Here is a 54,404-nt window from a genome sequence, read left to right as displayed (position 1 = left end):
CGGGCGGTCGTGGCGCTGCTGCGGGCGGTCGCCGAAGCCGGTGGCCGGGCCGCGCGGGCGGCCTTCATAGCCGCTGGCGTCGTGCGGCGGCCGGTCGCGCGGGCCGGCTTCGCGCGGCGGGCGGCCTGTGGGGCCGGCATCGCGGCGGTCGCCACGCGGGCGGTCGTCGCGGGAACGGTCGAAGCGCGGGCGGTCGCCTTGTGGGCGGTCGCCGTGCGGCCGGTCGCCATGCGGCCGGTCGTCGCGAGGCCGGTCGAAACGGGGGCGGTCGCCGTACGGGCGGTCGCCTTGGGGCCGGTCCCCTTGCGGCCGGTTGCCGTAGGGCCGGTCACCTGGCGGCCGATCACCCTGGGGCCGGTTGCCGTACGGCCGGTCGCCCTGCGGACGGTCATCACGCGGCCGGTCGAAGCGCGGGCGGTCGCCTTGCGGACGATCAGTGCGTGGACGATCACCGTACGGCCGGTCACCCCGTGGCTGGTCGCCCCGGGGCCGGTCGTCGCGCGCGCGGTCGAAACGGGGCCGGTCACCCTGCGGGCGTGCATCCGGCGGGCCGTCGCGGCGCGGGCGGTCATCGCCCCGGCCGGGGCCGCGCTCCTGCCCGCGGAAGGCTTCCTCGCGGGCGGCGCGGTCGGCCTGGGCCTCGGCCAGCGTGCGCTGGCGGCGGGGAGCGGTGGCGGAACGCAAGGGGGCGCGCGAACGGTCGCCGGCGCCGGCAGCTGCCGGCTTGTTCTTCAATTTCAGGGTGGCCATGTGACAAGGCGCGGCCAGAAAGTGGCCGGCAAGGGGGCGATTGGACCACGCCCCGCTCGTCAATCCGCCTAAAGGGTGGGCCCGAACAGCTCGGCGATGGCGGTGCGGTATTGCGGCTGCGCCAGGTCGTTGGTGTTGTGGTGGGTGCCGCCGTCCACCAGCAGGAAGCGCTTGGGCGCGGTGGCGCGCTCATACAGCGCCCGGCCCAGCTCGGGCGGGATCAGCTGGTCTTCGCTGCCATGCACCACCAGCACCGGCGCCTTGACGCGGGCGATGCGCTCGCCGGCCTCGAAGCGCTGCGTCAGCAGCGGCCCCACCGGCAGCCAGCCCCAGCGCATGGTGCCCAGCACGTCGCGGATGGAGGTGAAGGTGTTCTCCACGATCAGGCCGGAGGCGTCGGGCACCTCCTGCGCCAGGTTCACCGCAATGGCGCCGCCCAGCGAGTGCCCGAAGATGAAGCGCCGCGAGCCGGCATGGTGCTTGGCCAGCCAGTCCCAGGCGGCCCGTGCGTCCTGGTAGGACATGGTTTCCGACGGCAGCACCGCGGTGCTGCGGCCGAAGCCCCGGTAGTCGATGCCCAGCACCGAGAAGCCGAGCGAATGCATGCGCTGCATGCGGTTGGCGCTGCCGCGCACGTCCCAGCGGGCGCCGTGCAGGTAGAGCATCACCGGTGCATCCGGCCGCGGCTGGGGGAGGAACAGCCCGTGCAGCTTGACCGGCTTGCCGGCATGCCAGCCGCCGGTGGGCACGTAGTCGATCCACACGTCCTGGAACTCGGCGGCTTCCAGGTCGCCGCCCCACCAGGTGCCGGGCGTGGGCTGGAAGATCCAGGTGCGTTGCTGCTCGTCGAGAGAAGCACAGCCGGCCGCCACCGCAGCCATGAACAGCACACCGAACAACTGGGCCCAACCCTGGCGGCACAGCCCTGAAACAACCTGGACGACCTGACGCATGGGCCGCGATGCTTGCACACACCGTGCCGCGCGCCGGCCGGCGCGGCGGATTTTCCTCAGGCCGCGGCGGACATCCCGCCGCGTTTGCACTGCAGCAACATGCTTCATGCAAGCGTGTGCGGACGGCGCCGATTCAGCCGCGGGCGCGGAACACCGACACCGCATCCACCAGGTGGTGGGCCTGGTTGCTCAGGCTCTGCGCGGCCGCGGCCGACTGCTCCACGAGCGCCGCGTTCTGCTGGGTGTTGCGGTCCAGCATGCTCACCGCCTCGCTCATCTGCCCGATGCCCACCGTCTGCTCGCGGGTGGCTTCGCTGATCGAGGAGATGAGCGACTGCACCTCCCGCACCTGGCCCATGATCTTGTCCATCGCCTCGGCGGCATGCACCACCTGGCGGCCGCCTTCCTCCACCCGCTCCACGCTGGTGCCGATCAGGCTGCGGATCTCCTTGGCCGCCTGTGCGCTGCGCTGCGCCAGGCTGCGCACCTCGCCCGCCACCACCGCAAAGCCGCGGCCCTGTTCGCCGGCGCGCGCGGCTTCCACCGCGGCATTCAGCGCCAGGATGTTGGTCTGGAAGGCGATGCCGTCGATCACCTCGATGATTTCGCCGATCTGCTTGCTGCTGGCGGTGATGCCCTGCATCGTGGTCGTCACCCGCTGCACCACCTCGCCGCCTTCCTGGGCGGCGGCGCTGGCGCTGCAGGACAGGGCGGTGGCGCGCTCGGCAGCCTCGGCGTTGTTGCGCACGATGGAGCTCATCTCCTCCATCGACGCGGCACTCTGCTGCAGGCTGGCGGCGGCCTGCTCGGTGCGGTCGCTCAGGTCGACGTTGCCCTGGGCAATCTCTCCGCTGGCCTGTTCCACCGTCACCACCTGCTCGGCCACGTCGTCGATGATCCAGCGCAGCATCAGGCCCAGCTGGTTCAGCGAACGCATCGTCAGCCCGATCTCGTCCACCCGGTCCATCGCCTGGCCGTTGACCTCGCCACTGGCCACGCGGCGGGCGTGGGCCATCACGCTTTCCAGCGGGCGGCTGACCTGCGCCTCCTGCATCCACAGCGCGGCCGCGGCCAGCACGCCGATGACGGGCGCGGCCACCGGCAGCGCGGCCGCACCGGCCACCGCGGCCACGGTGCCGACGGCGCCGGCGGCCATGCCGATCATCGGCAGGCGCAGGCGCCAGCGCACCGGCATCGTCTTGTGCAGCGTGGTGATCGCGGCCCAGCCGCGGCGCACGATCACGCCCTTGTGGAAGGCACGGTTGCCGGCGCGGCCTTCGCGGAAATCGGCATACAGCGCCTCGGCGCCGGCCACTTCCTCGCGGCTGGCATGGGTGCGCACCGAGAGGTAGCCCACCGTCTGGCCGTTGCGGTTGACCGGCGTGGCATTGGCGCGCACCCAGTAGTGGTCGCCGTCCTTGCGGCGGTTCTTCACCAGCGCGGTCCAGGAATCGCCTGCCTTCAACGTCGCCCACATGTCGGCGAAGGCTTCCTTGGGCATGTCGGGGTGCCGCACCAGGTTGTGCGGCTGGCCGACGATCTCCGATTCTGCAAAGCCGCTGACCGCCACGAAGGCCGCATTGGCGTAGGTGATGCGACCGGAGGTGTCCGTGGTGGACATCAGCGTCGCGTCAGCGGGGAAGGTGTACTCACGCTGACTGACCGGAAGATTGCTGCGCATATCGACTGCCTACTGCACTACGGGGTGGAATACCCCCGGCGAGTGCGTCTTCCGGCGGGCCTGACTCTTATCGGCAGGCCCGTGCAGACTTTTCGGCAAAACAGGCAGCCGTTACAAATTGACCGCCTCCTCCAGCAGGGCGCTGCGCCCTGCGGGCTGGCAAAAAGTGCCGGCGACCGCGCCCCATTCGGTGCCGAAGCGGCTGTCGATGAAGGCGGCGGCGGTGGCGGGGCGGCCGTGCTGCAGCAGCAGCGCGGCCTGCGCCAGCAGCACCAGCCGTTGCGTGAGCAGCCGGGCCATCGGCTCGAGGCCCTCGGCCGGCGGGCTGCCGAGCAGCTGCTGCAGCGCGCCGCAGGTGGCCGCCACGGCCGGCGCGCCGGCCACCGCCTGCGCCAGCTGCTGCAGCACCGCGGCCGATTCCGCCGGATGGCGCTGCAGCGCCCGCAGCACGTCAAGGCACATCACGTTGCCCGAACCTTCCCAGATCGAGTTGACCGGCGCCTCGCGGTACAGCCGGGCCAGCGGGCCGCCTTCCACGTAGCCGTTGCCGCCCAGCACCTCCATCGCCTCGGCGCTCAGGGCCACCGCACGCTTGCAGATCCAGAACTTGGCCGCCGGCACCAGCAGCCGGCACCAGGCGCGGTCCAGCGGATCGGTGCCGGGATGGCGCGCGGCCAGGTCCATGGCCAGCAGCGTGGCCGCTTCCGATTCCACCGCCAGGTCGGCCAGCACCGCGGCCATCAGCGGCTGCCCCACCAGCCGGCGGCCGAAGGCCCGTCGGTGGCGGGCATGGTGCAGCGCCTGCACCAGCGCCTGGCGGATGAAGCCCGCACTGGACAACGCGCAGTCCAGCCGCGTCAGGCTGGCCATGTCGATCAGGTGCGCGATGCCGCGGCCTGGCTCGCCCACCCGCACCGCCCAGGCGCCGTGGAACTCCACCTCCGCGCTGCTGTTGGAGCGGTTGCCCACCTTGTCCTTCAGCCGCTGGATGTGGATGGCGTTGCGGCGGCCGTCCGGCTGCCAGCGCGGCATGAAGTAGCAGCCCAGGCCGTCATCCCCGCAGCGCGCCAGCACCAGGTGCCCGTCGCTCATCGGTGCCGAGAAGAACCACTTGTGGCCGGTGATGCGGACTTCGTCGCCCCATTCGCCGCTGCCGGCCGGCACCGCCTCGGTGAGGTTGCTGCGCAGGTCGCTGCCGCCCTGGCGCTCGGTCATGCCCATGCCCACGGTGACGGAGCGCTTGCCGGCCGGCGGCCGGTCGGCCGGATCGTGGCCGGTGGACGCCAGCAGCGGTTCCAGCACCGCATACAGCGCCGGGTTGCGCCGCAGCACCGGGATGGCGGCATGGGTCATGGTGGTCGGGCAGCTGGAGCCGGACTCGGTCTGGCAGTGCAGCATGTGCGACGCCGCCCGGGCGGCCCAGGCCGACGGCCGGTCGTCGAAGAAGGGCAGGTTGGCGATGCCGTTGCGCCGCGCCATCGCCATCATCGTGTGCCAGGCGGGATGGAAGCGAACGAGGTTGATGCGCTCGCCGGTGCGGGAATGCGTGTGCAGCTCGGGCGGATGGCGGTTGGCATCCTCGGCCGCCTGCAGCGTGGCGGCCGCGCCGTATTCGGCGCCCTGGCGCATCAGCGCCGGCTCGTGCCAATCGGCGCCGGCTCGCCGCACCGCCTGCTGCAGCACCGGGTCGGCGGCATACAGGTTGTAGTCCTCCAGCGGAGGCACCTGGTTGTGCGGGAAGGGGTCTGAAGGGAGAGGGGCTTGGCCGGCCATCGCATCACTCCTGGCGCCAGGGCGGGCGTGCAGCATGCTGCGCCCGCGCCGACGGCGCCAGGGGGCCGGCCCGCAGACGGTCAGGCGGCCAGGGCGCGCAGCATGCGGCGCGGCGGGCGCTGCGGCTCGCGTGACAGGCGCTTGGCCAGCCGGCGGCCGAAGTTGGACAAGGTGCAGTGCTCGCCATGGCCGACGATGACGCCCGGCTCCGGCTCGTCCAGCGCGTCTCCGCCCTCCACCGGCAAGCCCAGCGCGCGCAGCACCTGCACGCCTTCGCCGGTCGCGGCCAGGGTCTTGCCCGCCTCGTAGGCCTGCTGCACGAAGCTCAAAGCCTCGTCGCTGAGCTGCAGCGTCTCGGCGCAGAACAGGCCCGAAGGCACGCACACCGCGTCGAAGTCCGCGGCGGACACCGCGGCCACGCTGTGCTCCGGCGACAGCATGCCGCCCAGCTGCGTGCTCACCGGCGCGATCTGCGGCGCCACCAGCTGCACCTGCGCGCCGGCGCGGTCCAGTTCGGCGATCAGGCGGGCCACGCAGAGTTCGTCCACGCCATCGTCGATCAGCATCGCCACCCGCCACTGGCGCGGCGTGCCCAGCAGCGCATGCGCCTGCAGGCCAGGCGAGGCGCTGCCGTGGCTGGTGGCAACGGGACGAGAGGTGGATTCGAAGCTCATGACGCTCACTCCTGGCTTTTCTTGGGGCACTGCACGCAGCACGATGGGCACAAGACTAAGGGTCACTCCCTAGGCGCCGCTGTCGGGACGCTGCGCCCGCGCGTGTAGGACAACGCCTCATGGTTGCCGCAGTGCAGCAAACCTCGCCGACTCAACGGCCGCGAAGGAAGAGGGCGTCCAGCTCCCGCATGCCCAGCTGACGCCAGGTGGGCCGGCCGTGGTTGCACTGGTCGGCGCGCTCGGTGCGCTCCATGTCGCGCAGCAGCGCATTCATCTCGTCCAGCGTGAGCTGGCGGTTCGCCCGCACCGCGCCATGGCAGGCCATGGTGGCCAGGATCTCGTCGCGGGCGCGCTGCAGCACCTGCGCGGCGCCCACGTCGCCCAGCTCGGCCAGTTCGGCCAGCACCGAGCGGGCCAGTGCCACCGCATCACCGCCGGCCAGCGCCGCCGGCCGGGCGCGCACCGCCAGCACGCCGGGGGACAGAGGGCCCAGGTCCAGGCCCAAGGCCAGCAGCGTCTCGCGCTGGCTCTCGGCCACGGCGATCTCGGTGGGTGAGGCGGCGAAGGTGGCCGGGATCAGCAGCGGCTGCGACTCGATGGCAGCCGCCCCGACGCTGGCCTTCAGCCGCTCGTAGACGATGCGCTCGTGGGCCGCATGCATGTCCACGATCACCAGGCCCTGGCGGTTCTCGGCCAGCACGTACACGCCGCCGATCTGGGCGATGGCGCGGCCCAGCGGCCAGTCGGCCGCGGGTTCGGCGGCGGCGGACACCGCCGAGCCGGGCCGCGGCTGCCACGGCGCGGGCGGCTCCTGCGCATAGAGCAGCGCGGCGGTCTGCAGCGCCAGCGCCGCCTGGGCCGGGCCATCGCTGCGCGGCATGCGCACGAAGCTGGCGCCGGCCTGGGCGGCGGGCAGCCAGGCGGGCAGGCGCGGGGCGATGCCGGACGACTCGGCCGCAGCCTGCGCAGGCGCGTCCGCGGCGGCCTCCGCGGTGGCGCCCGGTGGCTGCGGCCCGGCGGTCAGCAGGCCAGCGCCGGCCGTGGCCTCGCCGGCCCGGGACACCGCCAGCGCGCCGCCTACCGCGCGGTGCACCGCCTGGTGCACGGCCCGGCCGTCGCGGAAGCGCACCTCGATCTTGGTGGGATGCACGTTCACGTCCACGAGCTCGGGCGCGATGGTGGCGAACAGCACATAGGCCGGTTGCCGCTGGCCGTGCAGCACGTCCTCGTAGGCCGAACGCACGCCATGGGCGATCAGCCGGTCGCGCACGAAGCGGCCATTGACGAACACGTACTGCTGGTCGGCCCGCGCGCGCGACGTCTCGGGCAAGCCGGTGCGCCCCTGGATGGCCAGCGGGCCGGCCTCGTGCGCCACCGCGCGGCTGCCTTCCAGGAAGTCCTCGCCCAGCACGTCGCGGATGCGCTGGTCCAGCCGCGCCGCGCGCCACTGCGCCACCAGCCGCCCCTCGTGCCACACCGCGAAGCCCACGTCCGGCCGCGCCAGCGCGTGGCGGCGCACCGACTCCAGCGCATGCGCCATCTCGGTGGCATCGCTCTTGAGGAACTTGCGGCGCGCCGGCGTGTTGAAGAATAGCTCGCGCACCTCCACGCTGGTGCCCACCGCGCGGGCGGCCGGGCACAGCTCGCCGGAGCGGGCATCCAGCCGCACCGCATGCGGCGCACCGGCGGTGCGGCTGAGCAGCGACACGTCGGCCACCGAGGCGATGGCGGCCAGCGCCTCGCCGCGGAAACCCATGGTGGATACCGCTTCCAGGTCGTCCAGCGAGCCGATCTTGCTGGTGGCATGCCGGCGCAGCGCCAGCGGCAGCTCGGCCGGCTCGATGCCGGCGCCGTCGTCCTCCACCACGATGCTGCGCACGCCGCCGCCCACCAGCTTGACGTGGATCTGCGTGGCGCCGGCGTCCAGCGCGTTGTCCACCAGCTCGCGCACCACCGAGGCGGGCCGCTCCACCACTTCGCCGGCGGCGATCTGGCTCACCAGCTCGTCGGGCAGCTCGCGGATGGGACGGCGGGGCGCGGCGGCAGCGGCAACGGCTTCGGAGACGGAACTCATCCGGTCATTCTAGAAACTTGCTGCACCGCGATAATCCGCCGCCATGGAACTCCTCGCCGCCCTCATCGACTTCATCCTGCACGTGGACGTGCACCTCGCGCAGTTCGTGGCCGACCACGGCACCTGGGTCTATGCGCTGCTGTTCGCCATCATCTTCGTCGAGACCGGCGTGGTGGTGATGCCGCTGCTGCCCGGCGACTCGCTGCTGTTCGTGGTGGGTGCGCTGGCCGGCGCCGGCCTGCTGAACCTGCCGCTGGTGATGGCGCTGCTGGTGGCCGCCGCCATCCTGGGCGACCAGCTGAACTACACCATCGGCCGGGCCATCGGGCCCCGGGTATGGGGCTGGGAGAACAGCCGCTGGTTTAACAAGCGCGCCTTCGAGCAGGCCCACGGCTTCTACGAGAAGCACGGCGGCATCACCATCATCATCGCCCGCTTCATGCCCTTCATCCGCACCTTCGCCCCCTTCGTGGCCGGCGTGGCGGCGATGAGCCGGGGCAAGTTCACCGCCTACAACGTGGCCGGCGCGTTGCTGTGGGTGGTGGGCATCACGCTGGCAGGCTACCTGTTCGGCAACATCCCGTTTGTCAAGCAGCACCTGGACAAGATCATCTGGGCCATGATCATCATCCCCGGCGTCATCGCGCTTGTTGGCGGCTGGCGCGCGAGACAGGTCAGCCCCCAAGCTCGCTGACGCTCGCTGCCCCCCAGGGGGGCGCGTTCAGCCTTGGGGCGGCCCGGCGGCCGAACGGTCCGCGCCGCCCGCGCGGCTCACAGCTGGCGGTTGCGCGCCAGCGGCGGGTTCTTCGCGAAGTAGCGCTGGATGCCGGTGGCCAGCGCGCGCACCAGCTGGCGCTGGTACTCGGCACTGCGCAGCTTGTCTTCCTCTTCCGGGTTGGAGATGAAGGCCGTCTCGACCAGGATGCTGGGGATGTCCGGCGCCTTCAGCACCGCAAAGCCGGCCTGCTCCACCCGCGGCTTGTGCAGCTTGCCCACGCGGTCCAGCTCGCCCAGCACCTCGCCGCCCACGCGCAGGCTGTCCTTGATCTGCGCATGCGTGCTCATGTCCAGCATCGTGCGCAGCACCTGGGCATCGGCCGACTTGAGGTTCACCCCACCCACCACGTCGGCCGCGTTCTCGCGGTTGGCCATCCAGCGCGCGGCGGTGCTGGTGGCCGCGCCCTGCGACAGCGCGAACACCGAGGCCCCGCGTGCCCGCGGCGTGATGAAGGCATCGGCATGGATGGACACGAACAGGTCGGCCTGCACCCGCCGCGCCTTCTGCACCCGCTCGTGCAGCGGCACGAAGAAGTCGGCGTCGCGTGTCATGAAGGCGCGCATGCCGGGCATGGCATTGATGCGCTCGCGCAGCTGCAAGGCCACCGACAGCACCACGTCCTTCTCGCGCAGGCCGCTGGGGCCGATGGCGCCGGGGTCTTCGCCGCCATGGCCGGGGTCCAGCGCCACGATCACCAGGCGGTCGATCTTGTTCTGCAGCGCGGCCCGCGGGCCGGGCACGGCGGTCACCGGCGGCGGCACCGGTGCGGCAGCCACCACCGGCGGCGCGGCCGGCGGCGGCAGGCCGGGTGCGGAAGCGGCGGCCGGCGGCACCGGCGCGGCGGCCACCGGTGGCGGCGTGCCCACCTTGCCGATGAATTCGCCCAGCGCGTCCTGCACCGTCTGCGCCGCATCGCGCTCGGAGGCTTCCTTGTCGCGGATCAGCGCCAGCAGCGGATCCATCGGCTGGGTGGGGTAGAGGTCGAACACCAGCCGGTGCTGGTAGGCCGCCACCGGCGCCAGCGCGAACTGCTGCGGCGCGGTGGCCTGCTTCAGGTCGATCACCAGCCGCACCACCCGGGGCTGGTACTGCCCGACGCGGATGCCGCCAATGAAGGGATCGTCCGCCCGCACCTTGCCCACCAGCTCGCGCAGCTGCGGGCTCAGCTCCAGGCCTTCGATGTCCACCACCATGCGCTCGGGGTCGGACAGCAGCTGGTGGCGCGCGGCCAGCGGCTGGTCGCTCTCGAGCGTGACGCGGGTGTAGGCATCGGCCGGCCACACGCGCACCGCCACGATGCCGGCACCGAAGGCGAGGTCGGCCGCGCCCAGCAACAGCACCAGGCCGCCGGCCTGCTTCAGGAGGTGCCTGCGGCTCGTCAGGGCGCGGCTCACAGGGCGTGCAGCAGCGCTTGGCCGCGGGGAGTACAGGCTTGCATCGTCACGGTGCGTTGGTCGTCATCCTGGGGTTGCAGTTCCATGCGCAGGTCGGGCACCGGCAGGGCGGCGGCCACCTTCTCGGGCCATTCGGCCAGCTTCAGCCCCGGCTGCGCGAACACGTCGCGGAAGCCGGCGTCGTCCCACTCGGCGGGATCCTCGAAGCGGTAGAAGTCGAAGTGGGAGACGGCCAGTCCATCGGCCAGCTCATAGGGCTCCAGCACCGCATAGGTCGGGCTCTTGATGCGGCCCTGCACGCCCAGTGCACGCAGCAGGTGGCGCACCAGCGTGGTCTTGCCCGCGCCCAGCGGGCCGTGCAGCTCGATGAAGGCATCGCGCAGCAGCGGCTGGGCAGCCAGCGCCTGGGCGACGGCCGCGCAGGCGGCCTCGTCGGGCCAGTGCAGCAGGCGGGTTTCTAGAATGGGGCGATGCGGGAGCGTCTTCACGACATCGACGGGCAGGCACTGCTGGAGCAATTGCGCGCGTGGGCAAAGGAGCTGGGATTCTCCCAGATCGGTGTGGCCGACGTGGACCTGCAGGACGCCGAAGCCGGCCTGCTGCAGTGGCTGCACAACGGCTTCCATGGCGACATGGCCTACATGGCCGCCCATGGGCTGAAGCGCGCGCGGCCGAGCGAGCTGGTGCCGGGCACGGTGCGCGTGATCACCGCCCGCATGGATTACCTGCCGTCCAGCGCCGGCCCCGACTGGCGCGAGCAGGAATGGCGCCGCATCGGCATGCCTGGCCTGGCCACGGTCTCGGTGTATGCACGCGGTCGTGACTATCACAAGGTGTTGCGGGCGCGGCTGCAGAAGCTGGCCGACCGCCTGGCCGAAGCGGTGGGACCGTTCGGCCACCGCGTGTTCACCGATTCGGCGCCGGTGCTGGAAGTGGCCCTGGCCACACGCAGCGGCCTGGGCTGGCGCGGCAAGCACACGCTGTCGCTGCGGCGGGATGCGGGCTCGATGTACTTCCTGGGCGAGCTGTTCGTCGACCTGCCGCTGCCGCTGACCGAAGCCGAGACGCCGCATTGCGGCCGCTGCACCGCTTGTCTAGACATCTGTCCGACGCAGGCCATCCTCGCCGCGGGGGTGGTGGATGCGCGGCGCTGCATCTCCTACCTCACCATCGAGCATGCGGGCCCCATCCCCGAAGCACTGCGCGCGGCGATGGGCAACCGCATCTACGGCTGCGACGACTGCCAGCTGGTATGCCCGTGGAACAAGTATGCGCAGCGCGCGGTGCTGCCCGACTTCGACGTGCGGCCGGAGCTGGCCGCGCCCACGCTGCTGCAGCTGTGGTGCTGGGACGAGGCCACCTTCCTGCGCCGCACCGAAGGCAGCGCCATCCGTCGCATCGGCCACGAGCGCTGGCAGCGCAACCTGGCCGTGGCGTTGGGCAATGCCTGGCGGGCCACCGGCGACGAGGCCATCGCCGCTGCCCTGCGGTCAGCCCGCGATGCCGCCACGCCGCTGGTGCGCGAGCACATCGACTGGGCGCTGGCTCAACGCAACGGGGTCCCCACCAACGGCCCCAGCGCCGCATGGGCGCCCAGCGCCAGGGGCACGCTCACCATGCCCAGCAGCGTGGACAGCGTGACCAGCCCCGCCACGAAGCTGGCATGACCGCCCAGCCGGGCGGCCAGCACATAGCAGCTGGACGCGGTGGGCAGCGCCGAGAAGGCCACGATCACCAGCTGCTGCAGCGGTGCCAGGTCGGTGAAGCGCACGCAGACCACCGCCACCAGCGGCAACACCAGGTGGCGTATGCCCAGCAGCGCGGCAGCCAGCCGGGGCGCATCGCGCAGCGCGCCGAAGCGCAGGCCGGCGCCCACCGCCATCAGGCCGATGGGCAGCGCGGCCAGGCCGATGCGGTCCAGCGTGGTGGCCACGGCGGGCGGGAAGCTCAGGCCCAGCAGGCTGGCCACCAGGCCGCCAAGCGTGGCCACGATCAGCGGATTGCGCACCAGCTCCTTCAGGAAGCCGTGCCCGCCGTGGCGTGCCAGCGGCCATACCGCGGCGATGTTGCAGGCCGGCACCGCCACCGCCACGAGAAGGGCCACGGCGGCCACGCCGGGTGCGCCGCCCAGCCGCTCAGCCAGCGCCAGCGCCATGTACGAGTTGAAGCGGAAGGCCACCTGCGCGCCCGAGGCATGCATGCGGGCATCCACGCCCGGCCATCGGCCCAGGGCCATCGACAGCACGATGCCGGTGCCCACGATGGCCAGGCCCGCCACGCCCAGCGTGGCCAGGGCCGAGGGCTGCAGCGGATTGCGCACGATGGCGTTGAACAGCAGCACCGGAAACAGCAGGTAGTACACCAGCCGCTCGGCGCCGTCCCACACGCTGCGGTCCAGCAGGGTGTAGCGGCACACCAGGAAGCCCAGCACGATCAGGAGGAAGTCGGGCAGCAGGAGCAGGGCGGTGTGCATCGATGGCAGTCTGCCATGCGCCCTATGATCGCCGCTCCTCACAAGGAGCATGCACCGATGATCCCTCAGACGAAACGCAAGACCCTCAAGACTCTGGCTTCGCTCGGCGCGCTGTCGCTCTTGCCGCTGGCGATGCCCGCCATGGCGCAGTCGTATCCCACCAAGCCGGTGCGCATGGTGGTGCCCTTCGCGCCCGGCGGCACCACCGACATCATCGCCCGCGTGGTGGCCGAGAAGGCCAACCAGGCGCTGGGCCAGAACCTGGTGGTGGAAAACAAGGGCGGTGGCGGCGGCTCGATTGGCGCACTGGAACTCGTGCGCGCCAAGCCCGACGGTTACACCTTGGGCATGGCCACGGTGTCCACCACCGCGTCCAACCCGGCCATCAACCCGAAGATCGGCTACGACCCCGTCAGCGACTTCACGCCCATCATCAACATCGCGGCCACGCCCAACGTGATCGTGGTGCACCCGTCGTTCCCCGCGAAGGACTACAAGACCTTCCTCGAGGTCATCAAGAAGAACCCGGGCAAGTACAGCTATGCCACTTCGGGCACAGGCGGCATCGGCCACCTGCAGACCGAGCTGTTCAAGAGCCTGACCGGCACCTTCATCACCCACATCCCCTACCGCGGCGCAGGCCCGGCGCTCAACGACACCGTGGCCGGCCAGGTGCCGATCATGTTCGACAACCTGCCGTCGGCACTGCCCTTCATCAAGGACGGCCGGCTGGTGCCCATCGTGGTGGCGGCGCCCCAGCGCCTGGCCGTGCTGCCCAACGTGCCCACCTTCAAGGAAGTGGGCCTGCCGGCAGCCAACCGCATGGCGTACTACGGCTTCCTCGGCCCCAAGGGCATGCCCAAGGACGTGGTGGACGCCATCAGCGCCGCGGTGAAGAAGACGGTGGACCTGCCCGACGTGAAGAAGCGCATCGAGGACACCGGCTCGCTGCTGGTGCTCAACACGCCCGACGAATTCGCCGCGCAGATCCGCGCCGAGTACGACGTGTACAAGAAAGTGGTGCAGACGCAGAAGCTGACGCTGGAGTGACCGCGCGCGAGCAGAGCCAGGCGTTGATCGACCGTTTCGTCGACGCGCTCTGGATCGAGGATGGCCTGGCCGCCAACAGCCTGGCCGCCTACCGCCGCGACCTGCAGGGATGCGCCGACTGGCTGGCCGCCGGGCCGGCGAAGGCCATCGATGCCGCCACCGAGACCGATCTGCTGGGCTACGTGGCGGCCCGCCACGCCGGCTCCCGCGCCACCAGCGCCAACCGGCGGCTGACGGTCTTCAAGCGCTTCTACCGCTGGGCGCTGCGCGAGCACCTGGTGGCCGCCGATCCCACCTTGCGGCTGCGCACCGCCAAGCAGCCGATGCGGGTGCCCAAGACGCTGAGCGAATCGCAGGTGGAGGCGCTGCTGCAGGCGCCCGACACCGGCCGCCCGCTGGGCCTGCGCGACCGCGCGATGCTCGAGCTGATGTATGCCAGCGGCCTGCGCGTGAGCGAGCTGGTAGGCCTGCAGACCATCCAGGTCGGCCTGGCCGAAGGCGTGCTGCGGGTGATCGGCAAGGGCTCGAAGGAGCGGCTGGTGCCCTTTGGCGACGAAGCCCACGGCTGGATCACCCGGTACCTGGCCGAGGCCCGTGCGGCCATCCTGCAGGGCCAGAGCACCCAGGCCCTGTTCGTCACCGCCCGCGGCGAAGGCATGACGCGCCAGATGTTCTGGAACATCGTGAAGAAGCATGCGCTGGCGGCCGGCATTGGCACGCCGATCTCGCCGCACACCCTGCGGCATGCCTTCGCCACCCACCTGCTCAACCACGGCGCCGACCTGCGCGCGGTGCAGATGCTGCTGGGCCATGCGGACATCTCCACCACCACCATCTACACCCACGTGGCGCGGGAGCGGCTGCGGGTGCTGCACGCACGGCACCATCCGCGCGGCTGACGCGCTGCGGACGACGAAAAGACAAACGGCCCCAAAAGGGCCGGACATGAAAAACGGCCCCGAGGGGCCGTTTGGCATTCCGATCCGGCGAGCCGGAGATCAGAAGTTGTGGCGCACGCCGACGGCGAAGGAGCTGGGGTCCTTGCCGGCGCCGGCGGCCGTGCCGTAGGCGGCGTTCGACTTGTTGTCGACCATGGTGTAGAAGGCGTAGACCTTGGTGCGCTTGGACAGGTTGTAGTTGTAGGCCAGGGTCCACTGGATGGCCGAGGTGTCGTCGGCGTTGCTCCAGTCGTCGGCATAGCCCACGTTGGCGTGGAATTCCGAAGCGCCCAGGGTGTACATGCCGGCGATGCGGAACAGGTTGCGCTTGCCCAGGTCGTCGGTGTTCAGGTCGCTGCGCTGGTAGTAGCCGCCGACGGTGAAGGCGCCGAATTCATACAGGGCGCGCACGGCCAGCTGCTTGTCCTTCGAGCCGGCTTGGTGCTCGTAGCCCACGCCCAGGTGCAGGGGACCCGCGTCGTAGTTGCCAGCCAGGTTGTAGACCTTGTTGGTCTCGACCGGGCCTTCGGCAGCCGACACGGTGAACTCGCCCACGAAGCCCGACAGGTTCGGGGTCTGGTACGACACCGTATTCTTGTTCTGGCTCAGGTAGGTGTACAGCTTGTCTTCCGACGTGCCGGTGTCGTGGTTGTGCAGACCAATCCAGTCGGCGGTGGCGTAGTAGGCGGCGCTGGTCAGGCGACCGGCGCGGATGTTGCCGAAGCCGCCCGACAGGCCGACCCAGGCGTCGCCGGACCAGAAGTCGCCCGACTGGGTGCCGGTGTCGCTGTTGAAGCGGTGCTCGAGGTAGAAGTCAGCCTTCAGGCCGCCACCCAGGTCCTCGGTGCCCTTGAAGCCCAGGCGCGAAGCGTTGTTCTGCAGAACGGTCTGCTTGCCGTCGACGGCGACGTCTTTTTGGTACTCGACGCTGGTGTTCACACGGCCGAACACGGTCACGGAGCTTTGAGCCAGAGCGGCGCTCGTGCCCAGGGCAGCGACGGCGGCAACGATCAGGGTGCGCTTCATGGAGATCCTTTGATGTAGGTAATCGGTTTGTGCACCGTTCGAAACCGAATCAGTGCCCGTGGACAAAGTGTAAGAGCGGGCCTGCTGGAAAACGAGCATATGGGCGCTTCCGCGCAGCGCGGCGCGGCGAGAAAACAACAGTGGATGCCGCGCCGCACCGGGACGCCGGCCGGGCCGGAAGCCACCGGCCCGCAGGCACAATCCGCCGCCCATGGACCACACCTTCGTTTCCGCACTGCTGCTGCTGCTGCTGGTGCTCGACCCCTTCGGCAGCCTGCCGATCTTCATTTCGGTGATGCGCAACGTCGCGCCCGAGCGCCGGGCCCGCGTGGCCGTGCGCGAGGTGGTGATTGCCTTCTGCGTGCTGGCGCTGTTCATGGTGGGCGGCCAGGGCTTCCTGTCGCTGATGCACCTGTCGGAGCGCTCGCTGGAGGTGGCCGGCGGCGTGATCCTGCTGATCATCGCGATCCGGATGATCTTCGCCTCGGGCAGCGAAATCTATGCGGCGGCCGAGGGCCAGTCGCGCGAGCCGTTCATCTTCCCGCTGGCGGTGCCGCTGCTGGCCGGCCCGTCGGCGATGGCGACGGTGCTGCTGCTGGCGTCGCGCCAGCCGGAGCGGCTGCACGAGTGGGTGGGCGCGCTGACGGTGGCCATGGCCATCAGCGGCATCGTGCTGCTGGCGGCCGACCGCCTGCGCAAGCTGCTGGGCGCGTCGATGGTCAGCGCCATCGAGAAGCTGATGGGCCTGGTGCTTACCGCCGTGGCCGTCGAGATGATCCTCGCCGGCCTCAAGCGCTACTTCTTCGGCACCTGAGCGGCACCGCCTGAGCTCACCTGCCGCGCAGATGGGCCGGCGCCTCGAGCCGCTTGGCCAGGCCGGCCAGCAGCAGGGTGAGCACCAGATAGACCGCGGAGATCAGCAGGTAGGGCTCCCAGTAGCGGGAATAGGCGCCCGCCACGGTGCGGGCCGCCAGCGCCAGCTCGGCCAGGCCGATGGCCGAGACCAGGGACGAGTCCTTGATCAGCGTCACGCCCTCGTTGACCAGCGCCGGCATCATGCGACGGAAGGCCTGCGGCAGGATCACGTGGCGCATCGCCTGCGCATGGGTCAGGCCCACGCTGTAGGCGGCCTGGGTCTGGCCGCGATGGATGCTGAGAATGCCGGCGCGGAAGATCTCGGAGATGTAGGCGCCGGCGTTCAGCGTGAGCGCCAGCGCGCCGGAGAAGAACGCGCCGTATTCCTGGCGGAAGCCGCGGGCCGCCTCGCCGGCCAGCAGCAGCCCGTGTTCGGGATGGACCAGCGTGGGCATCACCGCGAAGTGCACGAGCAGGATCTGCACAAACAGCGGCGTACCGCGGAAGAAGGTGACGTAGGCCAGCGTGAACAGCCGCGCCACCTTCAGGAGCCAGCGCAGCGGTGCCGTCTTGGGCTGGGGCGCATCGGCCGAGCTGCTGATCAGCCCGAAGAACACCCCCAGCAGCAGCCCGACGCCGATAGCCACGACGGTGAGCTTCACCGTCATCGCCAGGCCAGACAAGAACAACGGGCCGTAACCGGCCAGAATTTCCCAGCGAAGATCCACGACCCGTCTTCTCCGACCGGCTTACTTCGACGCGGCGGACGCTGCGGCGGCGGCCGCGGGCGCGGCGCCGAAGTACTTGGCGAAGATCTTGTCGTAGGTGCCGTCGGCCTTGATGTCGGCGATGCCCTTGTTGACCAGGGCCAGCAGCTCCGCATTGCCCTTCTTCACCGCAAAGCCGTACTGCTCGGGCACGAAGCTGGCGTCGGCCACGGTCTTGAACTGCGCGCCCGGGTTGTTGGCCACGTAGTGGATGACCACGCCGTTGTCGGCCACGACCGCGTCCACGCCACCGGCTTCCAGCTCCTTCAGCGCCAGCGGGGTGGACTCGTAGCGCTTGACGTTGGCGCTGGTCTTGCCCAGCAGCTTGGTGACCACCTCGTCGCCGGTGGTGCCGGTCTGCACGCCCACCTTCATCTTCTTGAGGTCGTCGAACTTGGCGACCTTGCTGTCCTGCTTGACGGCGATCAGCTGCACCGCGTCGAAGTAAGGCGCGCTGAAGTCCATGGTCTGCTTGCGCTCGTCGGTGATGGTGATGGACGAGGCCAGCATGTCGCGGTCGCCCTGCTGCAGCGCGTTGAAGATGCCTTCCCACGGCGTGTTGACGAACTTCACCTCGAAGCCGCCCTTCTGGGCCACGGCGCTCATCACGTCGATGGTGAAGCCGACGATCTCGGCCTTGTCGTTCTGCGACTCGAAAGGCGCATAGGCGGCGTCGGTACCCACGGTGTAGACCTTGGCCGGCGCGGGGGCGGGTGCCGAAGCGGCCTCGGGTGCCGAGGCCACGGGGGCGGGTGCGGGCGGCTCCTGCTTGCCGCAGGCGGCCAGCACCAGGCCGGCGGCCAGCATGCCGACACGTTGCAGGAAACGGCGGGTGGAAAGATCAGTCATGGGAATGGTGCAGGATGAAAATGGTGGCGGGAGTGTACGAGGCAGGATGTGCCCGCCCGATGCTCGCAAGCCCTGTTCCAAGCCGCTTCAGGGCAGCCTTTCCAGCTCGGCCAGTTCCTCGGCGGTGAAGCCCGCCGCCTCGCGTGCGGCCCGGTTGAACGGCGGCCGCAGACGCGGCGCCTGATGCTCGCGCACCAGCCGGGCGTAGTGCGCCACCGGCTCCAGCGCATGGCGTTCGCACAGCCAGCGGTACCAGCGATTGCCCACCGCCACATGGCCCACCTCGTCGCGCAGGATCACGTCGAGGATGGCCACCGCGCGGGCATCCCCCGCCTTGGCCAGCTTGGCCTGCAGCGGCGGCGTGGCATCTAGCCCGCGGGCCTCCAGCGTGCGCGGCACCAGGGCCATGCGCGCGATCACGTCATGCCGGGTGCGCCAGGTCATGGACCACAGGCCGTCGTGGGCGTCGAAGCTGCCGTAGTCGTGACCCATCGACAGCAGGTGCTCGCGCAGCAGCGTGAAGTGCAGCGCCTCCTCCGCGGCCACGCGCAGCCAGTCCTGGTAGAACAGCGCGGGCATGCCGGCGAAGCGCCACACCGCGTCCATCGCCAGATCGATGGCATTGAGTTCGATGTGAGCGATGGCATGCAGCAGCGCGGCCCGGCCTTCCAGCGTGAAGGGCGAGCGGCGCGGCAGGCTGGTGTGCGGCACCAGTCGCGGGCGGGCAGGGCGGCCGGGCAGGCCGGGCGGTTCGGCCAGCACGGCGGAGGTGTCCAGCGGCAGCTCCGGCGCGGCCTGTTGCAGCGCGCGCGCGGCCTCGGCCTTGTGCACCGGGTCGGGCAGGCTCAAGACCCGCAACGCTTGCTGTCGAAGCTCCATTCCTACAATTCTGCCCTTTGGGCCTTTGCGGCCCGTTCGGGACACCGGTGATGAGTGAGTTGCACAAGTTCTTGTTCGAAGGCCTGCCGGTGCGGGGCATGCTGGTGCGCCTGACCGGCGACTGGCGCGAGGTGCTGCGCCGGCGCGAGACGCTGGGCGCCTATCCGCCGCCGGTGCGTGCGCTGCTCGGCGAGATGGCCGCGGCCGGCGTGCTGATGCAGTCGAACATCAAGTTCGAGGGCGCGCTGGTGATGCAGATCTACGGCGATGGCCCGGTGAAGCTGGCCGTGGTGGAAGCCCAGCCCGACCTGCGCTTCCGGGCCACCGCCAAGGTGGTGGGCGAGGTGGCCGACGATGCGCAGCTGGCCGCGATGGTCAATGTGCAAGGCCAGGGCCGCTGCGCCATCACGCTGGATCCGGCGGACAAGCAGCCCGGCCAGCAGCCCTACCAGGGCGTGGTGGCGCTGCATGGCGACCACCGCGAGCCGTTGCAGAAGGTGAGCGAGGTGCTGGAGCACTACATGCTGCAGTCGGAGCAGCTGGACACCCGGCTGATCCTGGCGGCCAACGACGAGATCGCCGCCGGGCTGCTGATCCAGCGGCTGCCGGTCGAAGGCGAGGGCAACCTCGGCGCGCGCAACGAGGACGAGATCGGCATCAACGAGGCCTTCAACCGCATCAGCCACCTGGCTGCCACGCTGACCCAGGAAGAGCTGCTGACGCTGGATGCCGACACGGTGCTGCGCCGGCTGTTCTGGGAAGAGCGCGTGCTGCGCTTTGAGCCACAACACCCGCGCTTTGCCTGCTCATGCTCGCGTGAGCGCGTAGGCGCGATGCTCAAGGGCCTGGGCCGCGAGGAGATCGACAGCATCCTCGAGGAACGTGGCACGGACGTGGAGATCGGCTGCGAGTTCTGCGGGCTGCAGTACCACTTCGACCGCGTGGACGTGGGCGGGCTGTTCACGCCGGAGCGGGACCAGCTGCCGCCGACCTCCGCAGTGCACTGAAACCGCGGCACACCCGCCCGCCGGTGGGCGCGCGGCCTCAGGGCAGCGGGTGCAGCAGCCTTTCGCAGTCCGGATCCAGGCAGTCCAGGCAGCGACTGCGCCAGCGCACCCGGCTGCCGCTGCCGGCCTCGCCTTCAGGGGATGGCAGTGCGGCCGCCGCGGCCAGCTCGGGCCGCCACCGGCCCACCGCCCGCAGCGCGGCCGCCACCCGGGCCGCACCTTCGCCATGCACCACGCCATAGGCGATGCCGGCTTCGGCCAGCGCGTCGCGAATGAGGGCGTCCACCGGCTCCCGCACCTGCGGGCCGTCGCGCTGCAGGCCGTCGGACAGCCAGGGCAGGTCGAGTGCGGTCAGCAGCGTCAGGCCCACCACCTCCCGCTGCCAGCGCAGCGCCTCGGCATGCAGGCTGCGATCGTCGAACACGAACTGGCTGTACACCGCCGTCATCAGCGGCGTGGTGTCGGCCACCACCAGCATGTCGGGCGACCGGGCCAGCGCCGCCTCGATGCGCCGCTGTTGCTCGGCGGCGATGTGCTGCTGTTCCTGTGGTTCAGGCGTGCGGCCCTGCGCATCGCACCATTCGCGCAGGTATTCGGGCACCCAGGTGCAGGGCTGCAGCCTTTGCAGCTGCTGCGCCAGCGCGCGGGCCAGGTCGGTCTTGCCGGTGCTTTCCGCGCCCAGCAGCGCGATGACGCGGGCAGGCTGCTTCATGCGGCCGCGCGCCGTGCCCAGCCGCGCCAGCCGGCCACCGCCAGCAGCGTGAACAGCGCATACAGCAGCACCGTGAGCCACAGGCCCTTGGTGGCGAACAGCGCCACGCTCACCAGGTTCACCAGCACCCAGGCGGGCCAGTTCTCCACGTACTGCCGCGCCAGCAGCCACTGGCCGGCCAGGCTGCCCACGGTGGGCAGTGCGTCCAGCCAGGGCACGGTGCTGTCGGTGTAACGCAGCAGCAGCCAGCCCACCGCGGGCCAGGCGGCCAGCGTCAAGGCCAGCGCCAGCCAGCGGCCGCGGCTGGCGAGGTGGCGAACCCGCAGCGCCGCGCCATCGGCCTGCCGGCCATGGAGCCACTGCCACCAGCCCCAGCCGGCCACGGCGATGAACACCAGTTGCAGTGCGGCCTCGCCGTACAAGCCGTATTCCATGAACAGGGCGCCATACAGCGCCGAGCTGGCGATCGCCAGCGGCCAAGCCAGCGGATTGACGCGCATGTTCAGCGCCACCATCCATACCGCCAGGCCAAAGGCCAGGATCTCGGCCCGGCTGACCGGGCTGCCCCAGGCGCTGAAGGCAGGCGCGAATGCCGCGGCCCAGGCGGCCTGCAAGGCGTCCATCGGGCGGGCCGCGGCTAGCGGCGCTGGGTGGCCACCTGGACGAGGATCTCGTCAGGCTTGACCATGCCCAGCTCGGCGCGGGCCTTCTCCTCGACCATCTCCAGGCCTTCCTTCAGGTCGGAGACTTCGGCGGCCAGCTGCTCGTTGCGCAGCGTGGCCACCCGGTTGGCGGCCTTCTGCGATTCGAGCTGCGTCTGCAGCGCGACCGCATACGGCATGCCCCCCTTGCCGAACCAGAGTTCGGCCTGCACCAGCGCCAGCAGCGCCAGCAGCCCGAGGGTGATCCACCGCATGATGCGCAGCGCCGCCGGGGTCGGTCAGCGGACGTTGTAGAACGCCGACTTGCCCGGGTAGCTGGCCACGTCGCCCAGGTCTTCCTCGATGCGCAGCAGCTGGTTGTACTTGGCCATGCGGTCCGAGCGGCTCATCGAGCCGGTCTTGATCTGGCCGGCATTGGTGCCCACCGCGATGTCGGCGATGGTGGAGTCCTCGGTCTCGCCCGAGCGGTGGCTGATGACGGCGGTGTAGCCCGCGCGCTTGGCCATCTCGATGGCGGCGAAGGTCTCGGTCAGCGTGCCGATCTGGTTGATCTTGATGAGGATCGAGTTGGCGATGCCCTTGTCGATGCCTTCCTTTAGGATCTTGGTGTTGGTGACAAACAGGTCGTCGCCCACCAGCTGCACCTTCTTGCCCAGGCGGTCGGTCAGCAGCTTCCAGCCGTCCCAGTCGCCTTCGTGCATGCCGTCCTCGATCGAGACGATCGGGTACTTGTCGCACCAGGCGGCCAGCATGTCGGTCCACTCGGCGGCGGCCAGCTTGATGCCGCCTTCGCCTTCCAGCACGTACTTGCCGTCGTGATAGAACTCGCTGGCGGCGCAGTCCAGGCCCAGCGCGATCTGCTCGCCCGGCTTGTAGCCGGCGGTCTCGATGGCCTGCAGGATCATCTGGATCGCGGCCTCATGGCTCTCGACGCTGGGCGCGAAGCCGCCTTCGTCGCCCACGGCGGTGGGCAGGCCCTTGTCGCCGATGATCTTCTTCAGCGCATGGAAGGTCTCGGCGCCCCAGCGCACCGCCTCGCGGAAGCTCGGCGCGCCCACGGGGATGATCATCAGCTCCTGCAGGTCCAGGCTGTTGTTGGCGTGCGCGCCGCCGTTGATGACGTTCATCATCGGCACCGGCAGGCTCATGCCGCCCATGCCGCCGAAGTAGCGGTACAGCGGCAGGCCCGATTCCTCGGCCGCGGCGCGGGCCACGGCCATGCTCACCGCCAGCATCGCATTGGCGCCCAGGCGGCTCTTGTTGTCGGTGCCGTCGAGGTCGATCAGCGTCTTGTCGAGGAAGGCCTGCTCGGAAGCGTCCAGGCCCAGCACGGCTTCGCTGATCTCGGTATTGACGTGCTCCACCGCGCGCAGCACGCCCTTGCCCAGGTAGCGGCCCTTGTCGCCGTCGCGCAGCTCGATGGCCTCGCGCGAGCCGGTGGAGGCGCCGCTCGGCACCGCCGCACGGCCCATCGTGCCGCTTTCCAGCAGCACGTCGCATTCGACGGTCGGGTTGCCGCGGCTGTCGAGAATCTCTCGGCCGACGATGTCGACGATGGCACTCATGGGGTTCTCCTCAAGATCGATTGGATGGGAATACTTCTTCAGACGCCTTCGACCATCACCATGCGCATCACCGCCGCACCTTCGCGCGCGGCACGGGCCTGGCCGTATTCGGTCGAGTCGTAGAACGCGCGGGCCTGCTGCGGGCTCGGGAACTTCAGCACCACGATGCGGGTGGGCGACCAGTCGCCCTCCAGCACCTCGACGCGGCCGCCGCGCACGCACACCTCGGCGCCGTGGGCCTGCATCGCCAGGCTGGACAGCCGCTTGTAGTCTTCGTACTGGGTCGGGTCGGTGACGTCGACGTGGGCAATGATGTAGGCGCTGGGCATGCGGCGGGCTCGTGTAGTCAGCAGGAGAAGTCGTTCTCGAGCAGCGGCTGGGCCTTGATCACGCGGTCGAGCGCGACCAGCTGCTCCAGCAGCGCCTTCATGTGCTTGAGCGGCACCGCATTCGGGCCGTCGCTCATCGCGTTGGCCGGGTCGGGGTGCGTCTCCATGAACAGGCCCGCGATGCCCACGGCCACCGCGGCACGCGACAGCACGGGCACGAACTCCCGCTGGCCGCCGCTGCTGGTGCCCTGGCCTCCCGGCAGCTGCACGCTGTGGGTGGCATCGAAGACGACCGGCGCATTCGTGTCGCGCATGATCGCCAGGCTGCGCATGTCGGACACCAAGTTGTTGTAGCCGAAGCTCACGCCGCGCTCGCAGGCCATGAAGGCGTCTTCCGGCAGGCCCTTCTCGCGCGCGGCGTCGCGGGCCTTCTGGATCACGTTCTTCATGTCGCCCGGCGCCAGGAACTGGCCCTTCTTGATGTTCGCCGGCTTGCCGCTCTGAGCCACCGCACGGATGAAATCGGTCTGGCGGCACAGGAAGGCGGGCGTCTGCAGCACATCGACCACCGCGGCCACGGCGGGCACGTCTTCCTCGTTGTGCACGTCGGTCAGCACCGGCACGTTCAGCTCGCGCTTGACCTTGGCCAGGATCTCCAGGCCCTTGTCCATGCCCGGGCCGCGGAAGGTGCTGCCGCTGGAGCGGTTGGCCTTGTCGAAACTGGACTTGAAGATGAAGGGGATGCCCAGCGCGGTGGTCATCTCCTTCAGGCGGCCGGCCACGTCCATCTGGAGCTGTTCGCTCTCGATGACGCAGGGGCCGGCGATCAGGAAGAAGGGCTTGTCCAGCCCGATGTCGAAACCGCAGAGCTTCATGCTGCTTCCTTTTGCGCGCCTTCGGTCTTGTGCTCCAGCGCCGCCTTCACGTAGCTGGTGAACAGCGGATGGCCGTCCCACGGCGTGCTCTTGAACTCAGGGTGGAACTGCACGCCGACGAACCACGGGTGCACGTCCTGCGGCAGCTCGACGATCTCGGTCAGCTTCTCGCGCTGGGTGATGGCCGAGATCACCAGGCCGGCGTTGCGCAGCCGGTCCAGGTAGTGCTCGTTGGCCTCGTAGCGGTGGCGGTGCCGCTCGGTCACCACCGGGCCGTAGATCTGCCAGGCCAGCGTGCCGGGTGCCACGTCGGAGCTTTGCGCGCCCAGGCGCATCGTGCCGCCCAGGTCGGAGTTGGCATCGCGCTTCTGGATGGTGCCGTCGCTGTCCTGCCACTCGTCGATCAGCGCGATGACGGGATGCGGCGTGGCGGCATCGAACTCGGTGCTGTTGGCGTTCTCCAGGCCGGCCAGGTGGCGCGCCACCTCGATGGTGGCCACCTGCATGCCCAGGCAGATGCCCAGGTAGGGGATCTTGTGTTCACGCGCGTACTGCGCCGCCAGGATCTTGCCTTCCACGCCGCGCTTGCCGAAGCCGCCGGGCACCAGGATGGCGTCGTACTTGGCCAGCACGTCGGCGTTGCTCTCTTCCAGGCTCTCGGCGTCGACGTACTCGATCTTCACGCGGGCATGGTTGTGGATGCCGGCATGGCGCAGTGCCTCGTTCAGCGACTTGTACGAGTCCGACAGGTCGGTGTACTTGCCGCACATCGCGATGGTCACCTCGTGCTTCGGGTGTTCCACCTCGTTGACCAGCTTGTCCCAGCGCCGCAGGTCGGCGGGCTTGGTCAGCAGCTGCAGCTTCATGCAGATCAGCTCGTCCAGGCCCTGCTCATGCAGCATGCGCGGCACCTTGTAGATGGTGTCCACGTCCCACATGGAGATGACACCGGCCGGCGCCACGTTGGTGAACAGCGAGATCTTGTCGCGCTCCTCGTCGGGCACCGCGCGGTCGGCGCGGCACAGCAGCGCATCGGGCTGGATGCCGATGGCGCGCATCTTCTCGACCGTGTGCTGCGTGGGCTTGGTCTTCAGCTCGCCGGCGGCCGCGATGTAGGGCACGTAGGTCAGGTGCACGAAGGCCGAGTTGTTGGCGCCCGAGCGCAGGCTCAGCTGCCGCACGGCTTCGAGGAAGGGCAGCGACTCGATGTCGCCCACCGTGCCGCCGATCTCGACGATGGCCACGTCGACGTTGGCTGCGCCGCGCCGCACGAAGTCCTGGATCTCGTTGGTGACGTGCGGGATGACCTGCACCGTCTTGCCGAGGTAGTCGCCGCGGCGTTCCTTCTCGAGCACGGTCTTGTAGATCTGGCCGGCGGTGAAGTTGTTGGCCCGCTTCATCCGCGTGCTGATGAAGCGCTCGTAGTGGCCGAGGTCGAGGTCGGTCTCGGCACCGTCGTCGGTGACGAACACCTCGCCGTGCTGGAACGGGCTCATCGTGCCTGGATCGACGTTCAGGTACGGGTCGAGCTTGATGAGGGTCACCTTGAGGCCGCGGGATTCGAGGATCGCAGCCAGGGAGGCCGAAGCGATGCCCTTGCCGAGCGAGGACACCACGCCACCGGTGACGAAGACGAACTTGGTCATGTCGTGCTGCATTCGGCCGACGCGGGGCCGCGCGAATGCCATGCTGGTAAAGCGCGATTGTAGGCGAAGGCCATGGCGCTTCCGCCTTTCGGGTGCACTCAGAAGGTGGCCGCCAGCCTCAGCACTTCATCGGCGGTGGCCTCGGGCTTTTCCATCGGATACAGGTGCGAGCCTTCGGTCCACACGAAGCGCTCGCGGGCCAGCGCCCGCGCGGCCTCGGTGCCGCCCTGGCGCATCTCCACCGACTGCGTGCCGGCGATGAAGCCCACCGGGCAGCGCAGCGGATGGCGCCGCAGCAGCGTGCCCAGGTGGTGCGGCAGCGTGTTGTAGATGCGGGTCTCCACCTCGCGCTGGAAGGCCAGCACCGTCTTCTCGCCGGCCTCGGTGAAGCCGGCGGCCACGTAGTCGGCCAGCACCCGCTCGTCCCAGCGCGCGAACACATGCTTGCTGGCGAAGTGCTTGTGCACCGCCTCGCGGTTGGGCCATTCATAGCGGCGGCGCTGCGCGATGCGGCCGGGCGAGATGCGCGGCAGCAGCCGGGCCGCCTTGACCGCCCGCAGGCTGTGCGCGCGCCAGCCGGTGACGATGGGGGAATCGAGCAGCACCAGGCCGCGCGCCAGCTCGGGCCGTCGGCAGGCGGCCAGCACGCTGAGCAGGCCGCCCAGCGAATGGCCCACCAGCACCGGCGGCCGTTCGGCGGACGGCACTTCGCGCTCGATGAAGTGGATGAGCTGGTCGCGCAGGTGCGGCCAGTTGCTGGTGACCGGGTAGGCCGGGTCGTGGCCGAAGCGGTCGAGCGCCACCACGCGCCAGCCGGCCGCGCGCCAGCGCTCGAACATCACGCGGTAGGTGCCGGCCGGAAAGCTGTTGGCGTGCGAGAAGACGATGGTGCCGGGCATGGCGCGGGCGCGGCCGGCTTACAGGATGCGCTCGCCCGGGTGGGTGATCTTGCGCATCGGCTCGTAGCGGGCACTGCGCACCATCATCGGATGGGCGCTGTCGCCGCCGTCCCAGCGCGGGTCGTCGATGCCCTGGAACACCTCGTGCAGCCGCTGGCCCCAGGTCTCGTGGATCATGCGGAAGTAGGGGTTCTTGTCGTCGATGCAGACGATGTCGTCGCTCTTGAACTGGCCTTCCCGGTACACCAGCAGGTCCAGCGGCAGGCCCACCGACAGGTTGGACTTCAGCGTGGAATCCATCGACACCAGCGCGCACTTGGCGGCCTGGTTCAGCGGCGTGCTGGGCGTGATCACGCGGTCGAGGATGGGCTTGCCGTACTTGCTCTCGCCCACCTGGTAGTAGCAGGTCTCGCCGGTGGCCTCGATGAAGTTGCCGGCCGAGTACACCAGGAACAGGCGCATCGCCTCGCCCTTGATCTGGCCGCCGAAGATGAAGCTGGCATTGAAGTCGATGCCGGCGTTCTTCAGCGCCCGGCCGTCCTGCTCGAACACGCGGCGCACGGTGGCGCCGAGCACGCGGGCCGCATCGAACATGCTGGTGGCGTTCCAGATGGTGATGGGCTCGGTCTCCTTGCCGTTGATCACCGGGCCGTCGATCTTCTCCACCTGCAGCATCTCCCGCACCGACTGCGAGATGCTCAGGTTGCCGGCCGACAGCAGCACCATGAAGCGGTCGTCCGCCTTCTCGTAGATGATCATCTTGCGGTAGGTGCTGATGTGGTCCAGGCCCGCGTTGGTGCGAGAGTCGGACAGGAAGACCAATCCGGCGTTCAGCCGGATGCCGACGCAGTAAGTCATGGCGTGTTGTCGGTTGTGGAGTTCAGTAGAGCCTTGAGCCGGTACAGCGCATCCAAAGCCTCGCGGGGCGACAGGGTATCAGGCTGAAGATCGGCCAGCGCCTCCTCCACCGCGCTGGTGGCGGGGGCGGGCGGGGCGGGCGGCGGCGCGAACAGGTCCACCTGCGCGCTGCCGGCCTGCTGCTGCGCTTCCAGCGCCTCGAGCGCCTGCCGCGCCTGGCGGATCAGCGACTTCGGCATGCCGGCCAGCTGAGCCACCTGCACGCCGTAGCTGCGGCTGGCAGGGCCGGGCTCGATCTCGTGCAGGAAGACGATGTCGCGCCCGCTTTCCACCGCGCTGACGTGCACGTTCAGCGCCTGCGCATGCCGGGCCGGGAATGCCGTCAGCTCGAAATAGTGGGTGGCGAACAGCGTGAAGGCGCGGTTGCGGTCGTGCAGGTGGCTCGCGATGGCACCGGCCAGCGCCAGGCCGTCGAAGGTGCTGGTGCCGCGGCCGATCTCGTCCATCAGCACCAGGCTGTGCTCCGTGGCGCCGTGAACGATCGCCGCGGCCTCGGTCATCTCCAGCATGAAGGTGGACTGCGCATTGGCCAGGTCGTCGGCCGCGCCGATGCGGGTGTGGATCGCGTCGATCGGCCCCAGCCGGCAGGCGGTGGCCGGCACGTAGGAGCCCATCGCGGCCAGCAGCGCGATCAGCGCCACCTGGCGCATGAAGGTGCTCTTGCCGCCCATGTTCGGCCCGGTGATCACCAGCATCCGGGTGCGGGCGTCGAGCCGGCAGTGGTTGGCGATGAACTCGCCGCCACCGGTCTCGCGCAGGCGGGCTTCCACCACCGGATGGCGGCCCGCCTCGATGTCCAGGCAGGGATGCGAGACGAACTGCGGCCGGCACCAGCCCAGCGTGGCGGCGCGCTCGGCCAGCGCGGCCAGCGCATCCAGGCCGCTGAGCGCGCGGGCCAGTGCGGCCAGCGTGGCCAGGTGCGGCTGCAACGCATGCAGCAGGTTGTCGTAGAGCCACTTCTCGCGCGCCAGCGCGCGGTCCTGTGCCGACAGCGCCTTGTCCTCGAAGGCCTTGAGCTCGGGCGTGATGTAGCGCTCGGCATTCTTCAGCGTCTGGCGGCGCTGGTAGTCGGCGGGCACGCGGTCGATGCCGCTCGTGGTCACCTCGATGTAGAAGCCGTGCACCTTGTTGTACTGCACCCGCAGGTTGCCGATGCCGGTGCGCGCCCGCTCGCGCGCTTCCAGGTCGAGCAGAAAGGCGTCGCAGTTCTGGCTGATGGCGCGCAGCTCGTCCAGCTCGGCATCGAAGCCGGGTGCGATCACGCCGCCGTCGCGCAGCAGGACGGCCGGCTCCTCGGCGATGGCGGTGGTCAGCAGCATGGCCAGCGCGGGATCGGGCGACAGCGCCTCGCGCAGCTCGTCCAGCAGCGCCGCGCCGCCGGGCGGCACCGCGGCGCGCAACGCAGGCAGCGTGGCCAGCGTGCCGCGCAGGCCCGAGAGCTCGCGCGGCCGCACCCGCCGCAGCGCCACGCGCGAGGTGATGCGCTCGACGTCGCAGATGTGGCGCAGCGCGTCGCGCAGCGGCTCGAAGCCGTCGCTGGCGATCAGTGCCGCGATCGCGTCGTGCCGCGCCATGGCCACCGTGCGGTCGCGCAGCGGATGCGTCAGCCAATGGCGCAGGGCGCGGCTGCCCATGCCGCTCTTGCAGGTGTCCAGCAGCGACAGCAGCGTGGGATGGGTCTCGCCGCGCAGCGTCTGCGTCAGCTCCAGGTTGCGGTGGGTGGCCGGGGGCAGGTCGAGCAGATCGCTGGCGCTTTCCACCGTCAGCGTCTGCACATGGGCCAGCGACTGGCTCTGCGTGTGCTCGGCGAAGCTCAGCAGCGCGGCGGCTGCGGCATGCGCCATGGCCAGCGACTGCGCGTTGAAGCCCGCCAGGCTGGCCACCTTGAGCTGCGCGCACAGCTTGCGCGCGCCGAGTGCGCCGTCGAACTGCCAGGCCGGCCGGTGGGTGAGGGCGGCGCCGCTGGCGCGCACGCAGGGCGGCAGCTCGGCCGCGCCGTCGACCAGGATCTCGGCCGCGTCCAGCCGGGCCAGCCAGGCGGGCAGCTCGCGCTCGCTGCATTCGGTCAGGCCCAGCTGCCCGCTCGACAGGCCCAGCCAGGCCAGCCCGAAGCCGGCGGGCTTGCGGGCGATGGCCAGCAGCAGGCTGTCCACCCGCTCGGACAGCAGCTCGGTGTCGGTCACCGTGCCGGGGGTGACCACCCGCACCACCTTGCGCTCCACCGGCCCCTTGGCGGTGGCCACGTCGCCCACCTGCTCGGCGATGGCCACCGCCTCGCCCATGCGGATGAGCTTGGCGAGGTAGCTTTCCACCGAGTGCACCGGCACGCCGGCCATCACCACCGGCTCGCCGGCGCTCTGGCCACGGGTGGTCAACGTGATGTCGAGCAGCCGGTTGGCCTTGCGGGCGTCGTCGAAGAACAGCTCGTAGAAGTCGCCCATCCGGTAGAAGACGAGCGTGTCGGGGAAGTCCGCCTTGATGCCGAGGTACTGGGCCATCATGGGGGTATGGGCCGACAGGTCGGCCCGGGCGACCGGTCGATCGGCCAGCGTTTTCTCGGGGTGCACGTGGATTCGCCTGCGGTGATCAGCAACCAGGGCCGCAGGCAACCGGCTTGGTGGAGCACAAGGCGCCGTGGCCACGCCGCGCCCGGCCCGGAAGGGGCGGCGATCATCGCATGCTCGGGCTTGCCCCTCCATGGCGCTGCCACGCGACGCCGCCGCCGGCCCTGTAGCCTGCAATCCGCGAAGTAGTTAACGGACGGCGAAGGCGCGGCGGTCGTCCATCCCCCCGGAACGCATGGGCGCGATAGCGTTCACCATCCGTTACCGGAGGAAGCACTTGCTCTCTAAGCTGTTCAACGGCGCCGCCCTGGCCTGGGCGTGCACCGCATCCGCTGTCGCGATGCCGATGGCCTTCCGTGTGTCCGGCGACGTGGTCCTCAGCGACTCCCGCGCGGTGGTGGCCGGCTCCCGCTACAGCATGACCTTCGCCTTCGACGCGCTGGCCCGCGACCACAGCGGCGAGCCCGGCCGCGGCCTGTACGGTGGCGTGGACGCCCTGGTCACCGGCTTCGACTTCGTCGCCCACACGCCCACGGGCGCCACCGTGGCCGCGTCGCGCCACGACCTGGCGACCACAGGCAGCAACAGCCTGGTGTCGGTGGTCGACCATCCGCTGGGCGACAACTGGTATCTGAACCTGTTCGGCGCCGGCCTTCGCCTGGCGCCGGACGACGTCTACCTGCCGGATTTCCGCTTCACCGTGGAACTGGGCGGCGGCACCGACGGCATCCGCTCCAAGTCGCTGGCCGTGGCGCCGCAGGCGCAGGCCTTCGAGTCAGCGTTGCTGGGCTTCTTCCGCGCCGACGGCATGCCGCTGCTGGTGGGCACGGTGCAGGGCATCGACGTGGTGACCGCGGTGCCGGAACCCGCCACCGCCTGGCTGCTGCTGGCGGGCGGTGCCGGCGTGCTGGCCCTGGGCGCGCGTCGCCGCTCCCGCGGCGAACGGGCGCCCGCGCTCAATCCTGCGCCGGCTGCTTCTTGATGCGCACCGGCCCGCGCTTGGGCTTGGCGTCGGCGGTGGGCGCTTCGGCGCCCAGGCTGGCAGCCAGGGCCTGCTCGGGCGTGGCCTCGCCGTCGTCGGCACCGGCTTCGGCGGAGGCCTCGTCGGCCTTGATCACCCGGGTATAGGGCGCCAGGATGCTCACCAGCTGCGCATACACCTTGGCATTGCCCGCCACCACTTCGCGCTGGTAGAGGTAGTCGGATTCACCGGTGAAGTTGCCGATCAGGCCGCCCGCCTCGGTGATCATCAGCGAGCCCGCGGCGATGTCCCAGGGATTCAGGCCGGTCTCGAAGAAGCCGTCGTAGTAGCCGGCGGCCACGTAGCACAGGTCCAGCGCGGCCGCCCCCGGGCGGCGCACGCCGGCGCAGGCCTGCATCACCTCCTCGAACATCTTGATGTAGCGCTTGAAGTTGTCGCCGCGGCGGAACGGGAAGCCCGTGCCCACCAGCGCATCCGACAGCCGCGTGCGCCGCGAGACGCGCAGGCGCTTGTCGTTCATGAAGGCGCCACGGCCCTTCGAGGCATAGAACAGGTCGTTGCGGCTGGGGTCGTAGACCACGGCCTGCTGGACCTGGCCGCGGTGTGCCAGCGCGATGGACACGCAATACACCGGGAAGCCGTGGATGAAGTTGGTGGTGCCGTCCAGCGGATCGATGATCCAGACGAACTCGCTGTCCTTCGCGCCCCGGCTGCGGCCGGATTCCTCGGCCAGGATGGCGTGGTTGGGGTAGGCCTGGAGCAGGGTGTCGATGATGACCTGCTCGGCCGCCTGGTCCACCTCGGTGACGAAGTCGTTCGGGCCCTTGCTGTTGATCTTCAGCTGCTCCAGGTCCAGCGAGGCCCGGTTGATGATCGCGCCCGCCGCGCGTGCCGCCTTGATGGCGATGTTGAGCATGGGATGGAGCGATTGCGACATGGGCGACCTGATGGAAGACGGCCGGTGGCCGTGTGGGGAGGAGGGAGCAGCAGCGAAGGCAAAGAGCGGGCAGCGCGGACAATGCGGCGCTGCGAGAACCCGCCATTTTAGCCGCCTCCACCACCCATGCCTGACGCCATGCCCTTGCCCACCGCCGAAGGTGCCCGCTTCATCCTCGTCAACACCAGCCACCCGGGCAACGTGGGCGCGGCCGCGCGGGCCATGAAGGTGATGGGCTTTTCCGACCTGGTGCTGGTGCAGCCGCGCTTTGCCGACGTGCTGAGCCAGGAGGACACGGTGGCCATGGCCAGCGGCGCGGCCGACATCCTGGTGCGCGCGCGCATCGTCGGCGGCATCGACGAGGCGCTGGACGGCATCGACCACCTGTGCGCCACCGCGATGACGCCGCGCGACTTCGGCCCGCCCACCGCCGCGCCACGCCCGCACTTCGAGGCGATGGCCGCGCAGGGCGCGCGGCTGGGCTTCGTCTTCGGCAGCGAGCGCTACGGCCTGCCCAACGAAATCGTCTACCGCTGCCACACCTGCCTGAGCATCCCCACCGACCCGGCCTATGGCTCGCTGAACTTGGCACAGGCGGTACAGGTGATCGCCTATGAATGGCGGCAGGCGCTGGGCGGATTTGGCGTGCAGCCGCGCACGGCGGAGCCGGTGCTGGCCGACGCCGCGGCGGTGCAGGGCACGCTGGCGCACTGGCGCGAGGTGCTGGTGGCCATTGGCTACCTGGACCCGGCCGCGCCCAAGAAGCTGATGCCGCGGCTGAACCAGCTGGCCAACCGGGCTCAGCTCACGGCCGAGGAAGTGCACATCCTGCGCGGCATCGCCAAGGCGGTGGGCCGGCTTGTCCCTCCCGCCGCCTGAAGCAAACCCCGCGCATACACTGGCCCGCCGTTTGACAAGAATCGCCATGTTCAGCCGACTGCGTGAAGACATCGCCTGCATCCGCGAACGCGACCCCGCCGCGCGTTCGACGTGGGAGGTGCTCACGTGTTATCCCGGCCTGCATGCACTCGTGCTGCACCGCTGGGCCCATGCGGCCTGGCGCGCCCGCTGGTACTGGCTGGGCCGCTTCATCTCGCATGTGGCGCGCTTTCTCACCGGCATCGAGATCCACCCCGGCGCCACCATCGGCCGGCGGGTGTTCATCGACCACGGCATGGGCGTCGTCATCGGCGAGATGGCCGAGGTGCATGACGACTGCACCATCTACCAGGGCGTGACGCTGGGTGGCACGTCGCTGGTGCGCGGGGCCAAGCGCCACCCGACGCTGGAGCGCGGCGTGATCGTGGGCGCCAATGCCTGCGTGCTGGGCGGCTTCACCGTGGGCGAAGGCGCACGCATCGGTTCCGGCGCGGTGCTCACCAAGCCGCTGCCGGCCGGAGCCACCGCGGTGGGCAATCCGGCGCGCATCATCGAAGGCAAGGCCGATGCGCAGCGCGAGGCGGTGTCCGCCCGCATGGGCTTCAGCGCCTACGGCGTGACGCAGGGCGACGACCCGGTGGCGCAGGCGATGAAGGGCCTGATCGACAACGCCGCCGGCCACGAGCACCAGATCACGCTGCTGTGGCAGGCCATCGAGAAGCTGTCCTCCCGCTCGCATGAGCTGCCGCATGCGGACTGCGTGCCCCAGGACGCGCAGACCACCGAAGCCTTCGACGCCGCGAGCCTGAACCGGCTGGTGAAGTAGCGGCGCCGGGGCCTACAGCAACAGCAGCAGCAGCGGCGCGCCCAGCAGCCACAGGCCGCGCCAGTCGCGTGCCACTTCGATCTTCAGCGTGCTGCTGTAGGGCGTGACGAAGCCGTCGGGCTCCACGCTGCGGTAGCGGAAGTAGTAGGTGCCCGGCTGCTCGGGCCGCGGGAGGGTCCACATCGGCTCGGTGAGTTCGGCGCGCACGGTGGTGCCTGCGCCGAACTGCGGATCGGACGACAGCTCCACCTGCTGGCGGTCTTCGGGCCGGCCGCTCCAGCGCAGCGCCAGCTGCGTGCCGTCGGCCGAGCTGCCGCTGGTGGGCGCCGGCGGCGCGGCGCGCACCGTCAGCGGCTGGGCATCGGTCCAGGGGCCGCGCGTCCGCTGGTTGCCTTGTGGCGCGCGCACGCTGGCCATGCGCCAGAAGTAGCTGCCCGGCTGGTCCAGCGTCAGGCGGGTGCTGGCGCCGCGTACCTGCGGCTCGTCCACCACCAGTTCGGTGAAGGCGGCGTCGCGCGCCACCTGCAGGTGGTAGTGAAGCGCCTCGACGTTCTCGGCCCAGCGGAATTCCACACCGCCCACGCCCACCTGGGCGCTGGCGCGCGGTGCGGCAGGCGCGGGTGGCTCGGGCCGGGCCGCCAGGGTGAAGCGGTGGGTGGCGTCCAGGCCTTCGATGCCGCGCGACTCGATGCGGCGCAGGCGCAGGAACCACTCGCCATCGTCCAGTCCGCTGATGCGCACCGGCGCCCCGGCGGCCACCCGTTCATCGCTGACGATGCGCTCGAAGGCTTCGTCCAGTGCCACCTGCACCCGCAGCGCCGATGGCTCGCCGGGCAGCTCGATGCGCACGATCACCCGCTCGAACAGCGGTGGCAGGCCCGACAGGTCGGGCGCGGCGGGCAGCGGCACCACCGCGGGCGGGCTGTCCGCCGCGGCGATGGCGGCGCCGAAGCGCGCGGCCACGTCCACGCCGGCTTGCGGCGCGCCGGCGGCTTCGGCCCGGACCAGGCCTTCCAGCACCTCGGTGCGGGTGCCCTGGTCGGTGCCGTGGTGCACGCGGTACTCGGTGCCGCGCACGCCGATCACGGCGGTGGGCGACTGCACTTCCAGCGGCTTGGCGCGCAGCAGCCGTGCGGCCACCACCTCCAGCGAGCCGCGCACCAGCCGCATGCTGCCGGCGAACCAGCCTTCCTCGCTGGCGCCGCCACTGCCTTGCGGCGCCATGCGCGCGCCCAGGCGTGCGCTCTCCGCGAGTGCGGCCTCGGTGGCCGGCTGCACGCGCAGGCGCGAGCCATCGTGCAGTTCCACCACCGCGGAAGCGCCCGCGCCGGTGCGCAGCAATTGCCCGGCGGACACCGGTTCGCCGGCCACCGCGGGGCGCCCGGCCAGCTCCACCTCGCCCTGCACCAGCACCAACCGCGCCTCCACCGGCCGCACCCGCAGCAGGCGCTGCGGTACCTGCAGCACCTGGCCGGGGCGGATGCGGTTGGCATCCGGCAGGCGGTTGCGGCGGGCCACTTCGCGCCAGGCGGCCGGGCCGGTGAGCACCTCGTTCGACAGGCCCCACAGCGTGTCGCCCGGCCGCACCGTCAGCGGCAGCACCGGCTCGGGCGCGGCCCATGCCGCCGGCACGGGGAGCATCGCCGTGCCCAGCATCAGCATGGGCAGCAGGCGTGGCCTCACGGCCGCGACCCGGAACTGCTGCGCAGGGCGCTCTTGGGCCGGAAGGCCTGGCACACCGCCGGATCGGTCTCCAGGTAGGGCCCGCCGATCAGGTCGATGCAGTAGGGCACCGCGGCGAAGATGCCATGCACCGGCGGCTGCGCCTGGGGCAAGCCTTCCAGCGTCTCGGCGATGGACTTGGGCTGGCCGGGCAGGTTGATGATGAGCGCGCCGCCCCGGATCACCCCCACTTGTCTAGACAGGATGGCGGTGGGCACGAAGCGCAGGCTGATCTGGCGCATCTGCTCGCCGAAGCCTGGCATCACCCGGTGCGCGACGGCCAGCGTGGCCTCGGGCGTGATGTCGCGCGGCGCGGGGCCGGTGCCGCCAGTGGTGAGCACCAGGTGGCAGCCGGCATCGTCCACCAGCTCGCGCAGCGCGGCTTCCACCAGCGGCTGTTCGTCCGGCACCAGGCGGGTCTCGTAGTGCGCCGGGTTGCGCAGCGCGCGGCCCAGCCAGTCGCGCAGGGCGGGGATGCCCTTGTCCTCGTACACGCCGGCCGAGGCCCGGTCGCTGACCGAGACGAGGCCGATCCTCACGCTGTCGAAGGCGGTCATGGCGTCACTCGCTGCCTTGCATCCACTGGCTCTTGATGAACTGGAACAGGTCGCGCCAGGCCTTGCCGTGGCGCTGCTCCGGCGGCAGCGCGCCGTCCTTGCGCGCGGCGCGGATCAGGCTGCGCAGATGCTGCAGGTCGGTGTCCGGGTAGTCGGTCATCCAGCGGGTGAGGGCCTCGTCGTCCTTCACCAGCTCGATGCGCCACTGCTCCAGCCGGTGCAGCTCCAGCGTGTTCTGCGCGCTGCCCAGCTGGGCCGCCGCCACGGCCTCGCGCAGCGGCTCCACGTCGGTCTGGCGCATCAGCTTGCCCACGTACTGCAGGTGGCGGCGCTTGCCTTCGTGGGAACGGATGCGGCGAGTCTCGCGCAGGGCTTCCAGCAGCGTGTCGGACATGGCCAGCGCGGCAAGCCGTTCGTCGGGCAGCTCGGACAAGGCCTGGCCCAGGCGCTGGAGCTCGTGCGCCTGCTTCTTCAGCTCGGTCTTGCTGGGGCGTTCGTCGAAGGAGTCGGGGGTATGGGGCTGCATAGGGCTGCGATAAGCGATCGCTATCATAATTTGCGCCATCCCCATCCCCCCATTCCACATGTCCGACACCCGTTCGACCACCGCCAAGGGCTTTGCCTACACGCGAGAACAGTTCCAGCAGAGCGTGGAGGACGCCTTGGCGATGGCCCGGAAGCTGGGTGCCAGCGACGCCGGCGCCGAGGCTTCGGAAGGCACCGGCCTGTCGGTCTCGGTGCGCAAGGGCGAGCTGGAGAACGTCGAGCGCAACCGCGACAAGTCCCTCGGCGTGGCCGTGTACCTGGGCCGCCGGCGCGGCAATGCCAGCACCTCCGACTTCTCCCGCGCGGCCATCGAGCAGACGGTGCGCGCGGCCTATGACATCGCCCGCTTCACCGCCGAGGACCCGGTGGCCGGCCTGCCCGATGCCGACGACCTGGCCACGGAAGAAGAAGCCGCGCGCGACCTCGACCTGTTCCATCCCTGGGACCTGGATGCCGAGGCCGCCACCGAACTGGCCCGCCGCTGCGAGGCCGCCGCGCTGTCCACCGACCGCCGCCGCATCACCAATTCCGAAGGTGCCGGCGTGTCGGCGCAGCAGTCGCACTTCTATGCCGGCAATTCGCGCGGCTTTCGCGGCGGCTATGCCAGCTCGCGCCATTCGCTGTCGGTGGCGCCGATCGCCGGCCGCGGCGACGGCATGCAGCGCGACGCCTGGTACACCTCGATGCGCTCGGCCGACGACCTGGCCGCGCCCGAGGCGGTGGGCCGTTATGCCGCCGAGCGGGCGCTGTCGCGGCTGAACTCGCGCAAGATCCCCACCTGCGAGGTGCCGGTGCTGTTCGAGTCGCCGTTGGCTGCCGGCCTGCTGGGCGCCTACGTGCAGGCCACCAGCGGCGGTGCGCTGTACCGCAAGGCCACCTTCCTGGTCGACAGCCTGGGCCAACAGGTGCTGGCCGACCACCTCGACGTGCAGGAAGACCCGTTCATCCAGCGCGGCAAGGCCAGCGCGCCTTTCGACGACGAAGGCGTGCGCACCCGCGCGCGCAAGGTGGTGGACGCGGGCGTGACGCAGGGCTACTTCCTGTCCAGCTACTCGGCCCGCAAGCTGGGCATGAAGACCACCGGCCATGCCGGCGGCTCGCAGAACCTGGTGCTCACCAGCCGGCTCACGCAGCCGGGCGACGACCTGGACGCCATGCTGCGCAAGCTGCACCGCGGCCTGTTCGTCATCGAGCTGATGGGCCAGGGCGTGAACTACGTGACCGGCGACTACTCGCGCGGTGCCGCCGGCTTCTGGGTGGAGAACGGCCAGATCGTGCACCCGGTGGAAGAGGTGACCATCGCCGGCCACCTGCCGCAGATGCTCAAGAGCATCGTGGCCGTGGGCGCCGATGCATACACCATGGGCGGCAAGACGACCGGCTCCATCCTGATCGAGAAGATGAAGGTCGCCGGCAGCTGACGGCAAGCTGACGCCCGAGGGCGCGCGGCGCCGAATCTGCTGCGGGGAAACCCCCTCGGGGCCGACGAAATGCGACTCCTAGAATCGCGCGACCGATTTTTCCCTCCACAGGAGTCCCCTACATGGAACGCCGTTCCTTCGTTCGTGGTGCAGGCATCGCGGGCGTGCTTGCCGCGGGCACCGCACCTGCCTTCGTGCAGGCCCAGGCCAACATCCGCTGGCGCCTGGCCTCCAGCTTCCCCAAGTCGCTGGACACCATCTTCGGTGCGGCCGAGGTCTTCACCAAGAAGGTGTCGGAGATGTCGGGCGGCAAGTTCCAGATCTCGGTGCATGCCGGCGGCGAGCTGATGCCCCCCTTCGGCGTGGTGGACGCGGTGCAGAACGCCACGGTGGAGATGGCCCACACGGTGCCGTACTACTTCTTCGGCAAGGACCCCACCTTTGCCATCGGCGCGGCCATCCCCTTCGGCATGAACAGCCGCCAGATGACGGCCTGGATGCTGGAAGGCAACGGCCTGAAGCTGATGCGCGAGTTCTACGGCCAGTACAACATCATCAACTTCCTGGGCGGCAACACCGGCAGCCAGATGGGCGGCTGGTTCCGCAAGGAGCTCAAGAGCCTGGAAGACATGAAGGGCCTGAAGTTCCGCATCGGCGGCTTCGCCGGCGAGATCGTCAAGCGCCTGGGCGGCGTGCCGCAGAACATTCCCGGCGGCGAGATCTACCAGTCGCTGGAGAAGGGCACCATCGACGCGGCCGAGTGGGTGGGCCCGTACGACGACCAGAAGCTGGGCTTCTACAAGGTGGCACCTTACTACGCCTACCCGGGCTGGTGGGAGGGCGGCCCGCAGGTCGACTTCTTCATCAACAACAAGGCATACGACGGCCTGAGCGCCGAGTACAAGGCCATCATCGACGCGGCTTCCTCCTTCGCGCACGTCAACATGCAGGCCAAGTACGACGCCCGCAATCCGGCCGCGCTGAAGCAGCTGGTGGCCGCCAAGACCAAGCTGATGCCCTTCCCCAAGGCGGTGATGGATGCCGCCTTCAAGGAATCGATGGCGGTGTACTCGGAGCTGTCCAACAGCAACCCGGCCTGGAAGAAGGTGTACTCGGACTACTCCAGCTTCCTGCGCGACCAGAACCTGTGGTTCCGCTTCACCGAAGGCCAGTTCGACCGCTACATGCAGTCGGCCAAGCTGTAGGCGCCACCCGGCCGCAAGAAAGAAGGGGCCCCGCGAGGGGCCCCTTTTTCATGGGTCGAAGGCCGCCGGCTCCGGGCCGGCGGCAAGCACGATCAAGGCTTCTTGCCGTCCTTCGCGTCTTCCTGGATGGCGTCCTGCAGCGCCTTCATCGCGTCGTCGGCCTCGGTGGTGCCGGCCGGCGGCTCGGGCTCGGCCGAAGGCGCGGCGCTGCCGCTGTCCGGCGTGGCAGGCGGCTCCATGCCCGGCAGCGTGGGCGAGGCTTCGCTGCCACCGCCCGGCATCACCATCTCCTCCAGCGCCTTGTCGGCATCGATGCCCGAGGCCTGCTCGGTGTCGTGCCCCACCAGCCCCGGGAAGCCGATGATCAGGCCCACCATCACCAGCTGGATGATGACGAAGGGCACCGCGCCCCAGTAGATGTCGGAGCTCTTCACCTTGGCGATCGGCTTCTTGGTCACGCGGTCGGTGTAGTCGTCGGTGGGCGCCACGCTGCGCAGGTAGAACAACGCGAAGCCGAACGGCGGGTGCATGAACGAGGTCTGCATGTTCACCGCCAGCAGCACGCCGAACCACACCAGGTCGATGCCCAGCTTGTCGGCCACCGGTGCCAGCAGCGGCACCACGATGAAGGACAGCTCGAAGAAGTCGAGGAAGAACGCGAGGAAGAACACCAGCACGTTCACCACGATCAGGAAGCCGAGCTGGCCGCCGGGCAGGCCGGTGAGCAGGTGTTCCACCCACAGCGGGCCGTCCACGCCCTGGAAGGCCAGGCCGAACACCGTGGCGCCCAGCAGGATGAAGACCACGAAGCACGACAGCTTCATCGTCGTGTCCATCGCCTGGCGCAGCAGCGACAGGCTCAGCCGGCGGCGCGCCAGGGCCATCAGCAGCGCGCCCACCGCACCCATGGCGCCACCTTCGGTGGGCGTGGCCACGCCCAGGAAGATGGTGCCCAGCACCAGGAAGATCAGCGCCAGCGGTGGGATGAGCACGAAGGTCACGCGCTCGGCCATGCGCGACAGCAGCTTCAGCCGCAGCAGGCGGTTGAGCACCGCCAGCGCGAAGGCCACGCCCACGCCCACGCACATCGACAGCACGATCTTCTCGTCGGTGGCCGTGCCTTCGGGCCGGGTTTCACCAAAGGCCACCGCTGCCGCCACGGACAGCAGGAACACCGCCAGCAACGAGCGGTTGCCGGTGCTGCCGTCATCCTCGCGGATGGTGCGTGCCTCGAGCGGCAGGGCCGGCGCCCGGCTGGGATGCACGATGGTGATGAACAGCACGTACAGCACGTACAGCCCCACCAGCATGAAGCCCGGCAGGAAGGCGCCCTTGTACAGGTCGCCCACGCTGCGGCCCAGCTGGTCGGCCAGGATGATGAGCACCAGCGACGGCGGGATGATCTGCGCCAGCGTGCCCGAGGCGGCGATCACGCCGGTGGCCAGCCGCCGGTCATAGCCGTAGCGCAGCATGATGGGCAGCGAGATCAGGCCCATCGAGATGACCGAAGCCGCCACCACGCCGGTGGTGGCCGCCAGCATCGCACCCACCATGATCACCGCATAGGCCAGGCCGCCGCGGATGGTGCCGAACAGCTGGCCGATGGTGTCGAGTAGGTCCTCGGCCATGCCCGATCGCTCGAGGATCAGCCCCATGAAGGTGAAGAACGGGATCGCCAGCAGCGTCTCGTTCTGCATGGTGCCGAAGATGCGCAGCGGCAGTGCCTGCACCAGCGCGGCCGGCAGCAGGCCCATCTCGATGCCGATGAAGGCGAACAGCAGGCCGCAGGCCGCCAGCGAGAAGGCCACCGAGAAGCCCATCAGCAGGAAGACGATGAGCCCGCCGAACATGATGGGCGCCATGTTGGCGCTGAAGAACTCCATCATGTCCGTGCTCCTTCTTCACGCAGGCGGATGGCTTCGGCCAACTCTTCCTCCGGTGTCTTGGCCACCTTCTTGATGGTGGGATCGGGAATGCGGCCCTGCAGGAAGGCCACGCGCTTGATGAGTTCCGACACGCCCTGCAGGCCCAGCAGCGTGAAGCCCAGCGGCACCAGCGCGAACACCGGCCAGCGGATCAAGCCGCCGGCATTCGAGGACACCTCGCCCGAGGTGTAGGCGCGGATCACCAGCGGCATCACCAGCTCGATCACGACCACCACGAACGGGAACAGGAAGGCCACGATGCCGAAGATCTCGACCTTGATCTGGGTGCGCTTGCTGAAGCGGCCCAGGATGATGTCGATGCGCACATGCTCGCCGCGCAGCATGGTGTAGCCCGCCGCCAGCAGAAACACCGCGGCGAACAGGTACCACTGGATCTCCAGAAAGGCGTTGGAACTGGTGCCGAAGGCCTTGCGGACGATGGCGTTCAATGCGCTGATCAGCACCGCCACCAGCACCAGCCAGCTCACCCAGCGCCCGACGAATTCATTCAGCTGGTCTATCAGCCGGGACAGTTTCAATAATCCGGACACAACACCTCCTGCGGAAGCTTTCTCGTCAAGGTTCACGCCCGGCACCGACAGATGTGCGGCGCGGGCAAACCGCGCACTGTATCCATCGGCGACGTGAAAACGCCCGCGCAAGGCGGGCGTTCAGGGAAAGCACCGATGCTGCGGCGCAATATCCGACCGCGGCCGTCAGCCAGCCGTCAGGCTTGTTGCTGCGCCAGCATGAACAGCCGGGTGGAGCGGGCGCCGCTGCGGCAGAACATCAGCAGCGGCCGCGGCAGCTCCTGGAGCAGCTGCGCACACTGCGCCACTTCCTCGGGCGACTGGTAGCCACCGGCCACCGGCAGGTGGCGGTATTCCAGGCCGGCGGCGCGGGCGGCGGCCTCGATCTCGGCGCTGGTGGGCTGGTCGGGGCCGTGCTCGAAGTCGGGGCGGTTGTTCACCACGCTGCGGAAGCCCGCCTGCGCCGCCTCGGCCATGGCCTCGGGCGTGAGTTGCGGGGCGACGCAGACGTCGGCGGCGATCTGGGACAGGGGCAGGCTCATGGCGGCGAGCTTACTGCGCCAGCGCCTGCTTGACCGCGGCCGACACCGTGGACATCTCGGCCTTGCCGGCCAGCTTCGCCTTGGCCGCGCCCATCACCTTGCCCATGTCGCCGGGGCCGCTGGCGCCCAGCTCAGCCACGATGGCGCGCACTTCGGCCGCCACCTCGTCGGCCGACAGGCGCTGCGGCAGGTAGGCCTGCAGCACGGTGATCTCGGCGCTTTCCTTGTCGGCCAGGTCGGCGCGGCCGGCCTGCTGGTAGGCGGCCACCGAGTCCTTGCGCTGCTTGATCAGCTTGTCGACCAGGGCCACGGCCTGGGCATCGTCGACGGTGATGCGCTCGTCCACTTCCTTTTGCTTGATGGCGGCCAGCAGCATGCGGATGGTGGAGAGCCGGTCGGCTTCCTTGGCGCGCATGGCGCTCTTCATGTCGTCGGTGATGCGGTCCTTGAGGCTCATGGCGGGGCTCCGGTGAGGATGGTCCAGAAACGACAAAGCCCGCTGCGGCGTCCCGCGCGGGCTTTGGGGCTGACGCCGGGAAGCTTAGTAGAGCTTCTTCGGCAGCTGCATGCTGCGAACGCGCTTGAAGTGGCGCTTGACGGCCGCGGCCTTCTTGCGCTTGCGCTCGGAGGTGGGCTTTTCGTAGAACTCGCGGGCGCGCAGCTCCGTCAGCAGGCCGAGCTTTTCGATGGTGCGCTTGAAGCGGCGCAGTGCCACATCGAACGGCTCGTTCTCTTTGACGCGAATCGTGGTCATGTAACGGTAAATCCTGGGGTTGTGCGCTCGGTGTCCGAAGGCCGTTGGTCCGGAATCGTCGATCGGATCGAGACGCGGGTTTGCAGCAAAGACGGCGAGTATAGCGTGTTTCGCAGATTTGTCACGGGCTGGGCTGCAAGGCTGCCGCGCAGGCGGCGGCGCTGGCCCAGGCCCACTGGAAGTTGTAGCCGCCCAGCCATCCGGTGACGTCGGTCACCTCGCCGATGAAGTGCAGCCCCGGCTGCAGCCGGCTCTCCATCGTCTGCTGGTTCAGCTCGCGGGTGTCGACGCCGCCGGCCGTCACCTCGGCCTTGCGCCAGCCTTCGCTGCCGTCGGGCAGCAGCTGCCAGCCGCCCAGGCTGGCCCCCAGCGCCTCCAGGTCGCGGTCGCGGGCCTGCGGCATGGCCAGGGTGGCGTCCAGGCCCTGGCGCTGCAGCCAGGTGTCGGCCAGGCGCTGCGGCAGCTGCGCGGCCAGCTCGTTGCCCAGCTGGCGCTTGGAGCGGGCCTTGGCCGCCTTGAGCTCCGCGGCCAGGTCGCGGCCCGGCGCCAGGTCGATGGTGATGGGCTCGCCGGGGCGCCAGAAGCTGGAGATCTGCAGCACCGCCGGACCGCTCAGGCCGCGGTGGGTGAACAGCAGGTCTTCCAGGAACCGCGTGCGCTTCTTGCCGCTGCCGGCGTCGATGTGCACCTCCAGCGACAGGCCGGCCAGGGCAGAGAAGGGTACCCAGGTCTCGGGCGCGAAGGTCAGTGGCACCAGTGCGGGCCTCGGCTCGATGATGCGGTGGCCGAACTGCCGGGCCAACCGGTGGCCGAAGTCGCTCGCGCCGATCTTGGGGATGGAGAGCCCGCCGGTGGCGACCACCACGCGCGGTGCCTGCACCGTGCCGCGTTCGGTGTCCACCTCGTAGCCGGCGGCGCCGTGGCGCACGCCCTTGATCGCGCACGGCTGCCAGCGGGTGACGCCGCCGGCCTCGCACTCGGCCAGCAGCATCTCGATGATGCGTTCGCTGCCTTCGTCGCAGAACAGCTGGCCGCGGTGCTTCTCGTGGAAGCCGATGCCGTGGCGCTGCAGCAGCGCGATGAAGTCCTGTGGCGTGTAGCGCGCCAGGGCCGAGCGGCAGAAGTGCGGGTTGTCGGAGAGGAACTGCGCCGGCGTGGTGTCGCGGTTGGTGAAGTTGCAGCGGCCGCCGCCGGAGATGCGGATCTTCTCCGCCACCTTGGCCGCATGGTCCAGCACCAGCACCCGCGCGCCCCGCTGGCCCGCGATGGCCGCACAGTGCAGGCCGGCGGCGCCGGCGCCCAGGATGATCGCGTCGTATCGAAGCTGCATGGGCGCGGATCATAGGTGCGGGCTCCAGGTGGCCAAACCTACACTCCCGCGCCATGAACATCCTGATCATCGGAGCCGGGCGGGTGGGCGAGAGCGTCGCCGAGAGCCTGGTGTCCGAGCGCAACGACATCACCGTGGTGGACACCGATCCGCGGCGGCTCGCTGTGCTGCAGGACCGGCTGGACCTGCGCGGCGTGGCGGGCAACGGCATCCAGCCTTCGGTGCTGCGCGAGGCCGGGGCAGACGACTGCGACATGCTCATCGCCTGCGCCGCGGCCGACGAGACCAACCTGGTGGTGTGCAAGGTGGCGCACCAGGTGTTCAACGTGCCGATGACGATCGCCCGGCTGCGCTCGCCGGAGTTCGAGGCCGGCTCGCCGCTGCTGGCGCGCGAGGGCGGCTTTGCGGTGGACGAGGTCATCTGCCCCGAAGCCTCCGTCACGCGCTACGTGCGCAAGCTGGTGGATTATCCAGAGGCGCTGCAGGTGCTGGAGTTCGTGGGCGGCCTGGTGAGCCTGATCACTGTTCGCGCGGTGCGCGGCGGACAGATGGTGCAGCACAGCCTGGCCGAGCTGCCGCAGCTGGTGCCCGAGGCCGACATGCGCATCGTGGCGATCTACCGCGGCAACCATGCGGTGCCGCTGGAAGGCAGCACCCGCATCGCCGCCGGCGACGAGGTGTTCGTGCTGGCCGCCACCGAGCATGTGCGGCAGGTGCTGGGCGCGCTGCGGCAGATGGACAAGCCCACCAAGCGGCTGATGATTGCCGGCGGCGGCCGCGTGGGCCTGCGGCTGGCGCGCGAGCTGGAGGAAGCCTGCCAGATCAAGCTGATCGAGATGCACCAGCCACGCTGCGAGTACCTGGCCACCCAGCTCAGCAGCCGCACCCTGGTGCTGCACGGCGACTCCACCGACGAAGACCTGATGGAGGACGAGAACGTGCGGGAGATGGACCTCTTCGCCGCGCTGACCAGCGACGACGAGGACAACATCATGGCCTGCCTGCTGGCCAAGCGGCTGGGCGCGCGGCGGGTGCTGGCGCTGATCAACCGCCGCGCCTATGCCGACCTGGTGCAGGGCACGCAGATCGACATTGCCATCTCGCCGTCGCACACGGTGATCGGCGAGCTGCTGGCGCACATCCGCCGCGGCGACGTGGAGGCGGTGCACAGCCTGCGCCGCGGCGCGGCCGAGGCGCTGGAGATCGTGGCCCGCGGCGATGCCCGCAACTCCAAGGTGGTAGGTCGGCGCATCGACCAGATCGCGCTGCCGCAGGGCGCGCAGATCGGCGCGCTGGTGCGTGGCCTGCCACGCGCCGATGCGCCAGCCGACCAGCCCGCGCCCAAGCCGCAGGTGCTGATGGCGCACCACGACACCATGATCCAGAGCGACGACCACGTCATCGTGTTCCTGCCGCACAAGCGCATGGTGCGCGAGGTGGAGCGCCTGTTCCAGGTGGGCGTCACCTTCTTCTGATGCCACGCGCCCACGCTTCCAAACCCGCCGCCGAGGTGCGGCGCGAACGCCGCGCGCGCCAGGTGGCCCGCGGCCGCCGCGGCCTGCTCGACACGCCCTGGGGCAACACCATCCTGCCGCTGGTGCCCATCATGGGCTTCATCGTGCTGGTGTTCGCCTCGGCGATGCTGGTACCGCTGGCCTTCGCCCGCGTGGGCGGGGACGAGGCGATGACCGCCTTCGCGCAGGCGCTGGTGATCACCGCGGCCAGCGGCTCGGCCATGTGGCTGGGCGGCCGCCGCTTCAAGCGCGAGCTGCAGCCGCGCGACGGCTTCCTGCTGGTGACGCTGGTGTGGACGCTGCTGCCGGGCTTTGCCAGCCTGCCGATGCTGCTGCACCTGCCGGGCCTCAGCTTCACCGATGCCTACTTCGAGGCCATGTCCGGCTTCAGCGCCACCGGGGCCACGGTGTTCACCGGGCTGGATGCGCTGCCGCTGTCCATCAACGTCTGGCGCTGCTTCCTGCAGTTCCTCGGCGGGCTGGGCATCATCGTGCTGGTGGTGGCGGTGCTGCCGCTGCTGGGCGTGGGCGGCTCGCAGCTGTTCAAGGCGGAGACGCCCGGCCCCATGAAGGAGGCCAAGCTCACGCCCCGCATCGCCGAGACCGCGCGCGGCCTGTGGGGCGTGTACTTCGTGCTCACCGGCGCCTGCTTCGCAGCCTACCGGGCCGGCGGCATGGACTGGGCCGACGCCTTCATGCATGCCTGCAGCACCGTGGGCCTGGGCGGCTTCTCCAGCTACGACAACGGCTTCAGCCACTGGGATTCACCGCTGCTGGACGGCCTGGCGGTGCTGTTCATGCTGCTGGCCGGCATCAACTTCGCGCGCTACTTCGTGGTGTGGCGCACCCGCTCGCTGCGGCCGCTGCTGCGCTGCACCGAGGCGCGCTGGTACCTGGGCTGGATCGTGGCCACCATCGTGGTGATCTCGGTGCACATGTGGCTGGACCGCACCTACATCGATCCACTGGAGCTGCTGCGGCACGTCACCTTCCACGTGGTGTCGCTGGCTACCACCACCGGCTTCGTGTCCACCGACTACGAGCAATGGCCGCTGTTCGCGCCGGTGGTGATGGTGATGCTGGGCTGCTTCGCCAGCTGCGCCGGCTCCACCGGCGGCGGCATCAAGATGGTCCGCATGATCCTGCTGCTGAAGCAGGCGCAGCATGAGCTGGTGCGCATCGTGCACCCGCGGGTGGTCAACCCGGTGCTGTTCAACGGCCAGGTGGTGTCGCAGTCGGTGCTGTCGTCGGTGCTGGCCTTCATGCTGATCTACGGCGGCTCGTTGATCGGCCTGACGCTGCTGATGCTAATGTCGGGCCTGGACCTGGTCACCGCCTTCGCCGCGGTCGTGGCCTGCGTCAACAACATCGGCCCGGGCCTGGGCGAGGTGGGACCGGCGGCCAACTTCCAGGGCCTGACCGATTTCCAGACCTGGGTCTGCACCTTCGGCATGCTGCTCGGGCGGCTGGAGCTGCTGACGGTGCTGGTGCTGTTCACGCCGCAGTTCTGGCGGAAATAGCCGCAGTCCACCTGACTTTTTGACGCGTCGCCCGATCAAGTTGCGGCGTTTGTTACCGATACACCCTGCACAAGCCTCGGCGGCGGGCCTCCCGCTCGCGGCCGGGATCGAACGTCGATGGACGCGCGGCGGCCTGGCTGCCGCGCCGACCAGGGTGCATCCATGGAAGTCAACAACATGCAAGCCAGCGGTACCGCTGCCCGTCTGCCGGGCGCGCGGTGGCCGCTGCTGGCCGCGGCACTGCCCGGCGTGGCCGGTGCGGTGGCCGTCGCCAGCCTGGCACCCGCCGGCTGGCTGACCGGCGGCATTGGCGCGCTGCTGGCGCTGGCCGGTGCCGGCGCCGCCCACGCGGTCCACCGGGCGATGACCGGCCAGGCCCGGTCGCTGGGCGCCTACGTGGCCAGCCACCACCAGATGGGCGAGGCGCTGGCGCCGGTATGGAGCGGCCACATCGAGAATTCCCGCCACCAGATGGAGACGGCCGTGTCGGCGCTCACCGGCCAGTTCGCCGGCATCGTCGACAAGCTCGACCGCGCGGTGAAGGTGTCCGACGGCTCCACCGGCGCCCAGGGCGAGGCCGGGCTGCTGGCCGTGTTCAACCGCAGCGAGGAGCAGCTGTCATCGGTGGTGCGCTCGCTGGAGACGGCCAACCAGGGCAAGGCCGAGCTGGTGCAGCAGGTGCAGCAGCTCAGCCAGTTCATCCAGGAGCTGCAGCAGATGGCCACCGACGTGGCGGCCATCGCGGCCCAGACCAACCTGCTGGCCGTCAACGCCGCCATCGAGGCGGCGCGCGCCGGCGAGGCCGGCCGCGGCTTCGGCGTGCTGGCGCAGGAGGTGCGCAAGCTGTCGTCGATGTCGGGCGACACCGGCAAGCGCATCGCCGACAAGGTGCGGCTGGTCAGCGAGGCCATCGTGGCCGCCAGCGAGGCCTCGCGGGCCTCCAGCAGCGCGGACGAGGCTTCCATGCAGGCCGCGCGCGGCGTGATCGCCGGCGTGCTGAACGACCTGCGCGGCGTGACCGACGGCCTGGTGCAGAGCACCGAGGTGCTGAAGAACGAGAGCATCGGCATCCAGGGCGAGATCTCCGATGCGCTGGTGCAGCTGCAGTTCCAGGACCGCGTGAGCCAGATCCTGAGCCATGTGAAGCAGAACATCGCCCGCCTGCCCGAGACGCTGGCCGAGAACCACCGCCACTACACCAGCACCCAGGTGCTGGCGCCGGTGTCGGCCGCCGGCCTGCTGGCCGAGCTGCAGAGCACCTACGCGATGGCCGATGAGCACCAGGTGCACCAGGCGGCCCCGGCCGGCCGCCACAAGAAGCCCGTGGCCGCCGCGGCTGCGGCCGAATCCGAGATCACCTTCTTCTGAAGTCCATCCCATGCCCAAGACCATCATGATCGTCGATGACTCCGCCTCGCTCCGGCAGGTGGTGGGCATCGCGTTGCGCAACGCCGGCTACGACGTGCTCGAAGGCTGCGACGGCAAGGACGCGCTCGCCAAGCTCAAGGGCCAGAAGGTCCACCTGATGATCAGCGACGTGAACATGCCCAACATGGATGGCATCAGCTTCGTCAAGGCGGTCAAGCAGAACCCCTCGTACAAGTTCACGCCCATCGTGATGCTGACCACCGAGACCGCCGACGGCAAGAAGGCCGAAGGCCAGGCTGCCGGTGCCAAGGCCTGGGTGACCAAGCCCTTCAAGCCCGAGCAGCTGCTGGGCGTGGTGCAGAAGCTGGTGCTGCCCTGAGCCGCCATCCGCCGGCGCGGCGCGCCGGCCTTGCGAAGGAACCGCGATGAACCCCACTGCGACGAACGGCGCGGCCGAGGCCTGCCTGGGCCTGGACGGCGAGCTGACCATCTACCGCGCCGCCGAGCTGAAGCCGGTGCTGCTGGAGGCGGTGCGCCGCGCGGCGGAGCCGGCCTTCGATTTGTCGGAGGTCAGCGAGATCGACACCGCCGGCGTGCAGCTGCTGCTGCTGGCGCGCCGCGAGGCGGCCGCGCTGGACCGCCGGCTGCGCCTGCAGTCGCCCAGCACCGCGGTGTGCGAGGCCTTCGCGCTGCTGGGCCTGCCCCTGGACCTACCCGCCTGACGGCCACCCGAGGAGCCCGTACATGAACCTGGACCAGGCCCTGCAGACCTTCATCATCGAGAGCCGCGAGCTGCTCGAGCAGATGGAGGATGCGCTGCTGTCGCTCGGCCACCTGGGCGAGGACGCCACCGGCGAGGCGGTCAATGCCATCTTCCGCGCCGCCCACACCATCAAGGGCTCGTCTGGCCTGTTCGGACTCGACGACATCGTCGCCTTCACCCATGTGGTGGAAAGCGTGCTGGACGAGGTGCGTGCCGGCCGCCTGCCCACCGACGACAAGCTGGTGGCGCTGCTGCTGGCCTGCGGCGACCACATCGGCGCGCTGGTGGCCGCGGTGGATGCCGGCGGCACGCCCGATGCGGCGCTGCTGGCGCAGGGCGCACCGCTGATCGCGCGGCTGCAGGTGTACCTGGGCGACGAGGCCGCCGCCGCGCCCGTGGCCACCGCCGATGCGGCCGCCGACGGCGAAGCCGGGCTCTGGCGCATCCGCGTGCAGTTCGGCACCGGCGTGCTGCGCAACGGCATGGACCCGCTGGCCTTCATCCGCTACCTGGCCACGCTGGGCCGCATCGAGCACATCGCCACCGACCATTCGGCGCTGCCCGAGGCCGACGAGATGGACCCGGAGTGCTGCTACCTCGGCTTCGAGATCCAGCTGCACAGCAGTGCCGACCAGGCGGCCATCGAGTCGGTGTTCGAGTTCGTGCGCGACGACTGCCTGCTGCAGATCGCGCCGCCGCAGGCCGCCACGGCGCTGGCCGAGGTGGCCGTCGCCGCGATTGCCGCGGCATCGCCTGCCACGCCCTGCGCGCAGCCGGCCGCTGCGGACGCCGCCCTGGCCAGCGCGGCCGAGCGCCAGCCCAAGGCCCGCGAGCAGCGCGGCAGCGAAAGCCAGTCCATCCGCGTCGACGCCGCCAAGCTGGACCAGCTGATCGATCAGGTGGGCGAGCTCATCATCGCCGCCGCCGGTGCCAACCTGGCGGCCCGCAAGCGCCGCGACCCGGAACTGGCCGAGCTGAACGACGCCGTCAGCCAGCTGGTGGAGCAGGTGCGCGACAGCGCGCTGCAGCTGCGCATGGTCAAGATCGGCGCCACCTTCAACCGCTTCCAGCGCGTGGTGCACGACGTGGCCCGCGAGTTGGGCAAGGACATCGCGCTGGAAGTCAGCGGCGAGGACACCGAGCTGGACAAGACGGTGGTCGAGCGCATCGGCGACCCGCTGACGCACCTGGTGCGCAACTCGATGGACCACGGCATCGAATCGGCCGAGCTGCGCGCCGAACGCGGCAAGCCCGCGCGCGGCACCGTGCGGCTGAATGCCTTCCATGACTCCGGCAGCATCGTCATCGAGGTGAGCGACGACGGCGGTGGCCTCAACCGCGACCGCATCCTGGCCAAGGCACTGGAGCGCGGCCTGGTGGAGCCCGGCAAGGCCTTGAGCGATGCCGAGATCTACAACCTGATCTTCGAGCCCGGCTTCTCCACCGCCGAGCAAGTGACCAACCTGTCCGGCCGCGGCGTCGGCATGGACGTGGTCAAGCGCAACATCACCGCGCTGCGCGGCAGCGTGGACATCGGCAGCCGGCCCGGCCAGGGCACCACCGTCACGGTGCGGCTGCCGCTTACGCTGGCCATCATCGAAGGCTTCCAGCTGGCGGTGGGCAAGTCGGTGTTCGTGGTGCCGCTGGACGTGGTGGAGGAATGCATCGAGTTCCCCGCCGAGACCGCCGCCAGCGGCCAGGACTACACCGACCTGCGCGGCGAGGTGCTGCCGCTGATCCGGCTGCGCGAGCTGTTCGAGCTGGACGGCGAACCTGGCCGGCGGCAGAACATCTGCGTGGTGCGCCACGGCGCGCAGAAGGTGGGCCTGCTGGTGGACACGCTGCTGGGCGAGTTCCAGACCGTCATCAAGCCGCTGTCGAAGATGTTCTCGCAGGTCAAGGGCATCAGCGGCTCCAGCATCCGTGGCAGCGGGGATGTGGCGCTGATCCTCGACGTGCCGGCCCTCATCGGCCAGGCGCTGCATGCCAGCCACCGCTCCGTGGGCCGCCAGGCCCAGCCCGCCGCCCTACCCGGGCAGGCCGCCGGATCGACAGCCGCACGCTGACCAGCCCGGCATTCCGCACGTCCCTGCAGTACCGAAGGACACCTCATGTTTTCCAACTTCAAGATCGGCACCCGGCTGATCGTGGGCTTTCTCGTCGTCGCAGCCATCAGCGCCATCGTGGGCGCCGTGGCCCTGAAGAACGCCGCCCAGATGAACGAGCTGTCGGAGGGCATGTACCGGCGCGAGCTGCTCGGCCTGTCCTACATCAAGGAAGCGAACATCCAGCTGGTGGCCATCGGCCGCGCCCGCTCGAACTTCCTGCTGGCCACCTCGCTCGAGGAACGCGAGCGCCACCTGGGCTCCATCGCCAAGAACAGCGCCGCCGCCAGGGACAACATGGAGAAGGCCCGGCCCCTGTTCGTCACCGACAAGGCCAAGGAGCTGTTCGCCACCGCGTACAAGACCTGGGACGACTACCAGTCCGAGATGAAGCAGGCGCTGGAGCTGGCCGCCAAGGGCAAGCTGGCCGAGCGCAGCGATGAGCTGGTGGCGTCCCTCACCCGCGTGCGGGAGCGTGCCGACGTGCTGGACAACCTGCTGTCGGAGCTGACGCTGCAGAAGGAGCAGCGCGCCGAAGCCGCCAACAACGAGGTGGAGGCGCTCTACAACGCCAGCCGCACGATGATGATCGCGCTGGTGTCCGGCGGCGTGCTGCTGGGCGTGGTGCTGGGGCTGCTGATCAGCCGCAGCGTCACCCGGCCGCTGAACCGCGCGGTGCAGGCCGCCGACGCATTGGCCGATGGCGACCTGACGGTGGCGCTGGAAGTGCAGGGCAAGGACGAGACCGCGCGGCTGCTGCGTGCCATGCAGAACATGGTGGACAAGCTGTCCCGCGTGGTGCAGGAGGTCAACAGCGGTGCGCAGGGCCTGGCCAGCGCTTCCGAGGAGGTGAGTGCCACGGCGCAGAGCCTGAGCCAGGCGTCCAGCGAGCAGGCTGCCGGCGTGGAGGAGACCAGCGCCTCCATCGAGCAGATGACCGCATCGATCGCGCAGAACACCGAGAACGCCAAGATCACCGACGGCATGGCCACCAAGGCCGCCGGCGAAGCCAGTGAAGGCGGCGAGGCGGTCAAGGCCACGGTGGTGGCGATGAAGCAGATCGCGCAGAAGATCGGGATCATCGACGACATCGCCTACCAGACCAACCTGCTGGCGCTGAACGCGGCCATCGAGGCGGCGCGGGCCGGCGAGCATGGCAAGGGCTTCGCGGTGGTGGCGGCCGAGGTGCGCAAGCTGGCCGAGCGCAGCCAGGTGGCGGCGCAGGAGATCGGCACCGTGGCCTCGTCCAGCGTGGAGCTGGCCGAGCGCGCGGGCAGGCTGCTGGACGAGATGGTGCCCAGCATCAAGAAGACCTCCGACCTGGTGCAGGAGATCACCGCGGCCAGCGAGGAGCAGTCCTCCGGCGTCGGCCAGATCAATGCCGCGGTCGGCCAGCTCAGCACCACCACCCAGCAGAACGCCAGCAGCTCCGAGGAACTGGCCGCCACGGCAGAGGAGATGAGTGCGCAGGCCGAGCAGCTGCAGCGCACCATGTCCTTCTTCAAGCTGGATGCACAGGCCCATGAGGCCGAAGCCGCGGCCCCCATGCGCAAGGCCCTGGGCCAGGCGCAGGCCACGGCACGGCGTGTGGCCGCCCCGGCCAGGCGCCCTGCGGCAGGGCGGGTGCCCACCCCCGCCACGGTCGATGAATCCGACTTCACGACCTTCTGATCTTCAGCCCGGCTTTTTGGAGTACCCGAAATGAATTGGTTCCTGCGCATGAAACTGGCGCACAAGCTGCTGCTGACCTTCCTCACCTGTTCCGTGCTGACCGCCGCGGTGGGCGGCTACGGCCTGCTGCGCATCGCCGAGCTGCAGGCCATGCTGCAGGCCACCTACACCGATGCGGTGCTGCCGGCGCAGCATGTGTCGGAAGCCGCGGCCCGGCTGGGCGCCCATTCGCGCGCCTATGTGCGGCTGCCGGCGCTGAAGGATGCCGACGACGTGAAGGACGCGGTGGCCCGCGCCCAGGTGCACTTCGACAAGTTCCGCCAGGCGCTGGACGCCTACCGCGCCAGCGAGACCAGCGACAAGGAACGTGCGCTGCTGGCCCGCATCGACCAGCAGGTGCCCGGCTACCTCGCGCAGCATGACAAGGTGGCGGCGCTGTCCAGCGCAGGCCAGGCCAACGAGGCGGCGCTGCTGAGCAACGGCGACACCCGCAAGGCGGTCAATGCGCTGGAAGGGCTGATGTCCGAGATCATCGTCGAGCTGAGCTCGCAGGCGGAGGCCACCAATGCCGCGGCCACTGCGGCGGCCGACCGCGCCCGCACGGTGATGCTGGGCGTGGTGCTGGGTTCGGTGGTGCTGGCGGTGCTGATGGGCCTGGTGGTCACGCGGGTGGTCAGCCGCCAGCTGGGCGGCGAGCCGGCGGAAGCCGCCGCGGTGCTGCGCCAGGTGGCCGATGGCAGCCTGGAGGCCCGCATCACGCTGCGCGAGGGCGACAGCAGCAGCCTGCTGTTCGCGGTGCGGCAGATGATCGGCCGGCTGCAGCAGGTGATCGAGGGCCAGCGCCGTGTGGTGGAGGCCGCCAACCGCGGCGACTTCAGCCAGCGGGTGGAACTGGCTGGCCTGCAGGGCTTCCAGCAGGAGATGGGGCAGGGCCTGAACCAGCTCGTCACCACCGTGGGTGCCAGCGTGGACGACGTGGCCGACGTGATGGGTGCGCTGTCCGGTGGCGACCTGTCGCGCCAGATCGAGCGCGACTACAGCGGCAGCTTCGGCGAGATGAAGGACCACATCAACCGCACCGTGAGCCAGCTGGCCCACGTGGTGGCCGAGGTCAACGGCGCCGCCGAGGCGCTGGCCGGTGCCTCGGAAGAGGTGAGTGCCACGGCGCAGAGCCTCAGCCAGGCCTCCAGCGAGCAGGCCGCGGGCGTGGAGGAGA

At 70.1% G+C, this 54,404-nt stretch carries 50 protein-coding genes and 2 pseudogenes; 20 read left to right on the top strand and 32 right to left on the bottom strand.

All coding sequences use genetic code 11. The features are described from left to right. Window positions 1-822: pseudogene (locus VO99_RS31015) on the top strand (hypothetical protein); the annotation flags it as partial. Here VO99_RS31015 and VO99_RS24940 read toward each other — a convergent pair. From VO99_RS24940 to mutL, 5 genes are all read right to left on the bottom strand, one after another. Next, entirely contained in the window at window positions 819-1,703 is an 885-nt protein-coding gene (locus tag VO99_RS24940; RefSeq protein ID WP_083440914.1) for an alpha/beta hydrolase, read from the bottom strand. The pseudogene VO99_RS31015 and the gene VO99_RS24940 sit on opposite strands and share 4 nt — an antisense overlap. A gap of 133 nt (window positions 1,704-1,836) precedes the next feature. Beyond that, window positions 1,837-3,384 (bottom strand): methyl-accepting chemotaxis protein, encoded by a 1,548-nt coding sequence (locus VO99_RS24935; RefSeq protein ID WP_046115657.1) that lies wholly within the window; start codon window positions 3,382-3,384, stop codon window positions 1,837-1,839. A 111-nt stretch (window positions 3,385-3,495) separates the two neighbouring features. Further along, window positions 3,496-5,157 carry an acyl-CoA dehydrogenase family protein gene (locus VO99_RS24930; protein ID WP_046115656.1) on the bottom strand — a complete coding sequence of 554 codons (1,662 nt, stop codon included), beginning with the start codon at window positions 5,155-5,157 and terminating at the stop codon, window positions 3,496-3,498. A gap of 80 nt (window positions 5,158-5,237) precedes the next feature. After that, window positions 5,238-5,831: a DJ-1/PfpI family protein gene (locus VO99_RS24925; protein WP_046115655.1), complete on the bottom strand. Its 594-nt coding sequence runs from the start codon at window positions 5,829-5,831 to the stop codon at window positions 5,238-5,240. A 151-nt stretch (window positions 5,832-5,982) separates the two neighbouring features. Beyond that, the gene (gene mutL / locus VO99_RS24920; protein ID WP_046115654.1) at window positions 5,983-7,905 is read right to left on the bottom strand and encodes a DNA mismatch repair endonuclease MutL; all 1,923 of its coding nucleotides are present in this window, start codon (window positions 7,903-7,905) and stop codon (window positions 5,983-5,985) included. Between the two features lie 43 nt (window positions 7,906-7,948). Between mutL and VO99_RS24915 the strand changes: the two genes are divergently transcribed. Continuing rightward, a complete protein-coding gene (locus VO99_RS24915) occupies window positions 7,949-8,599 on the top strand; it encodes a DedA family protein (protein ID WP_046115653.1) in 651 nt (216 codons plus the stop codon). A 77-nt stretch (window positions 8,600-8,676) separates the two neighbouring features. On the opposite strand, the gene VO99_RS24910 is transcribed toward VO99_RS24915, so the two are convergent. Beyond that, on the bottom strand, window positions 8,677-10,077 hold the full coding sequence (locus VO99_RS24910; RefSeq protein WP_083440913.1) for an N-acetylmuramoyl-L-alanine amidase: 1,401 nt from the start codon (window positions 10,075-10,077) through the stop codon (window positions 8,677-8,679). Further along, window positions 10,074-10,565, bottom strand: coding sequence for a tRNA (adenosine(37)-N6)-threonylcarbamoyltransferase complex ATPase subunit type 1 TsaE (gene tsaE / locus VO99_RS24905; RefSeq protein WP_046115666.1), 492 nt, complete (start codon window positions 10,563-10,565; stop codon window positions 10,074-10,076). The genes VO99_RS24910 and tsaE overlap by 4 nt, the downstream gene beginning before the upstream one ends. Here tsaE and queG point away from each other — a divergent pair. Next, entirely contained in the window at window positions 10,548-11,744 is a 1,197-nt protein-coding gene (gene queG, locus VO99_RS24900) for a tRNA epoxyqueuosine(34) reductase QueG (protein ID WP_046115651.1), read from the top strand. The two genes, tsaE and queG, sit on opposite strands and share 18 nt — an antisense overlap. Here the strand turns inward: queG and VO99_RS31550 are convergent. Further along, window positions 11,654-12,550, bottom strand: a pseudogene (locus VO99_RS31550) (AEC family transporter); the annotation flags it as partial. The gene queG and the pseudogene VO99_RS31550 sit on opposite strands and share 91 nt — an antisense overlap. Before the next feature lie 132 nt (window positions 12,551-12,682). On the opposite strand from VO99_RS31550, the gene VO99_RS30575 reads away from it, so the two are divergent. Next, entirely contained in the window at window positions 12,683-13,600 is a 918-nt protein-coding gene (locus VO99_RS30575; RefSeq protein WP_046115665.1) for a tripartite tricarboxylate transporter substrate binding protein BugE, read from the top strand. Beyond that, window positions 13,597-14,499: a site-specific tyrosine recombinase XerD gene (xerD, locus tag VO99_RS30570; protein ID WP_046115650.1), complete on the top strand. Its 903-nt coding sequence runs from the start codon at window positions 13,597-13,599 to the stop codon at window positions 14,497-14,499. The genes VO99_RS30575 and xerD overlap by 4 nt, the downstream gene beginning before the upstream one ends. Window positions 14,500-14,598: 99 nt before the next feature. Here xerD and VO99_RS24885 read toward each other — a convergent pair whose 3' ends face one another. Continuing rightward, window positions 14,599-15,564, bottom strand: a complete 966-nt coding sequence (locus tag VO99_RS24885) for a porin (protein ID WP_046115649.1) — start codon at window positions 15,562-15,564, stop codon at window positions 14,599-14,601. A gap of 211 nt (window positions 15,565-15,775) precedes the next feature. On the opposite strand from VO99_RS24885, the gene VO99_RS24880 reads away from it, so the two are divergent. Continuing rightward, window positions 15,776-16,378: a MarC family protein gene (locus tag VO99_RS24880; protein WP_046115648.1), complete on the top strand. Its 603-nt coding sequence runs from the start codon at window positions 15,776-15,778 to the stop codon at window positions 16,376-16,378. A gap of 16 nt (window positions 16,379-16,394) precedes the next feature. On the opposite strand, the gene VO99_RS24875 is transcribed toward VO99_RS24880, so the two are convergent. The 3 genes from VO99_RS24875 to VO99_RS24865 form a co-directional block, all read right to left on the bottom strand. After that, complete coding sequence (locus VO99_RS24875) at window positions 16,395-17,147, bottom strand: amino acid ABC transporter permease (RefSeq protein ID WP_046115647.1); 753 nt, start codon at window positions 17,145-17,147, stop codon at window positions 16,395-16,397. Window positions 17,148-17,168: 21 nt separating this feature from the next. Next, a complete protein-coding gene (locus tag VO99_RS24870; RefSeq protein ID WP_046115646.1) occupies window positions 17,169-18,035 on the bottom strand; it encodes a basic amino acid ABC transporter substrate-binding protein in 867 nt (288 codons plus the stop codon). Window positions 18,036-18,122: 87 nt separating this feature from the next. Continuing rightward, a complete protein-coding gene (locus VO99_RS24865; protein WP_046115645.1) occupies window positions 18,123-18,914 on the bottom strand; it encodes a ferritin-like domain-containing protein in 792 nt (263 codons plus the stop codon). Between the two features lie 50 nt (window positions 18,915-18,964). Between VO99_RS24865 and hslO the strand changes: the two genes are divergently transcribed. Beyond that, window positions 18,965-19,921: an Hsp33 family molecular chaperone HslO gene (hslO, locus tag VO99_RS24860; protein ID WP_046115644.1), complete on the top strand. Its 957-nt coding sequence runs from the start codon at window positions 18,965-18,967 to the stop codon at window positions 19,919-19,921. A gap of 37 nt (window positions 19,922-19,958) precedes the next feature. On the opposite strand, the gene VO99_RS24855 is transcribed toward hslO, so the two are convergent. The 10 genes from VO99_RS24855 to mutS form a co-directional block, all read right to left on the bottom strand. Beyond that, window positions 19,959-20,633 carry an AAA family ATPase gene (locus VO99_RS24855; protein WP_052736619.1) on the bottom strand — a complete coding sequence of 225 codons (675 nt, stop codon included), beginning with the start codon at window positions 20,631-20,633 and terminating at the stop codon, window positions 19,959-19,961. Then, on the bottom strand, window positions 20,630-21,256 hold the full coding sequence (gene pnuC, locus VO99_RS24850; protein ID WP_046115643.1) for a nicotinamide riboside transporter PnuC: 627 nt from the start codon (window positions 21,254-21,256) through the stop codon (window positions 20,630-20,632). Before pnuC ends, VO99_RS24855 begins: the two co-directional genes overlap by 4 nt. A gap of 14 nt (window positions 21,257-21,270) precedes the next feature. After that, on the bottom strand, window positions 21,271-21,549 hold the full coding sequence (gene ftsB / locus VO99_RS24845) for a cell division protein FtsB (RefSeq protein ID WP_046115642.1): 279 nt from the start codon (window positions 21,547-21,549) through the stop codon (window positions 21,271-21,273). A 24-nt stretch (window positions 21,550-21,573) separates the two neighbouring features. Next, on the bottom strand, window positions 21,574-22,860 hold the full coding sequence (eno, locus tag VO99_RS24840; protein ID WP_046115641.1) for a phosphopyruvate hydratase: 1,287 nt from the start codon (window positions 22,858-22,860) through the stop codon (window positions 21,574-21,576). Window positions 22,861-22,898: 38 nt separating this feature from the next. Next, entirely contained in the window at window positions 22,899-23,189 is a 291-nt protein-coding gene (locus VO99_RS24835; RefSeq protein ID WP_046115640.1) for a DUF1330 domain-containing protein, read from the bottom strand. Window positions 23,190-23,206: 17 nt separating this feature from the next. Then, complete coding sequence (kdsA, locus tag VO99_RS24830; protein WP_046115639.1) at window positions 23,207-24,064, bottom strand: 3-deoxy-8-phosphooctulonate synthase; 858 nt, start codon at window positions 24,062-24,064, stop codon at window positions 23,207-23,209. Next, window positions 24,061-25,710 carry a CTP synthase gene (gene pyrG, locus VO99_RS24825; protein ID WP_046115663.1) on the bottom strand — a complete coding sequence of 550 codons (1,650 nt, stop codon included), beginning with the start codon at window positions 25,708-25,710 and terminating at the stop codon, window positions 24,061-24,063. The genes kdsA and pyrG overlap by 4 nt, the downstream gene beginning before the upstream one ends. Window positions 25,711-25,808: 98 nt before the next feature. Continuing rightward, window positions 25,809-26,609, bottom strand: a complete 801-nt coding sequence (locus VO99_RS24820; RefSeq protein WP_046115638.1) for an alpha/beta hydrolase — start codon at window positions 26,607-26,609, stop codon at window positions 25,809-25,811. An 18-nt stretch (window positions 26,610-26,627) separates the two neighbouring features. Then, complete coding sequence (locus VO99_RS24815; RefSeq protein WP_046115637.1) at window positions 26,628-27,467, bottom strand: proteasome-type protease; 840 nt, start codon at window positions 27,465-27,467, stop codon at window positions 26,628-26,630. Continuing rightward, entirely contained in the window at window positions 27,464-30,028 is a 2,565-nt protein-coding gene (mutS, locus tag VO99_RS24810; protein WP_046115662.1) for a DNA mismatch repair protein MutS, read from the bottom strand. Before mutS ends, VO99_RS24815 begins: the two co-directional genes overlap by 4 nt. A 340-nt stretch (window positions 30,029-30,368) precedes the next feature. Here mutS and VO99_RS24805 point away from each other — a divergent pair, with 340 nt between their 5' ends. Next, window positions 30,369-31,073, top strand: a complete 705-nt coding sequence (locus tag VO99_RS24805) for a PEP-CTERM sorting domain-containing protein (protein WP_198157060.1) — start codon at window positions 30,369-30,371, stop codon at window positions 31,071-31,073. On the opposite strand, the gene VO99_RS24800 is transcribed toward VO99_RS24805, so the two are convergent. Beyond that, entirely contained in the window at window positions 31,048-32,010 is a 963-nt protein-coding gene (locus VO99_RS24800) for an inositol monophosphatase family protein (RefSeq protein WP_046115635.1), read from the bottom strand. The genes VO99_RS24805 and VO99_RS24800 overlap by 26 nt on opposite strands. Window positions 32,011-32,148: 138 nt before the next feature. Here VO99_RS24800 and VO99_RS24795 point away from each other — a divergent pair, with 138 nt between their 5' ends. Continuing rightward, on the top strand, window positions 32,149-32,889 hold the full coding sequence (locus VO99_RS24795; RefSeq protein ID WP_046115634.1) for an RNA methyltransferase: 741 nt from the start codon (window positions 32,149-32,151) through the stop codon (window positions 32,887-32,889). 46 nt (window positions 32,890-32,935) lie between these two features. Continuing rightward, window positions 32,936-33,715: a serine O-acetyltransferase gene (gene cysE, locus VO99_RS24790; RefSeq protein ID WP_046115633.1), complete on the top strand. Its 780-nt coding sequence runs from the start codon at window positions 32,936-32,938 to the stop codon at window positions 33,713-33,715. 12 nt (window positions 33,716-33,727) lie between these two features. Here cysE and VO99_RS24785 read toward each other — a convergent pair whose 3' ends face one another. Genes VO99_RS24785 through yjgA form a run of 3 tightly spaced genes read right to left on the bottom strand, consistent with a single transcriptional unit; the run spans window position 33,728 to window position 36,520 of the window. Further along, the gene (locus tag VO99_RS24785) at window positions 33,728-35,398 is read right to left on the bottom strand and encodes a FecR family protein (RefSeq protein WP_157039778.1); all 1,671 of its coding nucleotides are present in this window, start codon (window positions 35,396-35,398) and stop codon (window positions 33,728-33,730) included. Further along, window positions 35,395-35,994, bottom strand: coding sequence for a molybdopterin adenylyltransferase (gene mog / locus VO99_RS24780; protein ID WP_046115631.1), 600 nt, complete (start codon window positions 35,992-35,994; stop codon window positions 35,395-35,397). Before mog ends, VO99_RS24785 begins: the two co-directional genes overlap by 4 nt. Window positions 35,995-35,998: 4 nt before the next feature. Further along, a complete protein-coding gene (gene yjgA / locus VO99_RS24775; RefSeq protein WP_232315528.1) occupies window positions 35,999-36,520 on the bottom strand; it encodes a ribosome biogenesis factor YjgA in 522 nt (173 codons plus the stop codon). 58 nt (window positions 36,521-36,578) lie between these two features. Between yjgA and pmbA the strand changes: the two genes are divergently transcribed. Together pmbA and VO99_RS24765 are read left to right on the top strand one after the other, a co-directional pair. Beyond that, window positions 36,579-37,961 (top strand): metalloprotease PmbA, encoded by a 1,383-nt coding sequence (gene pmbA, locus VO99_RS24770; protein ID WP_046115629.1) that lies wholly within the window; start codon window positions 36,579-36,581, stop codon window positions 37,959-37,961. Between the two features lie 122 nt (window positions 37,962-38,083). Then, window positions 38,084-39,166 (top strand): TRAP transporter substrate-binding protein, encoded by a 1,083-nt coding sequence (locus tag VO99_RS24765; RefSeq protein ID WP_046115628.1) that lies wholly within the window; start codon window positions 38,084-38,086, stop codon window positions 39,164-39,166. A gap of 92 nt (window positions 39,167-39,258) precedes the next feature. Here VO99_RS24765 and VO99_RS24760 read toward each other — a convergent pair whose 3' ends face one another. The 6 genes from VO99_RS24760 to VO99_RS24735 all read right to left on the bottom strand — a co-directional run bounded on the left by VO99_RS24760 (window position 39,259) and on the right by VO99_RS24735 (window position 44,247). Next, window positions 39,259-41,049 carry a TRAP transporter large permease gene (locus VO99_RS24760; RefSeq protein WP_046115661.1) on the bottom strand — a complete coding sequence of 597 codons (1,791 nt, stop codon included), beginning with the start codon at window positions 41,047-41,049 and terminating at the stop codon, window positions 39,259-39,261. Beyond that, window positions 41,049-41,642, bottom strand: a complete 594-nt coding sequence (locus VO99_RS24755; RefSeq protein WP_046115627.1) for a TRAP transporter small permease subunit — start codon at window positions 41,640-41,642, stop codon at window positions 41,049-41,051. The genes VO99_RS24760 and VO99_RS24755 overlap by 1 nt, the downstream gene beginning before the upstream one ends. A gap of 176 nt (window positions 41,643-41,818) precedes the next feature. Continuing rightward, window positions 41,819-42,163 (bottom strand): protein tyrosine phosphatase family protein, encoded by a 345-nt coding sequence (locus VO99_RS24750; protein WP_046115626.1) that lies wholly within the window; start codon window positions 42,161-42,163, stop codon window positions 41,819-41,821. 10 nt (window positions 42,164-42,173) lie between these two features. Further along, a complete protein-coding gene (locus VO99_RS24745) occupies window positions 42,174-42,620 on the bottom strand; it encodes a GatB/YqeY domain-containing protein (protein ID WP_046115625.1) in 447 nt (148 codons plus the stop codon). Between the two features lie 84 nt (window positions 42,621-42,704). Continuing rightward, a complete protein-coding gene (rpsU, locus tag VO99_RS24740; protein WP_046115624.1) occupies window positions 42,705-42,917 on the bottom strand; it encodes a 30S ribosomal protein S21 in 213 nt (70 codons plus the stop codon). A gap of 121 nt (window positions 42,918-43,038) precedes the next feature. Beyond that, window positions 43,039-44,247, bottom strand: coding sequence for a BaiN/RdsA family NAD(P)/FAD-dependent oxidoreductase (locus VO99_RS24735; protein ID WP_046115623.1), 1,209 nt, complete (start codon window positions 44,245-44,247; stop codon window positions 43,039-43,041). A gap of 53 nt (window positions 44,248-44,300) precedes the next feature. On the opposite strand from VO99_RS24735, the gene trkA reads away from it, so the two are divergent. The 8 genes from trkA to VO99_RS24695 form a co-directional block, all read left to right on the top strand. Further along, window positions 44,301-45,722 (top strand): Trk system potassium transporter TrkA, encoded by a 1,422-nt coding sequence (gene trkA, locus VO99_RS24730; RefSeq protein WP_046115622.1) that lies wholly within the window; start codon window positions 44,301-44,303, stop codon window positions 45,720-45,722. A gap of 131 nt (window positions 45,723-45,853) precedes the next feature. Beyond that, the gene (locus VO99_RS24725) at window positions 45,854-47,281 is read left to right on the top strand and encodes a TrkH family potassium uptake protein (protein ID WP_046115660.1); all 1,428 of its coding nucleotides are present in this window, start codon (window positions 45,854-45,856) and stop codon (window positions 47,279-47,281) included. Window positions 47,282-47,443: 162 nt separating this feature from the next. Then, entirely contained in the window at window positions 47,444-48,649 is a 1,206-nt protein-coding gene (locus tag VO99_RS24720) for a methyl-accepting chemotaxis protein (RefSeq protein WP_232315526.1), read from the top strand. A gap of 10 nt (window positions 48,650-48,659) precedes the next feature. Then, window positions 48,660-49,028, top strand: a complete 369-nt coding sequence (locus VO99_RS24715) for a response regulator (protein ID WP_046115621.1) — start codon at window positions 48,660-48,662, stop codon at window positions 49,026-49,028. Window positions 49,029-49,074: 46 nt separating this feature from the next. Further along, window positions 49,075-49,371 (top strand): STAS domain-containing protein, encoded by a 297-nt coding sequence (locus VO99_RS24710; protein ID WP_046115620.1) that lies wholly within the window; start codon window positions 49,075-49,077, stop codon window positions 49,369-49,371. 22 nt (window positions 49,372-49,393) lie between these two features. Next, window positions 49,394-51,478 (top strand): chemotaxis protein CheA, encoded by a 2,085-nt coding sequence (locus VO99_RS24705; protein WP_046115619.1) that lies wholly within the window; start codon window positions 49,394-49,396, stop codon window positions 51,476-51,478. A gap of 45 nt (window positions 51,479-51,523) precedes the next feature. After that, window positions 51,524-53,188 (top strand): methyl-accepting chemotaxis protein, encoded by a 1,665-nt coding sequence (locus VO99_RS24700; RefSeq protein WP_046115618.1) that lies wholly within the window; start codon window positions 51,524-51,526, stop codon window positions 53,186-53,188. Between the two features lie 30 nt (window positions 53,189-53,218). Then, the coding region (locus tag VO99_RS24695; RefSeq protein ID WP_198157059.1) for an MCP four helix bundle domain-containing protein at window positions 53,219-54,404 on the top strand (1,186 nt) is incomplete at its 3' end.

The sequence above is a fragment of the Aquincola tertiaricarbonis genome (genome assembly GCF_000969605.1).
GTDB classification, from domain to species: domain Bacteria; phylum Pseudomonadota; class Gammaproteobacteria; order Burkholderiales; family Burkholderiaceae_C; genus Aquincola; species Aquincola tertiaricarbonis.
This window is presented reverse-complemented; position numbering and strand designations above follow the sequence as displayed.

Bases quoted from the DNA above. Each gene is read 5' to 3' on its own strand.
- VO99_RS24715 (WP_046115621.1), top strand. From the start codon at position 48,660: ATGCCCAAGACCATCATGATCGTCGATGACTCCGCCTCGCTCCGGCAG.
- kdsA (WP_046115639.1), bottom strand. From the start codon at position 24,064: ATGAAGCTCTGCGGTTTCGACATCGGGCTGGACAAGCCCTTCTTCCTG.
- VO99_RS24865 (WP_046115645.1), bottom strand. From the start codon at position 18,914: ATGGAGCTTCGACAGCAAGCGTTGCGGGTCTTGAGCCTGCCCGACCCG.
- mutS (WP_046115662.1), bottom strand. From the start codon at position 30,028: ATGATGGCCCAGTACCTCGGCATCAAGGCGGACTTCCCCGACACGCTC.
- VO99_RS24750 (WP_046115626.1), bottom strand. From the start codon at position 42,163: ATGAGCCTGCCCCTGTCCCAGATCGCCGCCGACGTCTGCGTCGCCCCG.
- VO99_RS24815 (WP_046115637.1), bottom strand. From the start codon at position 27,467: ATGACTTACTGCGTCGGCATCCGGCTGAACGCCGGATTGGTCTTCCTG.
- VO99_RS24855 (WP_052736619.1), bottom strand. From the start codon at position 20,633: ATGAAGCAGCCTGCCCGCGTCATCGCGCTGCTGGGCGCGGAAAGCACC.
- pmbA (WP_046115629.1), top strand. From the start codon at position 36,579: ATGTCCGACACCCGTTCGACCACCGCCAAGGGCTTTGCCTACACGCGA.
- mog (WP_046115631.1), bottom strand. From the start codon at position 35,994: ATGACCGCCTTCGACAGCGTGAGGATCGGCCTCGTCTCGGTCAGCGAC.
- VO99_RS24800 (WP_046115635.1), bottom strand. From the start codon at position 32,010: ATGTCGCAATCGCTCCATCCCATGCTCAACATCGCCATCAAGGCGGCA.
- VO99_RS24725 (WP_046115660.1), top strand. From the start codon at position 45,854: ATGGGCTTCATCGTGCTGGTGTTCGCCTCGGCGATGCTGGTACCGCTG.
- rpsU (WP_046115624.1), bottom strand. From the start codon at position 42,917: ATGACCACGATTCGCGTCAAAGAGAACGAGCCGTTCGATGTGGCACTG.
- queG (WP_046115651.1), top strand. From the start codon at position 10,548: ATGCGGGAGCGTCTTCACGACATCGACGGGCAGGCACTGCTGGAGCAA.
- ftsB (WP_046115642.1), bottom strand. From the start codon at position 21,549: ATGCGGTGGATCACCCTCGGGCTGCTGGCGCTGCTGGCGCTGGTGCAG.
- VO99_RS24700 (WP_046115618.1), top strand. From the start codon at position 51,524: ATGTTTTCCAACTTCAAGATCGGCACCCGGCTGATCGTGGGCTTTCTC.
- VO99_RS30575 (WP_046115665.1), top strand. From the start codon at position 12,683: ATGCCCGCCATGGCGCAGTCGTATCCCACCAAGCCGGTGCGCATGGTG.
- VO99_RS24915 (WP_046115653.1), top strand. From the start codon at position 7,949: ATGGAACTCCTCGCCGCCCTCATCGACTTCATCCTGCACGTGGACGTG.
- VO99_RS24765 (WP_046115628.1), top strand. From the start codon at position 38,084: ATGGAACGCCGTTCCTTCGTTCGTGGTGCAGGCATCGCGGGCGTGCTT.
- yjgA (WP_232315528.1), bottom strand. From the start codon at position 36,520: ATGCAGCCCCATACCCCCGACTCCTTCGACGAACGCCCCAGCAAGACC.
- VO99_RS24760 (WP_046115661.1), bottom strand. From the start codon at position 41,049: ATGGAGTTCTTCAGCGCCAACATGGCGCCCATCATGTTCGGCGGGCTC.
- VO99_RS24745 (WP_046115625.1), bottom strand. From the start codon at position 42,620: ATGAGCCTCAAGGACCGCATCACCGACGACATGAAGAGCGCCATGCGC.
- VO99_RS24930 (WP_046115656.1), bottom strand. From the start codon at position 5,157: ATGGCCGGCCAAGCCCCTCTCCCTTCAGACCCCTTCCCGCACAACCAG.
- hslO (WP_046115644.1), top strand. From the start codon at position 18,965: ATGAGTGAGTTGCACAAGTTCTTGTTCGAAGGCCTGCCGGTGCGGGGC.
- VO99_RS24880 (WP_046115648.1), top strand. From the start codon at position 15,776: ATGGACCACACCTTCGTTTCCGCACTGCTGCTGCTGCTGCTGGTGCTC.
- mutL (WP_046115654.1), bottom strand. From the start codon at position 7,905: ATGAGTTCCGTCTCCGAAGCCGTTGCCGCTGCCGCCGCGCCCCGCCGT.
- VO99_RS24705 (WP_046115619.1), top strand. From the start codon at position 49,394: ATGAACCTGGACCAGGCCCTGCAGACCTTCATCATCGAGAGCCGCGAG.
- pyrG (WP_046115663.1), bottom strand. From the start codon at position 25,710: ATGACCAAGTTCGTCTTCGTCACCGGTGGCGTGGTGTCCTCGCTCGGC.
- VO99_RS24940 (WP_083440914.1), bottom strand. From the start codon at position 1,703: ATGCGTCAGGTCGTCCAGGTTGTTTCAGGGCTGTGCCGCCAGGGTTGG.
- VO99_RS24925 (WP_046115655.1), bottom strand. From the start codon at position 5,831: ATGAGCTTCGAATCCACCTCTCGTCCCGTTGCCACCAGCCACGGCAGC.
- eno (WP_046115641.1), bottom strand. From the start codon at position 22,860: ATGAGTGCCATCGTCGACATCGTCGGCCGAGAGATTCTCGACAGCCGC.
- cysE (WP_046115633.1), top strand. From the start codon at position 32,936: ATGTTCAGCCGACTGCGTGAAGACATCGCCTGCATCCGCGAACGCGAC.
- VO99_RS24870 (WP_046115646.1), bottom strand. From the start codon at position 18,035: ATGACTGATCTTTCCACCCGCCGTTTCCTGCAACGTGTCGGCATGCTG.
- VO99_RS24935 (WP_046115657.1), bottom strand. From the start codon at position 3,384: ATGCGCAGCAATCTTCCGGTCAGTCAGCGTGAGTACACCTTCCCCGCT.
- VO99_RS24795 (WP_046115634.1), top strand. From the start codon at position 32,149: ATGCCCTTGCCCACCGCCGAAGGTGCCCGCTTCATCCTCGTCAACACC.
- VO99_RS24820 (WP_046115638.1), bottom strand. From the start codon at position 26,609: ATGCCCGGCACCATCGTCTTCTCGCACGCCAACAGCTTTCCGGCCGGC.
- VO99_RS24735 (WP_046115623.1), bottom strand. From the start codon at position 44,247: ATGCAGCTTCGATACGACGCGATCATCCTGGGCGCCGGCGCCGCCGGC.
- trkA (WP_046115622.1), top strand. From the start codon at position 44,301: ATGAACATCCTGATCATCGGAGCCGGGCGGGTGGGCGAGAGCGTCGCC.
- VO99_RS24885 (WP_046115649.1), bottom strand. From the start codon at position 15,564: ATGAAGCGCACCCTGATCGTTGCCGCCGTCGCTGCCCTGGGCACGAGC.
- VO99_RS24835 (WP_046115640.1), bottom strand. From the start codon at position 23,189: ATGCCCAGCGCCTACATCATTGCCCACGTCGACGTCACCGACCCGACC.
- VO99_RS24710 (WP_046115620.1), top strand. From the start codon at position 49,075: ATGAACCCCACTGCGACGAACGGCGCGGCCGAGGCCTGCCTGGGCCTG.
- VO99_RS24720 (WP_232315526.1), top strand. From the start codon at position 47,444: ATGGAAGTCAACAACATGCAAGCCAGCGGTACCGCTGCCCGTCTGCCG.
- pnuC (WP_046115643.1), bottom strand. From the start codon at position 21,256: ATGGACGCCTTGCAGGCCGCCTGGGCCGCGGCATTCGCGCCTGCCTTC.